Origin of the sequence: Mesorhizobium sp. M1348 (assembly GCF_040317925.1) — a bacterium.
GTDB lineage: Bacteria > Pseudomonadota > Alphaproteobacteria > Rhizobiales > Rhizobiaceae > Mesorhizobium.
The window spans coordinates 1-57671 of the sequence record NZ_JAMYLH010000010.1 but is presented as its reverse complement, the minus strand read 5'-3'; the positions used below and the strand labels follow the sequence as shown (position 1 = coordinate 57671).

Annotated in this window: 50 protein-coding genes and 6 pseudogenes (1 of these 56 running past the window's edge); 20 read left to right on the top strand and 36 right to left on the bottom strand. The window is 59.4% G+C overall.

Annotated elements, in window-relative coordinates:
• From NKH13_RS18380 to NKH13_RS18340, 9 genes are all read left to right on the top strand, one after another.
• On the top strand, positions 1-492 hold the 3' portion of the coding sequence (locus NKH13_RS18380; RefSeq protein WP_352913499.1) for an NAD(P)-dependent alcohol dehydrogenase. It extends 555 nt beyond the left edge of the window; only the last 492 of its 1047 coding nucleotides appear in the window; its start codon lies off the left edge, out of view; it ends in the stop codon at positions 490-492.
• Positions 493-838: 346 nt separating this feature from the next.
• Positions 839-1750: a carbohydrate ABC transporter permease gene (locus NKH13_RS18375; RefSeq protein ID WP_352719844.1), complete on the top strand. Its 912-nt coding sequence runs from the start codon at positions 839-841 to the stop codon at positions 1748-1750.
• Complete coding sequence (locus NKH13_RS18370; RefSeq protein WP_031212286.1) at positions 1750-2649, top strand: carbohydrate ABC transporter permease; 900 nt, start codon at positions 1750-1752, stop codon at positions 2647-2649. The genes NKH13_RS18375 and NKH13_RS18370 overlap by 1 nt, the downstream gene beginning before the upstream one ends.
• 47 nt (positions 2650-2696) lie before the next feature.
• Entirely contained in the window at positions 2697-4226 is a 1530-nt protein-coding gene (locus tag NKH13_RS18365; protein ID WP_352913497.1) for an ABC transporter substrate-binding protein, read from the top strand.
• A gap of 65 nt (positions 4227-4291) precedes the next feature.
• The gene (locus NKH13_RS18360; RefSeq protein WP_352913679.1) at positions 4292-5821 is read left to right on the top strand and encodes a xylulokinase; all 1530 of its coding nucleotides are present in this window, start codon (positions 4292-4294) and stop codon (positions 5819-5821) included.
• Positions 5814-7139, top strand: a complete 1326-nt coding sequence (locus tag NKH13_RS18355) for an iron-containing alcohol dehydrogenase (RefSeq protein ID WP_352913495.1) — start codon at positions 5814-5816, stop codon at positions 7137-7139. Before NKH13_RS18360 ends, NKH13_RS18355 begins: the two co-directional genes overlap by 8 nt.
• A gap of 79 nt (positions 7140-7218) precedes the next feature.
• A complete protein-coding gene (locus NKH13_RS18350; protein ID WP_352913493.1) occupies positions 7219-8301 on the top strand; it encodes an ABC transporter ATP-binding protein in 1083 nt (360 codons plus the stop codon).
• Positions 8302-9357, top strand: coding sequence for a hypothetical protein (locus NKH13_RS18345; protein ID WP_352913491.1), 1056 nt, complete (start codon positions 8302-8304; stop codon positions 9355-9357).
• A gap of 183 nt (positions 9358-9540) precedes the next feature.
• Positions 9541-10455, top strand: coding sequence for a sugar-binding transcriptional regulator (locus NKH13_RS18340; RefSeq protein ID WP_352913489.1), 915 nt, complete (start codon positions 9541-9543; stop codon positions 10453-10455).
• A gap of 24 nt (positions 10456-10479) precedes the next feature.
• Here NKH13_RS18340 and NKH13_RS18335 read toward each other — a convergent pair whose 3' ends face one another.
• From NKH13_RS18335 to NKH13_RS18315, 5 genes are all read right to left on the bottom strand, one after another.
• Positions 10480-11211, bottom strand: coding sequence for an ATP-binding cassette domain-containing protein (locus NKH13_RS18335; RefSeq protein WP_352913487.1), 732 nt, complete (start codon positions 11209-11211; stop codon positions 10480-10482).
• A 2-nt stretch (positions 11212-11213) separates the two neighbouring features.
• Entirely contained in the window at positions 11214-12194 is a 981-nt protein-coding gene (locus NKH13_RS18330) for an ABC transporter permease (RefSeq protein ID WP_352913485.1), read from the bottom strand.
• 195 nt (positions 12195-12389) lie between these two features.
• A complete protein-coding gene (locus NKH13_RS18325; RefSeq protein ID WP_023678770.1) occupies positions 12390-13373 on the bottom strand; it encodes a sugar ABC transporter substrate-binding protein in 984 nt (327 codons plus the stop codon).
• A gap of 39 nt (positions 13374-13412) precedes the next feature.
• Entirely contained in the window at positions 13413-14618 is a 1206-nt protein-coding gene (locus NKH13_RS18320) for a mandelate racemase/muconate lactonizing enzyme family protein (protein WP_352913483.1), read from the bottom strand.
• Positions 14619-14632: 14 nt separating this feature from the next.
• Entirely contained in the window at positions 14633-15352 is a 720-nt protein-coding gene (locus NKH13_RS18315; RefSeq protein WP_352913481.1) for a FadR/GntR family transcriptional regulator, read from the bottom strand.
• Between the two features lie 350 nt (positions 15353-15702).
• Between NKH13_RS18315 and NKH13_RS18310 the strand changes: the two genes are divergently transcribed.
• A complete protein-coding gene (locus tag NKH13_RS18310) occupies positions 15703-16695 on the top strand; it encodes a Tim44 domain-containing protein (RefSeq protein ID WP_502914251.1) in 993 nt (330 codons plus the stop codon).
• A gap of 93 nt (positions 16696-16788) precedes the next feature.
• On the opposite strand, the gene NKH13_RS18305 is transcribed toward NKH13_RS18310, so the two are convergent.
• The 6 genes and pseudogenes from NKH13_RS18305 to NKH13_RS18280 form a co-directional block, all read right to left on the bottom strand.
• Positions 16789-16998 (bottom strand): hypothetical protein, encoded by a 210-nt coding sequence (locus NKH13_RS18305; RefSeq protein WP_352913479.1) that lies wholly within the window; start codon positions 16996-16998, stop codon positions 16789-16791.
• Between the two features lie 273 nt (positions 16999-17271).
• A complete protein-coding gene (locus tag NKH13_RS18300) occupies positions 17272-18366 on the bottom strand; it encodes an AI-2E family transporter (RefSeq protein WP_352913477.1) in 1095 nt (364 codons plus the stop codon).
• Positions 18367-18503: 137 nt separating this feature from the next.
• Positions 18504-18851 carry a HepT-like ribonuclease domain-containing protein gene (locus NKH13_RS18295; RefSeq protein WP_352913475.1) on the bottom strand — a complete coding sequence of 116 codons (348 nt, stop codon included), beginning with the start codon at positions 18849-18851 and terminating at the stop codon, positions 18504-18506.
• Positions 18852-19148 (bottom strand): nucleotidyltransferase family protein, encoded by a 297-nt coding sequence (locus tag NKH13_RS18290; protein WP_352913473.1) that lies wholly within the window; start codon positions 19146-19148, stop codon positions 18852-18854.
• A gap of 222 nt (positions 19149-19370) precedes the next feature.
• Positions 19371-19786 (bottom strand): annotated as a pseudogene (locus NKH13_RS18285) (PIN domain-containing protein).
• Entirely contained in the window at positions 19783-20031 is a 249-nt protein-coding gene (locus tag NKH13_RS18280; RefSeq protein WP_352913471.1) for a plasmid stabilization protein, read from the bottom strand. Before NKH13_RS18280 ends, NKH13_RS18285 begins: the two are co-directional and overlap by 4 nt.
• Before the next feature lie 491 nt (positions 20032-20522).
• Here NKH13_RS18280 and NKH13_RS18275 point away from each other — a divergent pair, with 491 nt between their 5' ends.
• From NKH13_RS18275 to NKH13_RS18260, 4 genes and pseudogenes are all read left to right on the top strand, one after another.
• Positions 20523-21398 carry an MBL fold metallo-hydrolase gene (locus NKH13_RS18275; RefSeq protein WP_352913469.1) on the top strand — a complete coding sequence of 292 codons (876 nt, stop codon included), beginning with the start codon at positions 20523-20525 and terminating at the stop codon, positions 21396-21398.
• A 58-nt stretch (positions 21399-21456) separates the two neighbouring features.
• Positions 21457-21638 (top strand): annotated as a pseudogene (locus NKH13_RS18270) (IS630 family transposase); the annotation flags it as partial.
• Positions 21639-21942 (top strand): annotated as a pseudogene (locus tag NKH13_RS18265) (type 2 periplasmic-binding domain-containing protein); the annotation flags it as partial.
• A gap of 2139 nt (positions 21943-24081) precedes the next feature.
• Positions 24082-24507: a YidB family protein gene (locus tag NKH13_RS18260; protein WP_352913467.1), complete on the top strand. Its 426-nt coding sequence runs from the start codon at positions 24082-24084 to the stop codon at positions 24505-24507.
• Between the two features lie 117 nt (positions 24508-24624).
• Here the strand turns inward: NKH13_RS18260 and NKH13_RS18255 are convergent, their stop codons facing one another.
• Positions 24625-24753, bottom strand: a complete 129-nt coding sequence (locus NKH13_RS18255; protein ID WP_352913465.1) for a KTSC domain-containing protein — start codon at positions 24751-24753, stop codon at positions 24625-24627.
• 550 nt (positions 24754-25303) lie between these two features.
• Here NKH13_RS18255 and NKH13_RS18250 point away from each other — a divergent pair.
• Positions 25304-25600 (top strand): PRC-barrel domain containing protein, encoded by a 297-nt coding sequence (locus NKH13_RS18250; protein WP_352913464.1) that lies wholly within the window; start codon positions 25304-25306, stop codon positions 25598-25600.
• Between the two features lie 25 nt (positions 25601-25625).
• On the opposite strand, the gene NKH13_RS18245 is transcribed toward NKH13_RS18250, so the two are convergent.
• Positions 25626-25775, bottom strand: a complete 150-nt coding sequence (locus tag NKH13_RS18245; protein ID WP_352913462.1) for a hypothetical protein — start codon at positions 25773-25775, stop codon at positions 25626-25628.
• Between the two features lie 306 nt (positions 25776-26081).
• Here NKH13_RS18245 and NKH13_RS18240 point away from each other — a divergent pair, with 306 nt between their 5' ends.
• Positions 26082-26336 (top strand): DUF982 domain-containing protein, encoded by a 255-nt coding sequence (locus NKH13_RS18240; protein WP_352913460.1) that lies wholly within the window; start codon positions 26082-26084, stop codon positions 26334-26336.
• Between the two features lie 56 nt (positions 26337-26392).
• On the opposite strand, the gene NKH13_RS18235 is transcribed toward NKH13_RS18240, so the two are convergent.
• The 5 genes and pseudogenes from NKH13_RS18235 to NKH13_RS18215 all read right to left on the bottom strand — a co-directional run bounded on the left by NKH13_RS18235 (position 26393) and on the right by NKH13_RS18215 (position 31681).
• Complete coding sequence (locus NKH13_RS18235) at positions 26393-27466, bottom strand: aminopeptidase (RefSeq protein ID WP_352913458.1); 1074 nt, start codon at positions 27464-27466, stop codon at positions 26393-26395.
• A gap of 483 nt (positions 27467-27949) precedes the next feature.
• Complete coding sequence (locus tag NKH13_RS18230) at positions 27950-29032, bottom strand: sensor histidine kinase (protein ID WP_352913456.1); 1083 nt, start codon at positions 29030-29032, stop codon at positions 27950-27952.
• Between the two features lie 287 nt (positions 29033-29319).
• Positions 29320-30168, bottom strand: coding sequence for an NAD(+) synthase (gene nadE, locus NKH13_RS18225; protein ID WP_352913454.1), 849 nt, complete (start codon positions 30166-30168; stop codon positions 29320-29322).
• Positions 30169-30601: 433 nt separating this feature from the next.
• Positions 30602-31383, bottom strand: a pseudogene (xth, locus tag NKH13_RS18220) (exodeoxyribonuclease III).
• A 115-nt stretch (positions 31384-31498) separates the two neighbouring features.
• Positions 31499-31681: a DUF3606 domain-containing protein gene (locus tag NKH13_RS18215; protein ID WP_352913452.1), complete on the bottom strand. Its 183-nt coding sequence runs from the start codon at positions 31679-31681 to the stop codon at positions 31499-31501.
• A 450-nt stretch (positions 31682-32131) separates the two neighbouring features.
• On the opposite strand from NKH13_RS18215, the gene NKH13_RS18210 reads away from it, so the two are divergent.
• Entirely contained in the window at positions 32132-32335 is a 204-nt protein-coding gene (locus tag NKH13_RS18210; RefSeq protein WP_352913451.1) for a CsbD family protein, read from the top strand.
• A gap of 458 nt (positions 32336-32793) precedes the next feature.
• Here NKH13_RS18210 and NKH13_RS35640 read toward each other — a convergent pair whose 3' ends face one another.
• Positions 32794-33060, bottom strand: a complete 267-nt coding sequence (locus NKH13_RS35640; RefSeq protein WP_502914252.1) for an Arm DNA-binding domain-containing protein — start codon at positions 33058-33060, stop codon at positions 32794-32796.
• 35 nt (positions 33061-33095) lie between these two features.
• Between NKH13_RS35640 and NKH13_RS18200 the strand changes: the two genes are divergently transcribed.
• Positions 33096-33932 carry a PA3715 family protein gene (locus tag NKH13_RS18200; protein WP_352913449.1) on the top strand — a complete coding sequence of 279 codons (837 nt, stop codon included), beginning with the start codon at positions 33096-33098 and terminating at the stop codon, positions 33930-33932.
• A 124-nt stretch (positions 33933-34056) separates the two neighbouring features.
• On the top strand, positions 34057-34605 hold the full coding sequence (locus NKH13_RS18195) for a class I SAM-dependent methyltransferase (protein ID WP_352913447.1): 549 nt from the start codon (positions 34057-34059) through the stop codon (positions 34603-34605).
• Positions 34606-34945: 340 nt separating this feature from the next.
• Here the strand turns inward: NKH13_RS18195 and NKH13_RS18190 are convergent.
• Positions 34946-35179: pseudogene (locus tag NKH13_RS18190) on the bottom strand (DUF6429 family protein).
• 530 nt (positions 35180-35709) lie between these two features.
• Between NKH13_RS18190 and NKH13_RS18185 the strand changes: the two are divergent.
• Complete coding sequence (locus tag NKH13_RS18185; protein ID WP_502914158.1) at positions 35710-37296, top strand: adenylate/guanylate cyclase domain-containing protein; 1587 nt, start codon at positions 35710-35712, stop codon at positions 37294-37296.
• A 141-nt stretch (positions 37297-37437) separates the two neighbouring features.
• Here the strand turns inward: NKH13_RS18185 and NKH13_RS18180 are convergent, their stop codons facing one another.
• The 16 genes and pseudogenes from NKH13_RS18180 to tnpB form a co-directional block, all read right to left on the bottom strand.
• Entirely contained in the window at positions 37438-37623 is a 186-nt protein-coding gene (locus NKH13_RS18180) for a type II toxin-antitoxin system VapC family toxin (protein WP_352913443.1), read from the bottom strand.
• 209 nt (positions 37624-37832) lie between these two features.
• On the bottom strand, positions 37833-38078 hold the full coding sequence (locus NKH13_RS18175) for a type II toxin-antitoxin system VapB family antitoxin (RefSeq protein WP_352913441.1): 246 nt from the start codon (positions 38076-38078) through the stop codon (positions 37833-37835).
• Positions 38079-38310: 232 nt separating this feature from the next.
• Positions 38311-39099: a 3'(2'),5'-bisphosphate nucleotidase CysQ gene (cysQ, locus tag NKH13_RS18170; RefSeq protein ID WP_352913673.1), complete on the bottom strand. Its 789-nt coding sequence runs from the start codon at positions 39097-39099 to the stop codon at positions 38311-38313.
• Between the two features lie 10 nt (positions 39100-39109).
• On the bottom strand, positions 39110-41047 hold the full coding sequence (cysN, locus tag NKH13_RS18165) for a sulfate adenylyltransferase subunit CysN (protein WP_352913440.1): 1938 nt from the start codon (positions 41045-41047) through the stop codon (positions 39110-39112).
• A 2-nt stretch (positions 41048-41049) separates the two neighbouring features.
• On the bottom strand, positions 41050-41955 hold the full coding sequence (cysD, locus tag NKH13_RS18160; protein ID WP_352812693.1) for a sulfate adenylyltransferase subunit CysD: 906 nt from the start codon (positions 41953-41955) through the stop codon (positions 41050-41052).
• A 544-nt stretch (positions 41956-42499) separates the two neighbouring features.
• Positions 42500-43570: a dTDP-glucose 4,6-dehydratase gene (gene rfbB / locus NKH13_RS18155; protein WP_352913438.1), complete on the bottom strand. Its 1071-nt coding sequence runs from the start codon at positions 43568-43570 to the stop codon at positions 42500-42502.
• Positions 43571-43970: 400 nt separating this feature from the next.
• On the bottom strand, positions 43971-45260 hold the full coding sequence (locus NKH13_RS18150) for an O-antigen ligase family protein (protein WP_352913436.1): 1290 nt from the start codon (positions 45258-45260) through the stop codon (positions 43971-43973).
• A gap of 50 nt (positions 45261-45310) precedes the next feature.
• Complete coding sequence (locus NKH13_RS18145; RefSeq protein WP_352913434.1) at positions 45311-46570, bottom strand: tetratricopeptide repeat protein; 1260 nt, start codon at positions 46568-46570, stop codon at positions 45311-45313.
• Positions 46458-48842: a GumC family protein gene (locus tag NKH13_RS18140; protein ID WP_352913433.1), complete on the bottom strand. Its 2385-nt coding sequence runs from the start codon at positions 48840-48842 to the stop codon at positions 46458-46460. Before NKH13_RS18140 ends, NKH13_RS18145 begins: the two co-directional genes overlap by 113 nt.
• Before the next feature lie 49 nt (positions 48843-48891).
• Complete coding sequence (locus NKH13_RS18135) at positions 48892-49680, bottom strand: polysaccharide biosynthesis/export family protein (RefSeq protein ID WP_352913431.1); 789 nt, start codon at positions 49678-49680, stop codon at positions 48892-48894.
• Positions 49680-50486 (bottom strand): tyrosine-protein phosphatase, encoded by an 807-nt coding sequence (locus NKH13_RS18130; protein WP_352913429.1) that lies wholly within the window; start codon positions 50484-50486, stop codon positions 49680-49682. The genes NKH13_RS18135 and NKH13_RS18130 overlap by 1 nt, the downstream gene beginning before the upstream one ends.
• Before the next feature lie 536 nt (positions 50487-51022).
• Positions 51023-51505, bottom strand: a complete 483-nt coding sequence (locus tag NKH13_RS18125; RefSeq protein ID WP_352913427.1) for a hypothetical protein — start codon at positions 51503-51505, stop codon at positions 51023-51025.
• A gap of 292 nt (positions 51506-51797) precedes the next feature.
• Positions 51798-52271 carry a hypothetical protein gene (locus NKH13_RS18120; RefSeq protein ID WP_352913425.1) on the bottom strand — a complete coding sequence of 158 codons (474 nt, stop codon included), beginning with the start codon at positions 52269-52271 and terminating at the stop codon, positions 51798-51800.
• Positions 52272-52994: 723 nt separating this feature from the next.
• A complete protein-coding gene (locus tag NKH13_RS18115; RefSeq protein WP_352913423.1) occupies positions 52995-55346 on the bottom strand; it encodes a ubiquitin-activating E1 FCCH domain-containing protein in 2352 nt (783 codons plus the stop codon).
• Positions 55347-55697: 351 nt separating this feature from the next.
• Positions 55698-57230, bottom strand: coding sequence for an IS66 family transposase (gene tnpC / locus NKH13_RS18110; protein ID WP_352848919.1), 1533 nt, complete (start codon positions 57228-57230; stop codon positions 55698-55700).
• A 69-nt stretch (positions 57231-57299) separates the two neighbouring features.
• Positions 57300-57533, bottom strand: a pseudogene (tnpB, locus tag NKH13_RS18105) (IS66 family insertion sequence element accessory protein TnpB); the annotation flags it as partial.
• Positions 57534-57671: the final 138 nt, after the last annotated feature.

Here is a 57671-nt window from a genome sequence, read left to right as displayed (position 1 = left end):
ATCGCGGCACTTGCCGGCGGCTGCGCCCGCGCCATTGTTGCAGACTTCGCCCAACCCAAGCTCGACATCGCCGGCGGCTATCAAGGTGTGATCCCGGTCAACATCCGCGACAAGGGCCTGGCGGCGGAGGTAAATCGCCTGACCGATGGCTGGGGCGCCGACGTCGTCTTTGAATGCTCGGGCTCGTCCAAGGCATGGGAGACCCTGCTCGATCTGCCGCGGCCCGGTGGCGCGGTGGTGGTGGTCGGCCTGCCGGTGGCGCCGATCGCATTCGATGTCGCCACCGCCTCGACCAAGGAAGTCCGCATCGAGACTGTGTTCCGATATGCCCACCAATATGAGCGGGCAATCGCGCTGATGGGGTCGGGTCGGGTCGACCTAAAGCCACTCATTTCGGCGACCTTCCCGTTCGAAGATTCCATCGCCGCCTTCGACCGCGCAGTCGAAGCCCGGCCGGCGGACGTAAAGCTTCAGATCCGATTGCCGGACTAGCGAGTTCCAGAGAAAGGGACCGGACGGTCCTCCCGATCTCCTCGACGGTTGCGTAGCTTCTTGGGCTGCCAAATTGCCGGCGGCCCTGAGCGCTTTTGATGCTGGCACACGGCATTTGCCGGCGGCGTTCCGTCCAAAAACAACTCCATACCCGGCGATGACGGCATCCACCACGAGCAAATCCCTTGAGCGCTGACGGACCTACGGACCCGACACTTGACAAATCGGCGGCCGTCCGACACGTTCTTAACAAAAGGCACAACAAACTTACAAAAGTTCAAGTTGGCACAATCTGGCCGATAGGGAGAAGGCCGATGCATCTCTGTGACCGAGCGGAGATTTGCACGTGAGCAGCGCTATCCTCACGCGGCCGACTTCCAGGTGGGCCCTGCCCCGGTTCATGACGGCCGAGCATCCTTTCCCCTGGCTCGCGCCGATCACGGTGATGCTTCTCGTTTTCGGCATCTATCCCCTCGCCTATTCAGTCTGGCTGTCGTTTCACAAACGCAATGTCGTCTCCCGGCAGCTTGACTTCGCCGGGCTCCACCAATGGACGCGCGCCTTCTCGGATGCACGTATGTGGCATTCGCTGGAAACCACGCTGATCTACACCTTCGTCGCGCTTGCGGTTCAGCTTGCGCTCGGCATCCTCATCGCGCTTCTGCTTGACACCGATCGCAAAGGTTACGGCGTGCTGCGGGCGCTGATGACACTGCCGCTGGTGGTGCCGCCTGCGGTAACCGGAATGATGTTCCTGCTGATGCAGGACGGATCTTTCGGCGTCCTGTCGTTCTACCTCTATGCCCTTGACCTGATCTCGCCGGCACAGCCGATCCTGACGCAGCCCGGAACCGCATTGGCGGCGATCCTGTTGGCAGACATATGGCAATGGACGCCGTTCATGGTGCTCATTATCCTGGCAGGGCTCAGGGCGCTGCCGAAGGAACCTTTCGAAGCCGCGGCGATCGACGGCGCCAACGGCATCCAGACGTTCTGGCGGCTCACATTGCCGATGCTGCGCAAGGTGATAGCGGTCGCGGTGCTGATCCGCGGCGTCGATCTCTTTCGCATCTACGACTACGTTTACATCATCACCGCCGGCGGGCCAGGCACGGCCACCGAGACGCTTTCATTCTACGCTGGCCGCATCTACTTCACCGGAGACTTTCCCTATGCCGCGACCCTGTCACTGATCGTGCTCGTCGTCTTGATCGTCGTGTCGAACCTCTTCGTCAGGCTGTTCAAGGTGAGGTTCTGATGGAGTCGTCGCGCGCCCAAACGATCGCCCGTGACGTGCTCGCCGTCCTTGTGGTGGCGATCTTCATGTTCCCGATCGCGTGGTGGGCCCTGTCGTCCATAAAACCCTATTCGGCGATCTTCGATCGCAGCGGACCGGTTTACACCGGTTTCACGCCGACGCCGGACAACTACCGTGTGACGTTGCTTGGCGTTTCGCGCGTCGACATCGGCATGGAACAGGGCGGCGAGGCGGCCGGGGTCATCAAGGGTGGCGCGAGCTCCTACGATTCCCGCCAGTCGTTGCTCGACAGCGCCATCATAGCCGTCGGATCGACGGCGCTGACGCTGCTGCTGGCCACCCTGGCCGCCTATTGCCTGTCGCGAATGCAGTTCAGCGGCCAGCAGTCCTTCCTGTTCTGGATTCTCTCGCAGCGCTTCATGCCGCCAATCGCGATCGTCATTCCGATCGTTTTCATGTTCCGCGATCTCGGCTTGCGCGATACCTATACGGGGCTCATCCTCGTTCACAGTTTGATTAACCTGCCGCTGGCGGTTTTGCTTTTGAAGTCGTTCTTCGACGATGTTCCACGCGAGGTTGATGAGGCAGCGCTGATTGACGGCGCGACGCGCTGGCAGACATTCCGACGCGTGGTCCTTCCCATGGTCAAGGGCGGCATCGCTGCGACGGCCGTGCTGTGTTTCATCTTTTCGTGGACCGAGTTCCTGCTCTCACTGTTCCTGACAACGTCGATCCGCACTGTGCCGGTGAAGATCTCGACCTTTGTCACCTCGACCGCCACCGAGTGGGGCTACATCACAGCGCTCGGCACGTCCGCGATCATACCCAGCTTCATCTTTATCCTGCTGGTTCAACGGCATCTGGTCCGCGGCCTCACCCTCGGATCCCTGAAGGAGTGAGGCGCAGACGAGAAGAACGACGACAAAAACGCAATGGAGGAACGATCATGAGCTTCAGTGAACACGACAAGAAGACATTCGTCACCGATACCTGCAATGACTTTACGGCGCGCCGAATAACCAAACGCGACTTCATGAGGAAGATGGCGCTTGCTGGTGTCGGCTTTTCTGCCTTCGGATCGGCCATGCTAGGAGGCGGCCGCACCAATCGGGGGATGCTGGGGCTCGGGGTTGAGGAAGCCCGCGCCCAGGACGCCGACATGCTGAAGTGGCTGGCCGACGTCGGCAAGCCATATGCCGGCACCAAAATCCGCTACACTTCGGAAGCGACGCCGCCAACGATCGTTGCCAACCAGCTTGTCGCAGGTGAATTCACTAAAGCAACCGGCATTGAGGTGGAAGTCGAGATCGTGCCGCTGGAGCAGGTTCTCGCCAAGGCGACGCAAGACGTACAGGGCCAACTTGGCACCTACGACGTCTACTATCTCGACCAGTCCTGGATGGCGACGTTTGCCCAGGATGTCGTCGATCCGCGCGAGTACTATGACCAGAACAAAGACCTGGCGATGCCCAACTTCGACTGGGACGATTTCTCCAAGCCGCTGGTCGACGGCATTGCCATGTACAACGGCAAACAGTGCGGAATTCCATTCGATATTCCGATCTTCATCCTGATGTACCGCAAGGATCTTTTCGACAAACACAATATCGCGCTGCCGACAGACCTCGACGCCTACCTCAAGGCCGTGCAGGCGCTCACAGAGGCAGAAAAAAGCAACGGCATCTTCGGCACCGCGTGCCAGGCGAAGTCCGGCCACTATTCGCTGGAATGCGACTGGACCTTCGCATTGTGGGGCCATGGCGGTTCGATCTTCAACAAAGACAAGAAGTTTGTCGGCAATGACGAACGCGGCGTGGCCGGGCTCAAATTCTATCAGGAGCTGGTCAAGAACTCGCCGCCGTCTGCGACGACTTGGACGTGGGACGGTCAGGGGCAGGCGTTGACACAGGGTCAGGCCGCCATGGCAATCACCTGGGGCGAGGATTTCCCCGGCTTCGACGCCAACGATTCCAAGGTCAAAGGCCTGTTCGAGGCCCTGCCCGCGCCCAAGGAAGTTCCTGGCCGTCGCGCCGCCGCCGATTGCGGCTTCAACGAAATCCCGGCCGTCGGCCACCAGGGTGGCTCGACGATTTCGCTGTCGCAATATTCCAAGAACAAGGAAGCAGCATGGCTGTTCATGCAGTGGGTCTGCTCGAAGGATGTGATGGCGCGGGTATCGACGCTCGGCGGCGGCGCCTCGCCGATGCGCAATTCTTCCTTCACCGATCTTCGCGTGAAGGCGAAGGCCGTCGTCGGGCCTGGAACGACACGCCACTTCGACGCGATCAAATACACGATCGACAACCAGATGGGATCGGAGCCGGACATGCCGATCTGGGCGGACCTGTCGAATAACGACATTCCGGTTGAGCTCGGCAAATTGCTTACGGGCCAAGACTACGGCGGCGACGCCAAGGCATGCCTGGATGCCATGGCCGGCATTGTCGACGGCAAAGTCAAGGACGCCGGTCTTTAGCGGCTAGTCGGTGATTTGGGCGAAGGCGGCTTCGGCCGCCCTCGCCGTTTGGCAATGTGGTGGCAATGGTTCCGGATCTCGTCATCGGCATTGATTCCTCGACCTCGGCAACCAAGGCGATCGCCTGGGACCGCAATGGTCTGGCCGTGGCTGAAGGTCGTGCACCGCTTGCGATGTCGAACCCGCGTTCGGGCTATTTCGAGCAGGATCCGGCGGAATGGTGGACCTCGACGGTCGCAGCGCTGCGCGCCGTGACGTCAACGGTTTCGCCGGCACGCATTGCCGCCCTTGCCATTGCCAACCAGCGCGAAAGCTTCGGACTTTTCGACGAGCAAGGCGAAGCGGTCGGGCCGGCGACGCTCTGGCTCGATGAGCGCGCCCGGCGGAAGGCACGCCGCTTCGGCGAGAGCTTCGGCGCGGCACGCGTCCACGCAATATCCGGCAAGCCGCTGGATGTCATTCCTTGCCTTTACCGCATGATCTGGTTTCGTGAGGAAGAGCCCGAGATTTTTGCCCGGGTGGAGCGAATGGCCGAAGTTCACGGCTATCTGGTGTTTCGCTTGGGCGGCCGGTGGGTGACGTCCACCGCATCCGCCGACCCGATGGGCATACTCGATATGCGAGCTATGGACTGGTCGAACGATATACTGGGCGCAGCGGGCGTCGCCCGGCGCATGATGCTGGATCTGGCGCGGCCCGGCACCGTTCTGGGCCAACTAACTTCGGAAGCCGCCATGCTGACGGGCCTGCGGGAGGGCACGCCGATCGTCGCCGGCGGCGGCGACGGTCAATGCGCCGGCACGGGCGCGGGTGTGTTGCAACCGCGATGCGCTTACATCAACCTCGGCACGGCTGTCGTCTCTGGCAGCTTCGGCATCGACTACGTCCATGATTTGGCCTTCCGCACAGAGACGGCGGTCGCCGATGACGGCTATATCTACGAGACGTGCCTTCGCGCCGGCACTTTTCTCGTCGACTGGATGGCGCGCGAAATGCTTGGCGTCGATCTGCATGGCGCAAGCGACGCCCTGGAGGCGCTCGAGGCCGAAGCCGCTGCCAGCCCGATCGGCGCAGGCGGCATAATGCTCCTGCCGTACTGGCAGGGCGTCATGGACCCGCACTGGGATAGTGCTGCCCGAGGCGTCATTGCCGGGCTATCCGGCTCCAGCCGGCGAGGCGACATCTATCGCGCCGTGCTGGAAGGCATAGCGCTGCATCAGACCGCAACAAGTCAGCGAGCCGCTGCGGCTGCCGCCCAGACCATCGACCAATTCATAGCGATCGGCGGAGGAGCGAAGTCCGACCTGTGGATGCAGATTCTGGCCGATGCACTCGACCGTCCCGTAATGCGTTCGAGGACGGTGGAAGCCTCCTCGCTTGGCGCGGCGATGGCGGCGGCAAAGGGCGTGGGCTGGTTTTCCACCATCGCCGAAGCGTCGCTCGCAATGGCCAGCGAGCCGGCCAAAACCTTCGAACCGGACGCGAAACGGGCCGCGCGCTACGCCGAGCTTCTTGCGATCCATGCCGATCTTTGGCCAACGCTTTCAGCCTGGAACCAGCGCCTCGCGGCCTTCATGGAGGCCAATCATGGCTGAAGCGACCAACTGGAACGCGTTGATCGAGGACGTCGTGGCAGGACGCTGGACAGATCCCAAGACAGGCGCAGCCGCGGTCCTGCCGTTCCAGACGATCGAATTGCTGGAGACGACGGAGGGCCGCGAGGCGGATCTCGTTGCGCCGCTGAAGCTGGGCAGCCGCATCGCCGTGGTTTCCGATGTCAACACCGTCGATGTGATGGGCAAGCGCATCGCGAGGGCGCTGCGCGGCGTGGCCGACATCGACGAAATCGTGCTGCCTGACGGCCTCGACTGCGATGAGGCAACGATCCAGATGGTCAGGGAGAAGACGCGTCACGCCGAAGGGGTCGTGGCCGTCGGATCGGGCGTCCTCAACGACAGCTGCAAGCACGCAACCTTCCTCGACGAGCGGCCCTATGCCGTCTTCGGCACGGCCGCCTCGATGAATGGCTACGGCGCTTCGACAGCGTCGGTGACCCTGGCCTCCGGGCTCAAGATCTCGCTGCCCTCGCACGCGCCCCGGGGCATCTTCCTGGACCTTGGCGTGTCGGCGGCAGCGCCCGCCTGGCTCAGTGCCGCGGGGCTTGGCGACAGCCTCTGCCGCTCCACGGCCCAGATCGACTGGTGGGCTTCGCATCGGCTGTTCGACACTTACTATTCCGGGGTGCCTTATTTGCTGCAGGCGGGCGATGAGGAACCGATGCTGGCCCATGCGCCTGGCCTTGCCAGGCATGACATCACCGCCGTCGGGCATCTCCAGCGCGTCCTGACGCTGTGCTCGATGGGCGTGTGCTTCGCCGGCGTTTCCCATCCCGGGTCCATGGGAGAGCACCAAATCTCCCACTGGATCGACATGTTCGCGCAAGACCATCATCCCGGCACCACGCACGGCCAGCAGGTCGGGGTTGCCTCGCTAGTCATGGCGCGTCTGCAAGCGCGGCTGCTCGACACGGATGAACCGCCGCAGGTAAAGCCGACCGTCATCGACGAGGCGGCGATGCTGGCCCGCTACGGCGCGCAACTTGGACCACTTTGCATTGCCGAGATGAAGAAGACAGCACTCGACGCTCGCCAGACGGAAAGCATCAACCGCAGGCTTGCGGAAATCTGGCCGGCGCTGCGCCAGGAGGTTCGGCCGATGGCAATGCCGGTCGCCCGCATGGAGGCGGCACTCAAGGCTGCGGGAGGGCCGGTCACCGGCGCGGAACTAGGCCTGCCGCGCGCGCTTTGGCACGATTCCATTCGCTATTCGCGGGAAATCCGCGGCCGATGGTCCTTTGTCAACCTAGCCGCCGATGCGGGGCTGCTGGAAGAGTTTCTGGAGGATGAATGGTGAGACCGCATCGGATCGTCGCCGATGCCTCGCAGGGCGACGTGGAATCCAACCGGCAAGGGCAATCGAAGGATCGCAATTAATGGCGTCTGTCACCATCAGCAACATAAAGAAGGACTATGGCGCCCTCTCGATTATCGATGGACTCGATCTCTCGATCGAGGATGGCCAGTTCGTCGTTCTGTTGGGGCCGTCTGGCTGCGGCAAGTCCACGCTGTTGCGTATGATAGCCGGTCTCGAGCCCATCACGTCTGGTGAGATCACCATAGGCGACAGGGTCGTCAACACGCTCCATCCCAAAGATCGCAACATCGCGATGGTCTTCCAGAATTACGCGCTCTACGCGCACATGACAGTCTTCGACAACATGGCCTTTTCCATGCAGTTGAAGAAACGCCCAACCGAAGAAATCAAACAGAAGGTCGGATGGGCGGCGGCGATCCTCAATCTGACCCCCTATCTGGAACGGTACCCCCGCCAGCTTTCGGGCGGTCAGCGGCAGCGCGTCGCGATGGGCCGCGCCATCGTGCGGGACCCAACTGTATTCCTGTTCGACGAGCCGCTGTCCAACCTCGATGCCAAGCTGCGGGTGCAGATGCGCACCGAAATCAAGGAGCTCCACCAGCGGCTGAAGACCACCACCGTCTATGTCACGCATGACCAGATCGAGGCCATGACCATGGCCGATGTCATCGTCATCATGCGCGACGGCCATATCGAGCAGATCGGACGCCCGCTCGATGTCTATGATCGCCCTGCAAATCTCTTCGTCGCCTCGTTCATCGGCTCGCCCGCAATGAACATGTTCAATGGCGAGGTGGCTTCCGAACGCGACGCCTGGGTGGTGCGGACCGACGAGCTATCCCTCCCGCTGCCGCCAGGGGCTGCGGTCCGGCCTGGCCAAAAGGTGATCTACGGCATTCGCCCCGAGCATCTTCGACCAGTGGCCGACGGGCGCGGCATCCCGGCCAGGATTACGGTTGTCGAGCCGACCGGCCCCGAAATCCACATCTTTGCCAGCATGGGCAACACCGCGATCTGCTCGGTGCTGCATGACCGCATGGAGGTCTCTCCTGGAGCTGTGATCCATCTGGAGCCGGCGCCTGAGCGAATCCACCTGTTCGACCAAAGCAGCGGCGAGCGGCTGGACAAGGGAGGAAGCTGAGTGGCGCAGATCATCATCCTCGGCGCCGGCGTCATGGGCTCTGCCATGATGCTTCCGGCCGCTTACGCTGGTAACCGCATCACTCTTGTCGGCACTCATCTCGACGAGGAGATCGTCGGCTCGGTGGCCAGCACAGGCCGTCATCCACGCCTCAACATCTCTTTGCCTGGCGCGGTAACCGTCTGTTCCTGGACCGAATTCGGCGCGGCGATGAATGACGGACCCGATCTGCTTGTACTCGGCGTCTCGTCGGCCGGCGTTCCTTGGGCGATCGAGCGCATTGCAGAAAGCATCAAGTCGCCCGTGCCGATACTGATGATTACGAAAGGACTTGCAGCAAGCGACGAAGGCATCGAAATCCTACCACATCTGCTTGCCCGCGAGATCGAGCAACGCACTGGCTTGTCGGTCCCGGTGATGGCCGTCGGCGGACCGTGCATTGCCGGCGAACTGGCCGCACAGCGCGATACCTCGGTGATCGTGGCCGGGCACGATCGCGACCAGGTGGCCGCGACGTCCCGCATTCTGCGCGCACCTTTCTATCATGCGCGATCGTCATCCGATCTCGTCGGCGTCGAGATCTGCGCCGCTTTCAAGAATTTCTACACACTCGCCGTTGGGGCTCCGGTTGGGCTGCTTGAGCGCGACGGAAAGGCGCCTAATGGCGCGCTCATGCACAACCTAGCCTCGTCACTTTTCTCGCAGTCCCTCGCCGAGATGGCGATTCTGGTCGAAGCTCTGGGTGGAAAAATCGAAACGGTGCTGGGGCTGGCCGGCTCCGGCGATCTTTATGTGACCTGCCAGGCGGGCCGTAACGGTCGCATGGGGCGCCTGCTCGGCCGCGGCCTGCCCTATTCCGTGGCGAAGCGCGAACATATGAGTTCGGACACGGTCGAGGGCGCGCAACTGGCGCTGGACCTTGGTCCGACTTTGAAGAATATGATGGGCCGGGGTGTACTTCCCCACGATCGCCTGCCGCTGACGACTGCCATCATCGACGCGATTTGCCATGATGCTCCGCTGGTTTTGTCCTTCGACCGCTATCATCGAGGCTAGCGGAGCCGGGGAAACTCGATTGATGCCTCATATCGATGAGCACATGGCTCCGCCGAGCCCGCTCTGGACCCGCTGCCGCGGAGTGGACAGGATGATCTGATGGAGAAACCAGCACGAAAGAAACGCGACGGCCGCCAAGCCGTAACGAGTTCCGTCACGGCCGATCGCGAGGAGGGGCTGCTCGTGCGCGCCGCCTGGCTTGCTTATGTCGGTGACCTTACCCAGGCGCAAATCGCCAAGTCTCTTGGCCTGACACGCCTTCGCGTCAACCGGATGCTGGCGCATGCCCGCCAGCGGGGAATCGTTCAGATTCGTATCAATTCCAAGGTGGCGAACTGCATCGAGTTGGAGCACCGGCTGCGGGACGCCTATGGTGTCTCCGACCCAATCGTGGTTCCGACACCGCCCGATCCTGCCCTGGTGCCACAGGTGATCGCAGCCGCTGCCGGTGAAGCCCTGTCGCATAGAATCCGTGACGGGATATCGGTGGGCGTGGGATGGGGACGGACGCTCCAGCTTAGTCTGCGGTCAGTGACCGTACGCCCGGTCAAAGGGATGTCGGTCGTTTCCCTGCTTGGCGGGCTCACGCGTGGATCGGCGATCAACATCTACGAGATCGCTTCGCGGCTCGCGGCGCTTTTCGATGCGGAATGCTTCTACATCGCGGCACCGGTGTTCACGGACACCGAGGCGACGCGCGACCTGCTTATGCGCCAGTCTATTCTGGAAGACGCCTTCACCCATGCCCGCGACGTTGACGCCGCTTTCGTTTCGGTGGGCGCGGTGCACAAGGACGCCACCATCTTTCGGATCGGACTGGTAGGAGACGATGATCTCAGATCGCTCCGCGAAGCCGGCGCGGTCGGCGATATTTGCGGCCACTGGATCGGCGCCGACGGACAACTCGTCGATCACCCGCTAAACAGCCGCGTCATCGGCCTCGCCCCCGAACATCTGCGCGACGTCGACACTGTGATCCTGCCCTCCGGCGGCCTCGACAAGGTTCCGGTGCTGCGCGCCGTGTTGCGTCTGGGAGTCGTCGATGTGCTGATCACCGACGAGAAAACCGCTGAGGCGATCCTTGCGGAAAAGCCGTAGCGCAGACTGACCTCTGGGTGATCGTCACAGAACCTCGTGGATTTCCTCGATCGAAGTCTCGCCGATCCGCTTGTCGAGAACGATCTCGCCGCGCGCCATCGCAACGACCCTGTCACAGCATTCGAAAACATGCTGCATGTTGTGGCTGATGAAGACGCTGGTGATGTTCTGGGCCTTGAGAGCGCGAACGAAGCCGATCACCTTTCGCGTCTCCTTCACCGAGAGATGATTGGTCGGCTCGTCGAGAATCATGACTTTCGACTTGAAGTGCATGGCCCGGGCGATCGCCACGCCTTGGCGCTGGCCTCCCGACAGTTCGCCGACAAGCGCGTCGGGTGACCTCAGATGCAGATCGACGTCGGCGATCGCCTTGACGCTTTCGTCACGCATGCGCTTCTGGTCCAGGATGCCGATGCCGAAAACCGAGCCCTTCACCGGCTCGCGTCCGATGAAAACGTTGCGAGCGATGGTCATGGTCGGGACCATCGAATTGTACTGGTAGATCGTCTCGATGCCGCGATCCATGGCGTCGCGCGGGTTCGAGAAGCGGACCGGTTCACCGTCGATCCTGATCTCGCCGCCATCGGGCTTTTGGGTGCCTGAGAGGATGTTGATCAGCGTCGATTTGCCGGCGCCGTTGTCGCCGACAAGGCCCAGTGCCTCATCGGGGTAGATGTCCAGCGTGACGTTCTTCAAGGCGTGGACGCCGGAATACCATTTCTGGAGTCCCTTGATCGCGATGATGGGTGCCGCCATGATCAGGTCTCCACCTTCATTGCCCTGCCCCGCTTTCGAAGCCAGGCGTTCACGACGACGGCGAAGATAGTCAGGAAGCCGATTGCCATCTTGAACCAGTTGGCGTCAACCTGGCTCAGCACCAGTCCGTTGTCGATGACGCGGATAAGGGCAGCCCCGATGATGCCGCCGAAGATGGTGCCGATGCCGCCAGCCAGCGAGGCGCCACCGATGACGGCAGCCGACACAGCTTGCAACTCCAGCCCCTCGCCGATCGAAGGCAGCGGCGCGCCGAGCCGCATCACCTGAATGGTGCCGGCAAAGCCGGCGAGCACCGAACAGATCATGAAGCAGGCGACCTTCACCCGGGCCGTCGGGATGCCCATCGATTGCGCGGCGGGCAGAAAGCCGCCGGTGGCGCGCACCCAGTTGCCGAAATTCGTGCGCGACAGGAGCACCGTCACCAGGATCGCCACGGCGACAAACCAGAAGAACGACATGCGAAAGAGGTCGCCCGGCCCGACATAGATCGTAAACAGCCATTTGGGCAGAGCGTTAGCTGGGATGACAGGAGGGAAGCCACCGGAGATTACCACCGTTAGCGAACGCGCGATGAACAGCAAGCCAAGCGTGGTGATGAAGCTTGGTATCGCGAAACGAATCGTTATGAACCCGTTGAAGAAGCCAATCAGGGCGGCGATCGCGAGGCCTGCGGCAAAGGCCGGCGCGAACGGCACGCCTGCCGCGAGCATCACCGCCATGGTCATCGGGGTCAGCGCAAAGACCGAGCCCACTGAAAGATCAAACTCGCCGCATATCATCAGCAGGGTCACGCCGATCGCGACCAGCCCCATTTCAGGCAGCAGCCCAAGCATTCCCCGCACGTTCTGCGTGTTCAAAAATACGCCGTTCGAGCGAATCTGAAAGACGAGGAGGAGGAGGAGCAGGAACACAACCGCCGCAAGCTCCGGCTTCTCCAGATAAATCTTCATCAAGCGCTTCATCATTCGCTCCGGCTTAGGATTGTTTGCGCTGGCTTGTCGCATCGGCAAGGGGGATGGCGGCAGTCTGTCTTCTACCGCCTTTGACGGGGAGATGCCGTTGGAGGATGGGACAGAGCCAACGCCCAAGGCCGTGCTGCCTGGCCCTCCCCCTTGCCCTCTCCGCGAAAAGAACGAGAGAGGACGCCGGCTTCGCGCCTACCGCACGCCTTGCGCGGCCAGTTCCTTGAGTTTCGGCACGTCTTCCTTGACGATGATGCCCTTGCCAGTGTCGATGTCTGCCGGCAGCAGACCGACGTTCTTGGCGAGATAGGCTTCCATCACCGGCATGAAGCCCTGCATGTAGGGCTGCTGGTCGACCTGGACCTGGATATAACCCGCTTCCATCTGTTGCAGGACCTCCGAGACGATGTCGAAGCCGCCCATCAGCACCTTGCCCGGCTCTATGCCGCGATCGATCAGTACCTGGGCGACGTAGGCATGCCAAAGGCCGGTGTCGAAATACACCGTGGTGTCGGGGTGGGCAGACAGATAGGCGCCAACACGATCGGCGACGACGGCGCCATCTGTGCCGGTGTCGAGCCGTTCAATGACCACTTCGCGTCCGGCATTCGCGGCTTTGTATTCCTCAAGGAACTTCATGACGCCGGCAGCTCGCTGTTCCGACCAGTTCTGACCGGGCGCGGAGACGCCGACGAGCGCCCTGATCTTGCCTTCCTTGGGGAAGAACTCGGACATCTTCTTGCCGAGTTCGTAGCCGGCGGGAATGAAGCCCTGGCCGATGAAAGCCTGGCGGGCATTGCCGGCTGCACCCTCGGTGTCGTCGACGTTGGACGCGATGACCGTGACGCCGGCAGCGCGGGCGTCGGCGATGATCTGGTCGAAGGCATTGTTGTCGACGATCGAGGTGATCAGCGCGTCCGGTTTTGCCGCGAGTGCCGCCTGCATGTTGGCCGATTGTTGCTCGATCGAGCCTTCGGTCTGCGTGAAGACCATCTGGCAATTGGCCTGGATCTTGGCGCAGGCGTCGTCAAACCCCTTCTTCACCGCCTGCCAGAACGGGTTCGACGCCGACGAATGATGCGTGAAGACGATGTTCATCGGCTCCTGGGCGCGTGAGCCGATTGCCGAGCCTCCAGCCAGTACTGCTCCCAAGGCTGCCGAGATAAGTAGCTTCTTCATGGTTCTCCTCCTCCGTAGAAAGCTGCTTCAGGTTCATTTTCAGAGAGTCGATGCGTCGGTCACCCGTCGAAGCGCCGTGAAGGCGCGATCGATTTCCGGGTTCAGTTCCATGCCGAGGCCCGGTCCGGGAGGCACGGTGATCATGCCGTTCTTCACCTCCGGCAAAGCGGTCACAAGGTCGCGGTACCAGGTCTTGTAAAAGGCCCTGACGCTCTCCTGGACAAGCGCGTTCGGCGCATTCAGTGACAGGTGGGTCGATGCGCCGAGCACAACTGGACCGGTGCAGTCATGTGGCGCGACCGGCAGGTGCCATGCTTCAGCCATGGCAGCGATCTTGCGCGCTTCCGAGAGCCCGCCGCACCAACTGATATCGAGCATAATGACACCGGCCGCTCCGGTTTCGAGAAGGTCGCGGAAGGCCCACCGGGAACCGAGCGTCTCCGAAGCCGATATCGGCGCCAGCGACGCCTCGGCATAGCGTTTCAGGCTGGACAGGCTGTCCATCCTGATCGGATCTTCGTGCCAGAAGGTCTTGTAGGGCGCAAGCTCGCGAGCGATTTGCATGGCCGGCAGCAGCTGCCACATTGAATGGAATTCAACCATGATGTCCATCTTGTCGCCGACCGCATTGCGGATTTTCTCGAATGGCGCCAGCGCGGAATTCAAGTCGGGCTGCGATATGTAAAGGCCGCGCGTTTTCTCGGCGGCCATGTCGAAGGGCCAGATCTTCATGGCCGTGATGCCTTCCTCCAACAACGAATGCGCCAGTTCGTCGGCGCGGTGAAGGAAGCTGTTCAGATCATCATAGGCCTCGCCCGCCTTATCGAGCCCGTAGTTGGCCGTCTTCTGCCCGGTGGCCTTCTTGATGTATTCGGTTCCGGCACACGTGTTGTAGGTCCTGATCTCGTGCCGGGTGAAACCGCCGAGGAGCTGTGCGATCGGCTGACCCGTCGCCTTTCCGAACAGATCCCAAAGCGCGATATCGAAAGCGGAGTTGCCCCTGACTTCCGCGCCCGTCGATCGGAAACCGAGATAGCCGACGAGGTCGGCGGCAAGCAGATCGATCTGCAAGGGGTCGCGCCCGATCACGCACGGCGCGACGTATTCGTGCAGATAGGTCTCGACGGTCTCAGCCATGAAGAAGGTCTCGCCCAGTCCGACGAGGCCCTCGTCCGTGTGAACCAGAACCCAGAGAAGGTTGGGCCGCTCCTTGAGCCGCAGCGTTTCCAGTTTCGTGATCTTCATTGCGCGCCCGCTCCTCAGGCGATGCCGGCCGCCAGCAGGGCCTTGACGCTCTCGTCAAAATGCCTCGCCATCAGGTCACGAGCCGACTGGGGATCACCGGTCTCGATTGCTTCGGCGAGCTCGATATGGATCTGGATCATCTCCAACTGCTCGGCATCCGAAGGGCGGCTGCGCCAGCCGATCGGCCAGGTCTGGCGCGATACGCGCTCGAACGCGCCGACGATGAGGCTGAAAACCGGATTCTTTGCAGCCTTGGCGATTTCGAGATGGAAGGCGAGATCGTGCTCCATGACCTCTTCCGGCCGCCGGAAATTCTCGCGCATGGCGAGCGCGTGGGTCCTGATCCTTTCCACTTCGTCGGCTGTTCTGCGCAAGGCCGCCAGCATGGCGGTGCGGGTCTCAATCGTGCGGCGCACGTCGTAGATTTGCTGCACCGTGATCTGCTCGGTGTGGACGCCATGCTCGATCACCAGCGACATGGCGCCATAATCCAGCTCGGCGACGGTAGCCCGTCTGCCTGCCCTCAGGTCGATCAGCCGCATGGCGGCGAGCGAGCTGAAGGCCTCGCGAACCACGGTACGCGAGACGCTCAATTGTCTCGAAAGCGCGGCCTCGCTGGGCAGCCGGTCGCCCGGCCCGAGTTCATGCGCGCGAATATGGCGCGTGATCTCGCCGATCGTATTGCTGACCAGGCTCGCAGCGTCGGAATGTTTTGCGGATACGGCCGTGCTCACGCAATCTCCAGTTCAGGAGTGGGCAAACCTGTATGGCAGGTTTTCCAGATGTGTTGATAGTACTCAGGAAAGCTGTATGTCAAGCTCGAGCCGGCGTCATCGCCGGAAGACCGATGACCAGAGGCTTGCATGACCGATGCTCTTGACGCGACCGATGCCGGTCGGCCGGGTGCGGGGCGCCTGCGTGATCGGACAGGCGATCATCTCGCTTGGGTAGGCTGGACATTCTCGTCGTGAACACCGGCGGGCGGCCGACCATGCCGTCCGAAAATATCTCGGCGGATGATTCACTGATATTTCGATCGACGCACCCCATATGAGCGGAAAGAGTGTCACTTGAGGACTTGCCTATGCTGATTTCGCGTTCAGGACGGTTTGCAGTTTTGTTTGCAGGGTTGTTCCTGGCGTTTTCCATGGTCGCTGTGGATCACGCCGATGCGCGTCGTGGCGGCAGCTTCGGCAGTCGCGGCATGCGCACTTTCCAGCCGGTCCCGCCGACGAGAGTTGCGCCGCAACCGGCCGCACCTGTCGAGCGCTCGATGACGCCGAATGCCGCAACGAACAATGCGGCCCGTCAGCCGCAGGCATTCCAGCGCCCGGGCTTCTTCAACGGCCTCGGCGGATCGATTATGCGGGGGCTGCTTCTCGGCGGTTTGATCGGCGTTCTTCTGGGCCATGGGTTCGGCGGCTTGGCCGGCATGTTGGGTCTTTTGCTCCAAGTACTGCTGATCGGCGGCGTGATCATGCTGGCGATCCGCTTTTTCCACTCGCAGGCGGCCCAAAGCCCGGCGCCCGCTATGGCCGGTGCCTCGCGGGGTACGGAAACCTTTTGGCGAAGCGCAGTAGCCCGGCCTGAGCCGAGCAACGCCACAGCCTTCCCCATTCCAGGTATTGGGTCAGGATATGGCGGAACGAGCCAAGACAATGCATCCGATGAGATCACACTCACCCAAACTGATCTCGACACGTTTCAACAGCGGCTGACGGAAGTTCAGGAAGCATTCGGGCGCGAGGACCATGCTGCCTTGCGCCGCCTGGCGACGCCAGAAATGGTTTCCTATCTGTCCGAGGAACTTGCCGATAACGCCAAAAAGGGCGTCAGGAATGATGTATCGGATGTCGGTCTGCTGGAGGCCGATATTGCCGAAAGTTGGCGAGAGAGTGATCGCGACTACGCGACGGCTGCTTTGCGCTATGAATCTCGCGACGTGACCCGCGATCGCATAAGCGGCAAGATCGTTGAGGGCCAGCCCGATCAGCCGACGGAGACAACCGAACTGTGGACCTTCACGCGCCAGAACGGCGGGGACTGGAAGCTCGCCGCGATCCAGCAGCCTGGCTGATGTGCTTGCCTGATTGAATGTCCCCAGGAGGCTTGTTCAGTTTTGTCGGCTGCGCGCTTGAAGCCCGGTCAGCCGAGGTGAAGCAGCGCCGTCCTATCGGCCCAGGGGCAGCTTCGAAGTCGTACTCAGTTCGGCCTCGTCCATCACTCCGGCCATGTAATTTGCAATGATGCGCGATGCGAGCGCTTCATGCTCATGCTCGGATTGACAGTCACCCTTGAGCCCGTCGAATACCCGGCCCAGAAGCGCCAGCTCGGATGGATTAAAAATACCAGCAGTCTGGGCTTTTCGATGGATTGGCATGGCCAATTCTCCGTCTCGGATGTTCTCAGCCGAACGATAGAACCGCCCCTCTAAGATTTGCATTAAAGTTTGCTAAGATCATGCTGGATAGCCACAGAAAAACGCCCGTCACGTGGAACAAGGGCATTGCGTGGCGCCGCGGATGCCACCGCCGCACTGTGGGCGCACCTCGGTCGAACAGATGAGAGGCGCTTGGAGAGTGGGACGCGAGCCAATAAGCCTCCGATGCGTTTGGCTAAGGTCACCGCGAGCACCGACGGTTGGCAACATTGTTCAATCCGTTACGGACTGATGCGGTAGCTCGGCAGGGCGCGTCGCCGCCTCTCCGGGCTGGTCAGTCAATCGATTCTTCAGCACATCAATGAGGCTGACGGTGATGATCACCGCGGGGCCGAGCACAAGGCCGGATGCGCCGAACAGGACGATGCCACCGACCGAGCCGATAAAGGCTACCACCGTGTGGAGGCGCAACCTGTTCCCGACAAGCATCGGATAGAGCAGATTGTCGATGCCACCGACAATGACGCCGCCCCAGACGGTCAATATCGCCGCGCTGGCCCAAGCTCCCGCCAGTGCGAGATATACTGCCGTGGGCACCCAGATCACAAATGCCCCGAGCACAGGCACGATGGCAAGAAGTCCCATGACAAGGCCCCAAAAGACCGGCGTGGGCAGACCGAGCCACCAGAACATCAGGCCACCAAGTGTTCCTTGGACGGCGGCAACGAACACGGTGCCGAGCAGTGTTGCATGAACGGTCTCCGCAAAGCGGGACAAGACGTGTCCTGTCTCGGGAGCGCGCAGGGGCGAAAGGCCCGCGACGGCTTGCAGGCCCTGTTGGCGATCCCGCAGAAAATAGAACAGAAGATAAAAAGTCAGACCGAACATCGCGACCTGATAGATGGAGCCGCGCAACAGCGATGTGCTTTGTCCCGTCAGCCATTGTACGAATGTTGCGACCGAACCGGCCGGATCGAATTGGTTCTCAATCCATTGGGCAATGGTCGAAAGCGTGGGATAGTCAGACATGAAACCGTCTGCGTCCCAACCACGGACGACCTCCTCCAGGTAATTGGCTCCGTTTACCGCCTCGCGAACGAGCTGTTGGGCGACGAGTACCAGCGGCAGGCCGACGGCAATCGCCGCAACGCTTACAGATATCAATGCGGCCAGGTTTCGATTTCCGACCCGTCTCTCAACCCATCCATGAGCCGGAGACAGGATGATTGCCAGGACCAGCGCCCAGGTCAATGCCGGCAAAGAAGGCCACGCCAGCAGATAGCAGACATACAGACCGATTGCCGCCGCAGTGAGGACGCCAAGCAATCTCAATTGTTTCACGTCCGGCATCTGTTTCAGATCAGGCACCTTTCGCTGTCTCGCAAGCCCAGCGAGCCTAATTGGTTTCTTGAAAAGGGCAGCGTCGGCTGCCGTGCGGTTACGGTGCAGGCAGGATGGCGAAATCGGAAGCGTAGGGTGCTTAGGGCAATTCAGGGATTTGCCGCCTATTCATCAGCAAACCGCTCGCTCAGGGCTTCAATGGCTGCTTTCAACTCGGGAAGTTCGTCAACGACCACACCCCAGATGATATTGTCTGCCAGGCCGTGGTATTCATGCCGCAGTACATTTCCGATCGTGCGCACCTGACGCCATGGGATGTCCGGCTGGAGGGCTTTGACTTCATCCGGCAAGGCCCGGCTGGCCTCGGAAAAAATTTCGATGCCGCGCTGCACAGCGTGCTTGAGAACCCAGTCGCCTTGATAGTCGGCCAGGGTTTTGCCTGCGACAGCGGCCTGAATCCCGTTGATGGCCTCAAGGATATCGTCCAAGGCATGGCGGAATTCACGTGCCATTCAGAAGATGCGCACGGCCGATTGTTCGATTTGCGGCCGCAACCGGGGATGCAGGCCATCCCGCGTGGTTACGTCGACCGGGACGTGCAGTTCATCCTCCAGAAGGAGCTTAATGCCCACAAGATCGAAGGCATTGAAACGGCTCTTGGGATCATAATCGATGAAAAGGTCAAGATCGCTTCCTTGGCCGGCTTGATCTCGAACCGTTGACCCAAACAGGTAAAGCGCGGTCGCGCCCATGCGTCTCACAGCATCAGCTGTCCGCTGCAACCTGTTGATGGCATCCACTCTGTTCATGGCCTTAACTTATATCAGCGAGCACAACTTATCCACTTTTTCGCGCTTTCTGTGCCGGCTGCGCTTAGCACATTGCCTGCAATCCCCAACGAAGCAGCTGATGTCATTGTGTCGAGCGCGGCCCAGGTGTCACGATCTGGCCGAGATGACGAGAAATATTGCCGGACTGAAGCCCAGGCGTGCAAGGGAAGAACAGCCGCTGCCTGCCCCCTTCCAAAGGCCTCAGAACTCCCACGGAGATGTCAGAACAAGTCCTGACGTGTCAAAGTCGTTCAGATTGCGGGTTGCGAGGCGGCCACCGTTTACTCGAGCGATTGCCGCAATCATGCCATCGGGTGCCGACATCCCGCGACCTTGGCGAGCATCAGCACTCATGATTTCGCCGTAAGCCAGCGCAGCTTCTTCAGTCAGACCGAAGATGTGGTCCGTGAAACGCCGGCGCCAGTCGGATAGCCCTTGCTCCAGTTGTTCAGAACGCTGGTCCGGTCTTATCGTTTGAATGCCAAAAGGCGATCTCCGGCAATCGTCACGGTTGGAAGCGCGAGTTCGGCATCATATCGGATCAGCCAGGCAAGAACCGCCTCGTTTGGAGCCTTCCTCAGGGTTTCGGAAACGACATTGGTGTCTAGGAAGATCAAAGCTCGACGCCTCGATTCGGCCGGCGACTCTCACGGATCACTGCCCCAAGGTCGATATCTGTGCCTGATTGTGGTGAAAGACGGCGATAGAAGGCCGAAGCTGGCTCGCGACCGGCCTCGCGGACCTCATAGGATTCGAGCGCCCGTTCCACCACGTCAGCAATCGAGCGGTTTTCACGGCTGGCAAGCCGGTGTGCAAGATCGCGCGCTTTGGTGCTGCGGACTGAGAGTTGTGGCTCGGCCATATCAGTCTCCGTTGCGTTTCATATAACGTAGAGACCGGCTCGCGCGGCTGGCAAGACGGCTAATGATGGCTGGCCATCACATCATCTCAGCAAGTCCGGGGAGCCTCGCAATTGTCACGTCGCAAAATCGGCCGGTTCGATCGATAACTCCCGTCAGAACTTGGTGCTCTCAACAGGCCCCGGCCGACGTTTCAATGATGGCACAAGTGGCCACGCTGAAGGGGCTGGGGAACGAGCTTTGGACACCGCTCGATCAGTCCAGGATCGCGAATTGCGGCGACCAGCTCGAGGGTTCATCTCCAAATACCCGGATGGCCGCGTCGCTCGTCGGGGCGGTCGCCTAGTGGTTAAGTTCTAACGCTTGGTACCCGAGATCGTGAGCGCGGCCACATCGCGAGCGCTCCTTCTCCTACAGGCAGAAATGTCTGACGCCAGCTGGCCGCAAATGCTATCTCTAGCGATCCGTCCTCGATCGAAGAAGGATCGCATCATTGGATGACTGGAGAATCGGGAATATCTGGATAACCAGAATTCTGGAGATGTGCGACCCTCTGGGGACGCCGTCGGAATGGTTTCCCGACTGCACCGATGAAGCGCTCGAACCGCATCTTCATTGGCTCACGCCGCGATTAATATCGCCGGCAACCGGCCGGCTTATTCTTCCCATCCAGAGTTTTCTTGTTCGTACCGGACACCACACCATTCTGGTCGACAGTTGCGTCGGCAACGACAAGACGTTCGCATACTTCCCCCATTGGCATCGCCGTAATGACGGCACCTTTTTGGAGCGCCTAGCAAATGCAGGTGTTGCTCCCGAGCAGATCGACTATGTGCTGTGCACCCATCTTCATGTCGACCATTGCGGCTGGAACACACGATTGGTGGACGGGCGTTGGATACCGACATTCCCGAACGCCCGCTACATCATGGCGCGGCGCGAGTTCGAGGCCGCACAGGCGGCCTCCGGTGATGACGAAGATCAGACCTATGAGGACAATGTGTTGCCAATCGTCGAGGCTGGTCGGGCTGTGCTTGTCGATATGGATTATGAACTCGATGGCGAAGTGTGGCTGGAACCGACGCCGGGCCACACCCCGGGGCACGTAGCCATCGGCCTGAAATCTCGAGGCGTAGGGGCAGTGTTTTCCGGCGATCTCATGCATTGGCCGATGCAATGCATATACCCCGACTGGAGCTTTCGGTACGACACGGACCCTGACCAGGCACGTCGGACGCGGTGGGCATTCCTGGAGGCTTGCTCGGACAATGGCCGCATCGTAATGACATCGCATTTTCCCTTGCCGTCGGTGGGAACCATCTCGCGACGCCAGTCATCATTCTGGTTCGAGGATCAGCAGCCGCCGTAATCGCCGAGGACCCGACTACCAACCCGAACGGCGGGGCGATCGCCCTCGGCCACCCGCACTGTCGAAGCGCCGCCTCAAGCGCGGCGTCGTTCACTCGGTGGTCGACCTCCAGGGCGGCAATCTACCGCTTCCTCGCCGAGCACAACCAGCAGCCCAGACCCTTATATCTGGACCGCCGACCCCGACAGGATCGCCGCCGCGGTCAAACGCGGGCACCAAACGTTAGATTCCATCCACTAGTATATCACGCTGGTGACCAACACCGACACCTATCGGCAAGCGCCCGATTCCTGGGCAGCGCTGTGAGACCGGCCAATAAGGACAAGCTGGGCCTTTTGGCCTGGCCACGAACTCCTCCCTTCTCGAGGTGACGGCCAAGACCTTCATGGGCGCACACAAGCGCTCGATACCGAAGCGGGCCAGCTCAAAGCCTTCGAAAAGCTAGCCGAGATTAAGCCAACGTGCGGTTGTGGTATCGTGACGAGGCGCAGTTCGAGCAAGCGCTGAAGTCGGGCGAGATCCGATGGGCCAATATTACCATGACGCGTGGCTCGTATCCGGTTCATGCCACAGCTGCTCAAGCTCCTCCTGAAGCGCCTGCGCCAACGCGGTAAGGCCTGGTATCAGAGTGTTACCGCCTACAAACCTCAACAGCCTGCGTACCTTTGGACGATAGTGTTCCAAACTGATCACCTCTCGGAAGCCGCGTTCTCTGGGCAGCGTTGCCATGACGGGCACATTTTAAATCAATTCGATGGACGAAAGCGTACCGAAGGCTCGTCAGCCAATTCCTGCTCTCGCTGGTCAAGCCCGGCTAGCAATACGGCAAAGTGCTCCGGCATTTCTTGATCGACTTCCAATCCTAGCCGCTTGCGCAACATCTGACGATTGCCTTCTGAACTGATCAATCGTCGGAAGGCTGTCCGTGCTCTTCGTGATGGCGGCATCAGCTAGACCCACGCTTTGTGCGAAAGTACACATAGCGGCGAAACTCGCTCATTCCCAAAGCGTTCCAACGCAGCGAAACAATTCTTGATAGAAATTCTGAGCGGAGTTGGTCACGTCAACCCCCGTCCTGATCGAATGAGCGCAGAGCCCCCTCCTTCTTGGGCCATGAATGACGCAAAGGCGCACCACGAGGTCCCACTGACGCCCACGTTTGGTCCACTTCATGAGGTGTTGCTGCTGCCAGTGCGTTGCAGACGTGGTACGTTAGACCGGTAACTTCCGCCCTGAAGAGGACCGGAGAAAACCATCCATGCGGTCACTCTTTGTCGGCTCGTTCAATTTCATCAAGCAAAGACTTGTGCTCATCCGGAAGCCCCTGTTCTACCGGAAGATTTAGCGCCTTGCGAAGGTAGTCGCGGACCGCTTCTGACGTGATCTACCGTCGTATGAGGTCGGCGATAACCTTCTGTTTCCTCTCGTCGGCCTGAACCATGGCCGGCCCTACATGCGAATAGGTCCGAACCTCCGGGCGACCCGATTTGTTCCTTAGCTATTCTTTGGTGTCGAGCAGGACGGCCCTTCCAGTGGCTCGACGCTGCAACAGCTCCGGCGAGATGGCTTCTTTGTACACTTGAACCACGACTCCAATGCGATGATGATGCCTGCAATGGCCACGTCGAACTCGTCGCCTGGAGCTTACCAGCGCACTGGACAGGCTCGAACTTGAGCGGGTGTGCTTAGTTCTGCTGAGGCGTTCCGTCGCGCGGGCGTCTTATTATCCTTGTGCCGGACGGCGCCGCGACGAACTATTGTCCCGGAACAAATTAGCATCCCACATTGCACAGATTGCACCTCTGACGGAGTCGTACCGCCCTTTGGAGGCCGAGCGTCTAGCTATTGTCTGGCGCAATGCGCGCTGGCCGCAATGAGCCGCACCAGTTCCGCCTGTCGCCGCGTCTCCGTCTTTTCGAATGCGTGCTGCAGGTGGGTGCGCGCCGTGGTCAGGCTGATCTTCAACTCATCTGGACCGACTGCAGCCCTTCGCCACGCGTAATTGCCATCGCCACGATCGCCTCGGCCGGGGTCAGCCGATAGAGATTGCGCAACTGGTCTTGCGCGGTCCGTGGCGCTCTGTCCCGCTGTCCGATCGGCCACGAACACGATCGCGGCAGGGCGACCTGTCACGAACCACGTCGACTCAATAATCAGCGGCGCCACCAGCACGTTCAGCGGCCGGCGCGGCCATTCGGCCGCGCGAGCGCCACCACCCCGCCTGCCGAGTCCGACCGCTCTGCGGCTGCGGCGATCAATCGCTGCAATTGGGCGTTATCCGCCGGCCTCCCGGAGGCGAGCGGTCTTTGCGTCTCGTGCCGTGCGCTCGTCGTCGATCAGCGCCCGTGCGGCATCTGACGTGCGCTGCTCTCTGTCGTGTCTTTGCTTCTCGGTGGCCAAGCGGCGCTCTCCTATGCGTGGCCCGATCTGGGCGGTAGTGCTATAGCAGGCGGGTGTTCCACCCAAGACAACAAAAAGCCCGCCGACCGAAGCCGACGGGCCAGGTGTGACCCGACAGCTGATCACGATTTGCTGTCTGGCCGGAGTACTAAGCACCAACACGCGAAAGGGCCCGAACGTTCCGCAGATGCTAATATACATTCGGGGCTAGCCCGCAATTCCGGTGGGAGTGGAACCTTTCAAAAGCGCATGACTTTTGCCTTCTTCTGGAAGGAGATGCGAAATGAGCCTTGACATAGGAAAGGTCGCCATAGCGTTGCTTGGTCTGCTTGCCTACAAGAACAGGGACAAGATCGGCGAGTTGATCGCTGGCAGGAAATCGACTGATCCCAACGCTAGCGCTGGCTCCCCCGGCGGCCTCGGCGACATCCTGGACCGTCTCAGAAATGTGGGTGCGGGCGATCAGGTCGATTCTTGGGTAGGAAAAGGATCCAACCGCCCCGTTCAGCGCGAACAGGTCGAGAAAGCAATCGACCCGCAAACGTTGGACGATCTGGCCGAGCAAACCGGATTGTCCCATGACGAGCTTCTCGACCGGCTCACAAGAGAACTCCCCGACGCAGTGGACAAGCTCACTCCCGAGGGCCGGTTGCCAGCGAGTAAAGGTCCAAATCTCCTGGACGAGGTCCCAACGACTACTCGCACTTAGCGCCACCTCGGCACCGACAGGTAAGGTCATCCCGAGTCGCAATCGCTCGTAGCCTGGCGGTAACGGAAACGATTGCGAACGTGGTCGTTAAAATAGCGGCCCTTCGCGAATGCGGCCTTAAATGCCGCAAAAGGTCTCCGGCGGCACTCCCTCGAACTCGTACCGCTTGCCGCTGGCGACGAACCACACCGAAAGGACCTTGCGCTCGGAATCGTATTCTGTTTTGCGAATCGAGGTAGAGGGCATAAGGGATCAACGAGCGGAAAAGCCGTCGCGTTCCTCGTCTTTGTGGCGGGGCGCAAAGAAAGCCCGACGGCGCGTCCGTCCCTCTAGTCCAGCGCCGGCGGCTGCCCGGGGCGGAAACCCTTCAGCGCCGCGGCGATGCCCATCATCACCGATTGCTCGGGGTGATTGAGAATGCGCAGGGTGCCCTGCTCGTCGCCACCGACGCCGCAGATCTGTAGGATCTGGAAATCGCCTTGGAAAGGTTCCGTGTCGCCGTTGACGAAGAAGTCGTATTCGGGGAAAAACCTCTACAGGAAGGCCTCGACTTCGCGCAAGACCGGTTCGGACCGATGTCCAACGGTGGCAGGATGATGAAGCTTTCGACCTCATCGCCTGCCGGCATGCCCGAAATATCCATGCCAGAATGCATTCCAGATCCCCCGAATGGACGTTCCATTTTCGTTAGATCAACAAATGGCCAAGTTGGGGATTGTTCGATCCGTACTATGACGGTTCGGAACGGTTGGCCCTGTCGGGGGTTACCTCAGTCCAACGGAGAGGAGACTCCACAATGGACCACACCGATCACGTACGGCTCACGAGTGCTGAACTGCGGCCCGACGTTGTTGAAGGAGCAACCATCTATGGTCGCGACGATGAGGAAATCAGTTCGGTCGACCACATCCATGGAACCGGCGAGCATGCCCAAGTCGTCTTCGATGTTGGTGGGTTCCTCGGCATAGGCTCAAAGCGCGTGGCCTTATATGCAACGCAGCTCGATTTCATGCGGGACGAAGACGGCACTGTGCATGCCATCACACAAATGACCACTGACCAGTTGAAGGCCTTGCCAGAGCACTTTGATTAATAGCGGATCCAGGTCAGTCCAGCCGTCAGACATTGTCGAGCGTGAAGGTCGAACCAAGCGCGAGCTCGTTCAGAGCATTGGCGAAGGCATCGACCTGATCGTCAATCTGGCCATCCGCAAACGAACAGACCTCGTCGAGGAATGTTTCGTTCCAGCGGCCGCGCACGAGCTTCACGCTGCCGGCCTCAGCCTGCGGACGCCGGTTTTGCTTTGAATGCGACCATTCCGCGCGTTGAGGCGCCCGCCGAACCAAGGTCGACGTCTCCTCGCCGAGCATCCGGCATGCCGGAGCGGAACGGACCCGCCAGCGCCATTTAAAGCGCCATTTAATTAGATGGATTCGAAGTTGATATGCTCGAGATGCCCGAAGAGGCCAGGTCGAACCGGCAAGTAAGCCCACACACGTTCGGCGGTCATTTACTTTTGAGCTAGCGCTAAGAATTGTTCGAGTCTAGCCTGTGTGGTCGGTCTGGAGAGTGTCATGCCTGCTAGGCGTTTTAGAAAGCCTGTCGTCATTCAGCCAGGCCGCATCGATCGTGACAGAGTTGTTGTCTCGGTATCGGACGCCGCCGAAATCTTGCTGAGGCAATGGCCCCAGCCAGCGAGCAAGTCGCGGCTCACGGCAATCGAAGCGTGCCTTGCCGTCATCCGCGGCGAAAAACCACCAAGAATAGCGCGCCAGGCATTTCTAAACGCTGCCAAAGAGGCCAAAATACTCCTTGGTGAGGAAATCTAAGATTAGAGCCAAGTAGCACCGTTCGCGGTGAATCGCGGAGCGTTCCCGGGATGGCGTCAGCTTTGAATGGCTCCATAACACGCCTCTGCCCCGGCAAGCGCTTCGGCACGGCGAGCTTTGTCCAACGCGCCAAGCCTTTGAACCGATGCATAGAACCGTGGATAGTCGCCCGAACACAAGTCGAACAAGCGGAGAAAGGCCGGCACCTGACCGCTGTAGACGGAAGTCGCGGCGAGCTTTGCGTTGTTGATCGGAGCATTGAACCAGGCGTCGTATCCGCGGTATCCACCCCATCGCCTGTCGCGCATCTGTCGGTAGCGCGTCCTCAGCCGTTCGATCGCGGCCGTCTTCGCGGCCTGCTTCTGCTCAGAAGTACCATTCTGGTCATAGACATGCCTGAGCTGGTCCCTGGTCTGCGACACCAGCACAAGAAATTCAGCTTTGCGCCTACGTTCGGCCTCGTAACGGCGCAAGCCGCGAGTATCCCCGGTCGCGCGCAGCCATTTTCTCACACCCGTTGTTTCGACAGCGACAGCGAACGCCTCGTTGAAGGCGGAATCGTCATGCACGTAGACGCGCTGGTGGGCCAGTTCATGGAATACCAGCCCTGCGAGATACGTTCCATCTTGGGTGAGCATCGTGCTTAGCAGCGGGTCACTCGACCAGCCAAGCGTGGAATATGCAGTGATGCCCGCTACGTAGACGTCGAGGCCCTGTCTTTGAAGTTCGGCGGCGGTTTCAGTCGCGGACTTTTCGGAGAAATATCCCCGGTAGGGAACACAGCCGAAAACCGGAAAGCACCATGTTCGTGGCGTCAGCGAAAATTCCGGCGCGGCGAAGACGGCCCATGTCACCGAGTCGCGACCAACATCGACATAGCTGCGGTAGCTGTTGTTGTCGGGCAGCGCCAGTTCATCGATAGCAAACTGTCGTATGGCGCTCGCCGATGCCATTCGGGCGCGCAATATCTCAGGGGTCGAAGGATCGTCGATCAGTTTTCCGACGTCCTGGCGCGCCGCCATGATCTGCACATGACCCTGCACAGATTGCGCGTAGTAGGAAATACTGGTGCAACTGGTCACCCCAGGCGTCAGGATAATCGTAGCAACCAATCGAAAGAATGCACGCATCACGGTTTGCCTACAGCACTGCTCGCATGTCCCGATAACGCAATTTCGCGGTTACCTCCGGCCACGAACAGTCGGACCAATTTAATGTGTAGGTTAGACCTTCGTCCTCGGCAAGATTGGCCAATGCGACGACTCGCTGCCGAATTGCCGGCCCGCGCGTGATGAGCGCGAAGGCGTCAGGTGCTCCCGCCTTCCCCGAGGGTCGCGGTCTACGGAACTAGCGTCAGTCGCCGAGCCGTGCCTTGCGTCCGATCGCGGTTATCACCGGCGCCTCCAGTGGGATCGGGCGAGCCGCTGCAGGCGCATTCGCAGCAAATTGTTGTGACGTCTTCTCGTGCCCGGTGAACCGGCGCGTGCCGAGTGGGCGGCGTCCGATTGGTGGCAACTCGGAGCGCGCGTCGGGCGCCCTAGCCTATTTGCAGCCGCCTGCTCAAGAAGCGACATGAAGCCAGCCGCCAGCCTGCTGTGTTCGACGGCAATCGTTCAGCTTGCTGCCGCCGACCGTTTGAAAACGATGGTCACCTTCGTCCCTTTGTTGGCGCTGGACTCGACGGCTAGCTGCGCCTTGGCGTTCTCGGTCAGCGATCGCGCGATCAGCGCTCCGAGCTTGCCTGGCTTGGGCCACATCTCGCCTTCCGGCAGGCCGATTCCGTCGTCCGCCACAATAACCCGGCAGCCGTCGCCATCGACGATGCTGTGCAGCGTTATCGTACCGCCGTCGCGCCCCCGGAAGGCATGTTTTAGTGAATTGGTCAGCAATTCGTTCACGACCAGTCCCGCCGGCATGGCGACGTTTATTGACACCGGATATGTATCCACCTTCATATCCAGCCGGATCCCCTCGACTGCATGCGAGCTCATCACCGAGGACGCGACCTGGCTGAGATACACACCAAGGTCGACCTCCTCCTTCGGCTCGTCGGCCGTTAGCGTCTGGTAGAGGATCGCCAAAGCGTCGACGCGACCGGCGAGCCGCTCAAACCGTCTCCGGTCGGCCTCGGTAGCGTTGCGGCTTTCCAGCCGGATCAGTGCGGTGATCATCTGCAGGTTGTTCTTCACCCTGTGCTGCAGTTCGCGAAGCAGGGTGTCTTTCTCGCTGACACGCTCCTCGGCCGAGCGCTGATCTCCCGCCTCCCCGTGAGCCGATACGTCGACCAGGGCCACCAGTCGGAAGCAAACCTTGCCGTTGTCGTCCTCTATTTCGTTCGAATAAACGTCGACGATCGCGGGTTTGTCCTCGCCGCGCTCCAGCCTGAAGGTGCCGACCAAATCGGTTCCCTCGACCACGGCCTCGGCTAGCGGCCTGTCCTTTTGCTGATGGAGGCCCGTGCCTAAAAGGGCCGCCCAGTTTTCTTGGGTGAGCCTGGCGGCTGTCAGGCCTGACAGTTTCTGGAATTCCGGATTGGCGTAGACCACGTGCTCTTCACCGGCAAGGTCCGAAACGGCTATGGCGATCGGCACCTGGTCGAGGAATTTCTTGAACTGTTCGCTTTCCAGTGCTGTTGCAAGGTCAGGTGTGTCAAGCAACTGCTCGACCGCCTCAGCCTTCTCTGAATCCGATGTCATTTGCGCGCCTGTTCTGCGCGGATGATATCAACAATGCGGCGCGCCTGCCATCGCCAAAACTGGAGCTGCATCTCATCGGCAGCCGGACAATGCTGTCTTGCCTCGTGAACTTTTGGAAGATCAAATCCAGCGGGCATTCAGGGAAGAGTGAGTTCGCCGTCGCCCGCCACGGCCATACGTGCCGACACTCTCGACCGCATGACCGCATGCGGAGCTGAAAGAGCAACGCATCGCTCCAGCGGAAGTTCAGGCTGCGGCAAGTCCATCGGTCGCATATGTTGAGACGACTATTGCCGATGCGCCAATGTCGAACTCGTCATGGCAATCGGTATGAGCGGAAGTGCTCGCTTATGGGCTGTGCTGGAATGGGCGTGAAGTATGCGCCTGCGCGCCGCTTCGTTGATCTCCCGGCCTTCTAGGAAGTCGTCAATCTGATCGTATGTGAGACCGTATGCATCTTCGTCAGGCCGAAACGGGACGAGGTTCTCCAGGTCGGCGGTCGGGATCTTGTCAACAAGTTCAGGCGGAGCGCCCAGATGCGCTGCCAAGGCGCGAACCCTGCGTTTGTTCAACCCGGAAAGAGGAAGAATGTCGGCGGCACCGTCACCGAACTTGGTGAAGAAACCCATCAAAGCCTCAGCCGCATGGTCGGTGCCGATGACCAGCCCGCGCGTGGCGCCGGCGAGCGCGAACTGGGCGATCATGCGTTGACGCGCCTTGATGTTGCCAAGCAAGAAATCCTCGCGGCCGGCATCGCCGAGGTCGACCCCGGCCAGCCTGATCGAATCCAGCATCGCGTCGGCAGCCGGCTTGATGTCGACCCGGTGCACTTCATCCGCCGCAATGGTGTCCAAAGCCCGCTGCGCATCACGCTCGTCTGCCTGGGTGCCGTACGGGAGACGAACGGCCAGGAATCTGGCATCGTATCCTGCCATTCGGAGTTCCTCGACAGCGCGTTGAGCCAGAAGGGCGGCTGCGAGTGAATCCACCCCGCCGCTGATCCCCAGCACATAGGTGCTTAAACCCGATGCACGCAGATAGGTGCTGAGAAAGTCCATGCGCCGGCGCGCTTCCAGCGCGACGTCGAAGCTCGCAGTGACGCCCAACGCTTCGATAATCATTTCCTGTTCTGTCATTCGCAGAGGTGCTCCCGAAGTCATAACGTCCCGTCCAGTGGCGCGGCCACAAACTCGGCGGTGGTCACTGTCTCGCCCTGCATCCCGCAGCGGCTCTCATGAATCGCCAGCGTGGCATCGTGGGTCGAGTCAGCTCGGGAACATACCGCATCTGCGACAATTACTACTGGTACCGTAGATCACAGAGGCGAGCACCCAGACCTTTGTCTCCGCGCCCGACACGATGAGTGAATCAATTCCCGCAGACCGCGGCCGAGCATGCAGTCACCCGTGCCAAGCGGACATACGGGTTTGTCTCGAGCAAAGCGGGCGGCACGAACCGCGCCAGTTCCTGAACAATATCCATCAGCTGAGATCAAGCCGATCGTTGGCCATCGTCTCCCACCTTTGGTTCATTTCGGGAATTCCGATCGACCATCTGTATTCCTCCCAGTCAATTGAGCTCGATCCAGGCCGGCACGTGGTCGCTTGGCTTGTCCCACCCGCGAAGCTCGACATCCACGCCGGCATTGCGCAGCCGGTCGGACACGGAGGGACTCACCAGGAGATGGTCCATCCGCAGACCGGAACTCCGATCGTAGCCGCCACGGTAGGAGAAATTCCAATAGGTGTAGATGCCCTTCTCCGGATGGATGCGCCGTCGGCATCTATCCAGCCAGCTTGGAGCATTTTGGCATAAGCTTGCCTGCTCTCCGGGAAATAGACCGCATCCCCCAGCCATCGGCTCGGCACCACGGCGTCGATCGGGGTTGGAACGACGTTAAAGTCGCCGCAGAGAACGCTTGGCACCCGGTCCTGCAGCAAATGCTGGCCATAGCTGATGAGTCGATCGAACCAGCGCAGCTTGTAGTCGAACTTTGGGCCAGGCGCTGGATTGCCATTGGGCAGGTAAAGACAGCCCACGACGATCCCATCCACCTCGGCCTCGATATAGCGGCTGTGGGTATCGTCGGGATCCCCGGGCAGGCCGCGCCGACGTTCCACCGGCTCGATTCCGCGAGCGAGGATTGCAACACCGTTGTACGATTTCTGGCCGTGCCAGATCGCGCCGTAACCCGCCTCCCTGATCGCTTCTGCAGGAAACTTGTCGTCCGACGTCTTCAATTCCTGCAGGCACACGATGTTGCAGTCGCTTTCGCCCAACCACTTCAGAAGCACAGGCAACCGGCCGTTGACGCCGTTCACATTAAAGGTGGCGATGCGGGTCACGTGCATGCCCTCTCATGAGGACCTCGCGGCAGTCGGTCATACGGCAATGTGGCCTATCCCCTGCGCTGAACCTTGACCTCTTGATATCGCCAACTTCGCTGGCGTCCTGTGCGGCCGGGGCTCACTTCCTGCCCAGCTTGTCTTCGACCTTCTTGCGACTGTTGCCGACCGACTTCACCGCCGACTTGACGTCAGCTTTGCTGGCGCCGGTTTTGCTCGCCTCATACTTCATTTCGTGGTCCTGCCCACCAGCGACCCTTGCCCGGTCCTGGTTGCGTCCACGCGTTGTGCCAGTATTCGCCATTTGTATCTTCAACAATTGCCGTTCCAGTCCAAACAACGCGGCCGGACTCTTCCGGTTCAATCCCGCGACGCACGGGACATGGAGCTAGCTCCCAGGCAGGGTATCGAGTGAGCCATTGTATTCGGATCCGGCATGTCGCTACCGAGGGTCGAGCCTAGCGGCCCGAAGCCTGGGAGGGCGATTTCGACCTTGATGATCTTGCGCAGGACAACCGTGCCCCTTTCGCTCACGTCAGGCTCCGCTCGATGTTTGCGCTCGCCCACGGCGCCGCATCGCCTGTCGACGTGTAGCAAAGCGCCTTCGTCGGGGAGGTCGACGCGTCCCCAAAGGCCATCTCCTGGTTGGCGCCGTCACCTTTCCAACTGGAGACGTGAACATCAGAGATCTTGTTCCCGGAACTCCCTGGCCGGACGACCGTTTCGCCTTGTGTAAAACAATGGAGGATGTGTCATGGACTGGAATCGGATCGAAGGAAACTGGAAGCAGGTCAAGGGTAAGATCAAGGAACAGTGGGGCAAACTTACCGATGATGATCTTGATCGGATCGCTGGCAATCGCGATCAGCTCGAAGGCAAGATCCAGGAGCGCTACGGTATCGAAAGGGACCGCGTTCGGCAGGATATTGACGACTGGTATGATCGGCAAGTCTGGTAGGATCGCGTCAAGCTGTCATCTACAGGAAGAGGTGCTGTTTACTTAACGGCGCTCCTTGGTGCGCTGGCAGTTGCAAGGTCAAGCCAGCTTGTGTTGAGACAGCCAGCGGTCTGACCCAGCCGCTGCGATTGTAAGGCGCAGACGGACCCGCATGTGAGTTATGCGCTGACCGGCTGCCGTCCGACCTTCCGCGATAACGCCATAGGCGCGAACGTGACCGCTGTTAAGTTCTGCGGGCGGCGGACCTGATGTCCGCTCGGGCCGGCGCCTCCCCCGCCCCCCAACTCCCAAAAGGGCGCCGGCCAATCTCGTCCAGGCGGCAGCACTAGCCGCTTGCACCGACAACATGCAGCCAAATCCAGCATCGACAGCAAGTAGCCCAGCAGCTTTCCCCAATACCCTTTTGGGCGTTCTCGTCGAAGTGGCTGACCTCGCCTCGAAGCTCAAATTCGCTGCGATCAAACAGGGAAGGAGCCAGCCCGGGCGATTTTCCGAGCTTGCTCGACCGTCAAATCACCGAACTTCCCGATCGAGGGCTTACGGCGAACGCCGGCATTGGTCCGGTATTGCAGCATGAAGATCTTGCGCCCGGCGGGCGTCACTCCCTCACGGTGAAGCGAACCTCGTATCACTTCGCTTGCGAAGTAGGCTGCGGCTTCCTCCGACCTGTCGTTAGCGCCGCTTCCGTTAGGCCCTGTGCGCCGCCACCAGTCTCGCGTAGACATGTCTGCCCGGATCGGGCGCTCGACGTGAGACCCCTATGCAAATACTGTGGCGCACCCTCTTCCTTGTCCTCGGCCTGGCAGTCGCAAGCCTGTCCTCCGCCCGCGCCGCGGCGCGCGATTGCAGTGATGCTGCCGCGCTGGTGGAGCAGGCCTATCCCAACGCCCGAAAGAGCGCCGACGGCACCTCGTTCACGCTTGAACCGCATACCAGCATCGCCTCAACGCTCCCGGGAAGCGATGCGCCATTCGGCCTGGTCTGCAAGATCTGGCCGGCCCATGACGACCTGCTGTTGGTCGCAGTGCCGCTGATTGATAGCGCTGACCGCGACCACCTGCATTCCGGCGATATTGAGCTTCTGGTCATCGACAGGAAGAGCCTGCGGGTGCGCCGGCGCCTGCTCCAGCCCGGCCTGATGACCGATGACATGATTGTCATTGAAAAGGTGGAATTCGACACTGCCCGTTATGCACTGGCCCCCGATGTCACCGTATTCGGCCTGCGCATCGAACTGGCACACCATTCGCTGACCGCTCCCTTCACTGAAACCGACCTGCGGCTCTACGCTCTCGTCCGCGGTGAACTCCACGTGGTGCTCGACGGGCTCGTGGTGGCCGGCTCTGGCGGCGATAGCGATGGCAGTTGCGCCGGATCCTTTCGCTCCAGCCAGGTCAGCCTGGCGATAGGCCCGGCGAGCCATCAGGGCTATCACGATATCACCGCGATTGAGCGGACGAGTACCGATAATCCCTCCCCCGACCAGAATGGCGAATGCCAGTCCCACCCCGGCAAGCCTGTGAAGCGGACCTACCGGCTCCGCTATGACGGCAGCCGCTATGCGGTTCCCGCGGCACTCAAGGTGATGGGGTTGTGACGCGGCCGCACACGTCCCAGCCTTGGTTCGTCAATGTGATCAATTCCAGTTGAATGGGTATCGACCATTAATTCTCTCGTGATAGGAGGCGCTCACGGGGGCTCTTCCCAAAGGAGCTGATGATTTGTGGTGGTCAAGATTCAAAAGGGGTTTTGCAGGTACGTGGGACGACAGACTGGACGGGCTATTCTCCGCAAAGGTCGACTACGCCGGAAAATCCATTCTCGATGTTGGCTGCAATATGGGTGTTGTCGCCTATGAGATATCCAAGCTGAAACCCAGCTCGATCCACGGGATCGACATTGCCAAGCCGCACATCGAGACTGCAAAAATGTTATTGAGTGGCTCCCCGGTACATGCCCGGTTCGATCGCCTGAACCTCGGCAGCCGGCGCCTCGGCAATATCCTTCTACCGAAATACGATATCGTCCTGCTGCTGGCCGTCTATCAGCACATGCAACGCAACATCGGCCCAGGCAAGGCGCGAAGGGTGCTTTCCAATATTGTGAGGCGCACCTCGAACGTTGTTGCCCGCGTTCCGCCTGGAACGGATGGCGAATTTATCGAAACGCTGTCCGACGAGGGGTTCCAGGTCAAGAGCACTCACACCTCGCCTCTTGGTAGTCATGTGCTCGTGCTTGAGAAACCCGCCCTAGGAAATTCGCAGCCATAGAGATTTCGCATCGCCAGTGGCAATCTGCCCCGCTGCCATCCCATGTGTCAGCAGCGGCGCCGACCCGCTGCTGGCTGCAACCAGCCCGGGAGCGCCCCCATTCGCCGGCAGACGCATCTCGCGGCTGGACTTCGCCAATGCCGCTGAAATTGACGGTCGCGGCTGCGGCGTTCTCTGCCACGCCTTAACAGCCTGGATGCGCCCGTTGGCGTAGGTGAGGAAGACGAATTTGGCCGCCGAGGCGAGAGCATCGGCCGTCCCTCTGCTGTCAGCGCGCCGCCGGTGTCCAAATTCAACCATGTGCGCCATCATCTCTTAGGCGCCCGCCCTGCGCTCAGGCTCATGGCACCGGGCGGGTGAGCAGAGCTCGGCATTGCTCCTCCGCACGCCGCAGTCCTTCATCTGTCAGAACCACTGACTTCGCCTTGTTTGTTGGATTCGCGATCAGCCCCTTCTCGTGCAAGCGATCCAGAGCCATTCCAATCCAAACCCTTCAGGGCGCGCCTCTCTTCATGAGCGTCAGCCAAAGCGGGCCCAGAACGGCATCGCCGATCTTTTCGGTGTCCATCTCCATGCAAGCAGTCTAGGACGCGGAAGCGCCTCTGCCACGATCCACACCGGATGGTTGCTCCCTGCCACGAGCGTTCGGCTGAAAATCGTGCTTCACTCAGGCGTCGCCTGCGCGACAGCGTCATTTGCGCGGGCGACGAGGCCGGGGGGATCGGAGTTCATCATGGTGCCTAAGTACCGCGTCACCCGCCGCGATGTGTGGCCGAAACGCGGATATCTTTCGCGGGACACTTTCCGACGCGCTCTCCGGCCGCAGAAGTCCCAACCTTGCCAGCAGTGAATTTTTGACCCTGAGCGGTTATCGCGGAGCGCATTCCGGGCCACACCCGACTTTGCGGCATCCCCTTCGCTGATGCACTGCCCCTCCAGCGCCAGAATGCGAAATCCGCTGTGAGCGTCGGGGCCCAGCAACAACCGCTCAAAGGTCTGGCCATCGTTGCAGGGCTGACGTGTTTCATCGAGCCAAGACTGACTCTGGTACCGTGCGGGGAATAAGCTATAGTTTAGATACTAAGACGGCCGGGCGCTTGCACAATGGCGGGACTAGGTGAACAGATTGCGCGTCAGCAGCGCACCATGGGACCGCTCCTGGTGGCGGCAGTGGTCATCGGCCTTATCGGTCTGCCTGTCGCAGCCTGGCTCGACCTCCGAGACCTATCGGAACGGATGCTGCGCAGGCAAGCCAGCGAAATCAGCCGGATCATCGACGAAATGCGCGGATTCTACGGCAGCGAGGTCGTGGGACGCGTGCTGCAAGCTAACGGCGCCGTAACTGCGACGCACAACTACCGGGATGTGCCAGGTGCGATCCCTATTCCAGCAACCCTCTCGATTGAACTCGGCAAGCTCATCAGCGCTCACGATGGGTCTGTCAAATACCGGTTCGTCTCTGATCTGCCTTTCAAAGGTCGCGCCCCCCACCAGCTCGACGTATTCGAACGGAATGCAATCTCTGCTTTGCGCGCCAACCCGAAGGAGCCGATCATCGAAGTCTCGGGTTCACTGTTTGACCGGCAGGTCCGCGCCGTGGCCCCTGTTGTAATGGGACAAGTCTGCGTGACCTGCCATAACTCACACCCGGACAGTCCCAAGACGGACTGGAAGGTAGGGGATGTCCGAGGGATCCAGGAGATATCAGTCAATCAGCCTATTGCTGCCAACGTGCTGACCTTCAAGTATCTGCTCCTATATTTCGGCTTCGCGGCGGCGGCGGGCCTGACGTTCATTCTCCTGCAGCGTCGGCAGTCCGCCTTGATTTCGGGCATCAACAAGGAGCTTTCCGAGGCAAACGACTTCTTGGCCGCGATTTCTTTGAAGATAGCCAAATACCTTTCGCCTCAAATCTACAAAAGCATCTTCAGCGGCCAGAAGGACGTCACCATCGCGACCGAGCGCAAGAAGCTCACGATCTTTTTCTCCGACGTCAAGGATTTCACCGCGATCGTGGAACGCCTCCAGCCCGAGGACTTGACGCTTCTCCTCAACGAGTACTTCACCGAGATGTCAACGATCGCGCTCAAACACGGCGGCACCGTCGACAAGTTCATCGGCGACGCGCTTCTTGTGTTCTTCGGAGACCCCGAGACGCAAGGTATCGAGGAAGACGCGAGAGCCTGCTTGCGCATGGCTGTCGACATGCAGCGTCGGGTGGAGCAGTTGAACAGGGTGTGGCGTGACCGCGGAGTTGAACGGCCCTTCCGAGCTCGCATGGGCATCAACACGGGCTATTGCAATGTTGGGAACTTCGGTTCCGATGATCGGATGGACTACACCATCATCGGAGCCGAAGCGAACTTGGCGGCCCGTCTGCAGTCGATTGCCGAGCCCGGCGGCATCTGCCTCAGCTATGAAACTTACGCGCTCGTGCGCGACCTTGTCCGGGCGCGTCCATTAGCACCGATTGCCATGAAGGGGATCAGCCGGGAGGTTGTCCCCTACGAAGTCGAGGGCCTCCTGGGTGAACTCGCCCAGCGCCCTCAGGTCATCAGCGAGCACGCGACTGGCCTCGACTTGTTCCTCGATGTTGAGGCAATCGACGAGAACGGGGTCGAGCGGGCGAAGAAACGACTTTCGGAGGCGCTCCTGGCCTTATCCATCCGAACCAAGCCCGCCGCATTTTAGGTCCTTGAACGTAATGCAATCTGGACCGTGGACCGGGCAACCTACTTTTGTTCCGTGACAGTCGGCTAAACCGCCGCTCTAATGGGGAGCGCGATAAGGCGGTAAGCGACGCTTGCGCTCTGCGTCGCGGGACTGTGGCACTCACGCAGCCTCGATGTCGGTCTGCGGAAAGTCGGCGCCTTTGAACATTAATGGCTGGTCAAGATGCCGGGCACAAGCATAGGCGAAGCAGTCACCAAAGTTCAGCCGAGCCGGGTGCCGGCGCTTGCCGAAGGGCTCGAAAGCGTCAAGCCCGAGTCGAGCCGCGTTCGGCGGCACCGCGACCATGTCAATCTCCATCAACGAGAGATATCTTTCCACGACCTCGGCCGCCTCGCTGATTGCCAAGTCCAAGACGCTCTCGCGACTTCGATTGCAGCCTCCCATACCGCAAGTGACGAGGTCAGCCGCTTTCTGGTCTGCTGCATGCGTGCAAGGAGTTCGTGCGCATCATCCTCGTTGGTCATCAGCGCCGTCAGGGCCGAGGTGGATGAACATCAGTCATTCTCGTACAGGCTGTCGCGAAACGCCTTGTCGGCAGGCCTGCCGTGATCAGGCTTGCCCCGGGCTCGCAGATCACGGCAGAACCTGACGCCGGTCTCCACCAGGGACGGTCTAGCCTGTTCGCGCTCAAGCTCATGCTTGAGCGCGGCATGGACGGCCTCTGTCAGACCAGTCCTCTTAAGCGCGGCGACCAGGCGGGTCAGCACGTCGGTCTCGGGATTCTTAATGTGGAACGCCATCACTCGCTCGTATACCCGTTCAGGTGCATCGGTATATCGCAATTTGGATACACCGTGTGAGGTCCCCTAGCATCGACCGGACACGAAGCGAATCGGCCACGCCGACGTAACTGTAGGCTGGATGGGGATCGTACCGTTGTGCTGACAGACCTCGGGCAATATCGGAGGTCGCTTCCGTAAGCACTTGTAACACGCGTACTTTCGTACGGGTCTGGAACTCCGCAGTCATCGTCTAGCCAAATCCAGCAGCCTTGCCGCTGGCGATAAAATGCGGGTTGGCGAAATCCTCGTCGTCGCTCTGGTTGCGCTTGCCGTAGGCGAGCGGCGCACCATCCAGCGTGCGCGTCATGCCGCCGGCAGCGCGTAGCACCGCGTCACCCGCGGCAGTATCCCATTCCATGGTGCGACCGAAGCGTGGATACACGTCCGCCTCGGCGCCGGCGAGGAGGCAGAATTTCAGCGAGGAGCCGACCGAGACGATCTCGGCAGCGCCGAGCGCGCGGATATAGGCGTCGGTTTCCGGCGTATTGTGGGAGCGGCTGGCAACGATTGTCAGCGGCACCACACCGGCCCTCGCCGAGATCGGCTGGCGATCGATGATCTCATAGTCGTCATTGATCTCGATCGCTTCCGCTTGGCCCGGCCGGCCGGAAAAGAAGCGGCCGGTGCAAGGCGCGAAAACGACGCCGATCTCCGGCACACCATGGCGAACCAGCGCGATGTTGACGGTGAAATCGGTCCGCCGGTTGACGAACTCCTTGGTGCCGTCCAGCGGATCGATCAAGAAGAAAGCGTCGCCGAGATCGGGGGCCGTGATGCCGGCCGAAGCTTCTTCCTCGGCCACGCATGGAATTTCCGGAAATGCGGCGCGCAGCCCGGCTAGGATGATCTTTTCGCTCTCGCGATCCGCCTCCGTCACTGGCGAACTGTCTGACTTGCTGTCGACTGCACAGCCGGCACGAAAGACGCGCATCACCTCGCGCCCCGCCGCCAAGGCAAGGTGCTCGAAGACGGCGAGCATCGCTTCGTCGTCAGATACCGCCGCCGCTGTCATATTGGTCTTCGGCAATGTCGCGCTCGTTCAGCCAGTGTTCCAGGGCGTCCACCATCTCCTCGGCCGATTTGCCGAGTGTCTTGAGATGAATTTCGGGTTTTTCCGGCACCTCATATGGTGAATCGACGCCGGTGAAATTCTTGATCTCGCCATTCAATGCCCGCGCATAAAGACCCTTCGGATCGCGCCTGGCGCATTCCTCGAAGGGGGTGTCGACAAACACCTCGACGAATTCGCCGTCGGCCATCAATTCGCGCGCCATGCGCCGCTCGGCGCTGAACGGCGAAATGAACGACACGATGACGATCAGCCCGGAATCGGCCATCAGGCGCGCCACTTCGGCGACGCGGCGAATGTTTTCGACACGATCGGCGTCGGTGAAGCCGAGATCGCGGTTGAGGCCGTGACGGACGTTGTCGCCATCCAGAATGTAGGTATGACGGCCGGTGGCAAACAGCTTCTTTTCAAACAGATTGGCGATGGTCGACTTGCCCGAACCCGAAAGCCCGGTGAACCAGAACACCGCCGGCCGCTGGTTCTTCATATCGGCGCGGGCGCGCTTGCCGACATCGAGCGACTGCCAGTGGATGTTTTCGGCGCGGCGCAGCGTGTGCAGGATCATGCCGGCGCCGACCGTGGCATTGGTGATACGGTCGATCAGGATGAAGGCGCCTGTGGTGCGGTTTTCGGCAAACGGATCGAAGGCGATCGGCGAGCGCGTCGAGATGTTGCAGATGCCGACTTCGTTCATTTCAAGCGACTTGGCCGCCTCATGGGCAAAGTCGTTGACGTTGACGCGGTACTTCAGGTCGGTGACGGTAGCGCTGGTCTGGTCGGTCTCGGTGCGCAGGATGTAGGAGCGGCCAGGCAGCAGCGCATGTTCGTCGAACCAGACGATGTTGGCGGCGAACTGGTCGGCGACCTGCGGCCGCGCCGCCGGCGATACCAGCATATTGCCACGAGAGACCTCGACCTCGTCGTCGAGGACGAGGGTGATGGCCTGGCCGGCGATAGCCTGCTGAAGGTCGCCACCATGCGAGACGATGCGTCTCACATGCGAGGATTTGCCGGATTTGGCGACGACTACCTCGTCGCCGGGCGCAACCGAGCCGGAGGCGATGGTGCCGGCGAAACCGCGAAAATCGAGATTGGGACGGTTCACATATTGGACAGGAAACCGGAACGGCAATTCGACCGCGGCCTCGTCGACCGAGACGGTTTCCAGATGTTCGATCAGCGTCGGGCCGGAAAACCAGTCCGTCCTATCGGAACGACCAGTAACGTTGTCGCCGTAACGGGCCGACATAGGAATGGGCACGATCGACTGGAAGCCGAGATCACGTGAGAACTGCCCGTAATCGGCCACGATCCGTTTAAAGACCGCCTCGTCGAAGCCGACAAGATCGATCTTGTTGACGGCGAGCACGATGTGGCGAATGCCCAAAAGCGAGGCAATGATCGAATGCCGCCTTGTCTGGCGCAGTACGCCCTGACGAGCATCGATCAGCACGATGGCGAGATCGGCGGTCGATGCACCTGTCGCCATGTTACGCGTATACTGTTCGTGGCCGGGCGTGTCTGCGACGATGAACTTGCGCTTTGGCGTAGCGAAGAAGCGATAGGCGACGTCGATGGTAATGCCTTGCTCGCGCTCTGCCTCGAGGCCGTCGACCAGCAGCGCGAAGTCGACGTCGTCGCCAGTGGTGCCGTGCTTGCGCGAATCGCGCTCGAGCGTGGCCAGCTGATCCTCGAAAATCTGCTTGGTATCGGAAAGCAGACGCCCGATCAGCGTCGACTTGCCGTCGTCGACCGAGCCGCAGGTCAGGAAGCGCAGCAGAGACTTTCGTTCCTGCGCCGCCAGATAGTCGCGGACGCCGTCGGTCGGGGCAAGGCTCTTGGCCATGATGTGGCGCATACTCAGAAATACCCCTCGCGCTTCTTCTTTTCCATCGAGCCAGCTTCATCACGGTCGATCAGGCGACCTTGCCGCTCGGAAGTGCGCGCCGTGAGCATTTCGCCGACTATCGCCTCCAGAGTATCGGCTTCCGAATCGATCGCGCCGGTCAGCGGATAGCACCCGAGCGTGCGGAACCGCACCATCCGGTTCTCAACCGCCTCGCCGGGCCGCAGCTGCATGCGCTCGTCATCCCTCAGGATGAGCATGCCGTCGCGCTCGACGACCGGCCGCTCCTTGGCCAAATACAGCGGCACGATCGGAATGTCTTCCTGGAGAATGTATTGCCAGATGTCGAGCTCGGTCCAGTTCGACAGCGGAAACACCCTGATCGATTCGCCGGCAGCAATACGTGTATTGAAAATCTTCCACATCTCCGGCCGCTGGTTCTTCGGATCCCAGACGTGCTGGGCATTGCGGAACGAAAAGATGCGCTCCTTGGCCCGCGACTTCTCCTCGTCACGACGGGCGCCCCCGAAGGCTGCGTCAAATCCGTATTTGTCGAGCGCCTGCCGCAGCGCCACCGTCTTCATCACATGCGTATGGGTGTTGGAGCCGTGGTCGAACGGATTGATGTTGTCGCGCACGCCGTCTTCATTGACATGCACCAGGAGGTCGAAGCCGAGCTTTTGCTGCATCTGGTCGCGAAAGGCGATCATCTCGCGGAACTTCCAGGTCGTGTCTACGTGGAGAAAGGGAAAGGGCGGCTTAGCCGGATAAAACGCCTTCATCGCCAGGTGCATGAGAACGGACGAATCCTTGCCGACCGAATAGAGCATGACCGGCTTGGCAAAGGCCGCGGCCACCTCGCGAAAAATATGGATGGATTCGGCCTCAAGCCGCTGAAGGTGCGTAAGTGCGATGTTCATGGGACTGTGAGCGTTCTTTCGTACCGATCCACGGAAGGGCCTGCATCGGAGGCAACATTCAGCCGCCCGATTCAAACAGCACTTCCGGACAATCTATTCTCGTGCGGGCGTTCTAGCAGATCGTTCCGGTCCAGAACAATGCAAGACAGGCCTGCGGCGGAATGGTTCGGGAATGAATTTTCCGCACGGCCGGCAAAATCGGGAAATTCGTGCCCCAGGAGCCGCTGCGTCTGGAAGGGCCCGGAAAATATTGCCTGGGCTGGTTGGCCCTGCATCTTGTGGTGGTGCATTCCATTGGCCAACCGCCTTGGACTATCGAAACCTTGGCTGCCAGCGCCATTGAATCGAAGGCAAGTCCGGTTCATCCTTGGCCTGATTGGACGATGCAGCCCCGGCGGAAACGACTAGACCACTTGATCGAATGGCCGCGAACGCCGGAGGGATGGCTGAGCGGGCCGGCCGGCGGCAAAGACCTCGAAGCTGGCCCAGGGAGACGCGCTCGACCGGCTATTAAAGACTTGTCCTGGTATGGTGAAGACAAGCCTCACGCAGCACCAACGCAGGCGTCGCCAAGCCGCTCGCCTCTATTACCGTCGCGGCGGATCGGCCCCCACCACCATTCGTTCTGGAGATACCAGTCGACCGTTTTGGCGAGGCCGTCGGCGAATGTCTCGCGGGGCGCCCAGCCCAGATCGAGCCATATCTTGGAGGCGTCGATCGCATAACGGCGGTCGTGGCCAGGACGATCCGCGACAACTGCGATGAGATCGCGATACCGCCGAGACCCGGAACGCGGCCGTCTGTCATCCAGAATGCTGCAGATTGCCTCGACCACCTCCATGTTGCTGCGTTCCGAGCCGCCACCGACATTGTAGCTCTCGCCAACTACGCCCCAGGTCGCAATTATGGCCAAGGCGCGGGCGTGGTCTTCGACGAAAAGCCAGTCGCGCACGTTATTTCCGGCCCCGTACACCGGCAGCGGCTTCTCATCGAGCGCGTTCAAAATGACGAGCGGGATCAGCTTTTCGGGGAACTGGCAAGGACCGTAATTGTTGGAGCAGTTGGAAAGCACGACCGGAAGGCGGTAAGTTCTATGCCACGCACGCACCAGATGATCGGATGCGGCCTTTGAAGCCGAATACGGCGAGGATGGCGCGTATGGCGTCTGTTCAGTAAAAACACTGTTGTCGAAAGGCAAATCGCCGAACACCTCGTCGGTCGAAACGTGGTGGAAGCGGAACCGGCTTTTTTTCTCGCTGGGGAGTCTGCGCCAATATTCCAGCGCCGAATTCAGCATTCGGTAGGTTCCAACGATGTTGGTCTCGATGAAGGCAGCGGGCTTGTCAATCGACCGGTCGACGTGGCTTTCAGCGGCCAGATGCATTACAACGTCGATCTCATCGCGATTTAGAACGTCTAGAACTGTCCTCGCGTCACAAATGTCGGCGTGCTCGAACCTATAATTGTGGGCGTTCTCGACAGGCCGCAGCGAAGCGAGATTTCCTGCATACGTAAGCTTGTCGAGATTGGTCACGCGATGGGCCGGATTGCTGCACAAGTGCCGGCAGACTGCTGAGCCGACAAAGCCGGCCCCCCCGGTTACAAGAAAGTTCATGCGACCCTCCTCAGGCAATCACGAGCCGCTCATGCGAACTACTCGGCACTGTGGGCGCCCGAATTCTTATCCAAAAACCGAACACTTATCCAAAATTAGAAATCCCCAGTCATCAAGGGGCATTCGATGCCCGAAACGGATTGCCCAATCATGCTTCGGCAAGTAGGTATCGGTGACCTCCATACAGCGCCTCGGCGTCCGGGACGATGGCGAAGAAAAACGCAAATGGGAAGTGAAGGGCCTAGACCAACAATGTCCAGGCCTAAGTGTGAAAACCGTTTCTCGTTGAAGGTGAGGAAGAAGAAGCCCCGCGCATCCCCAAATCATTTCGGCACGATTTCCCCCACCCCTTCGAGATCTCAAGCACCGACGAACCGGCGACTGACTGCAGTCGGCACCGCTAAAGCGATGCGGCCTTAACTGGTGACCTCCTCGACATTTCTACGGGAACAAACAGCTTGTCACCATCGTGGTCGATCTCGATCACCTCGCGCTTGCGGGTAAAACGTTCCGCAAATCCTTTGTGGAAGATGATCGCGTTCATATACGCGAACGTCATCGCCAGCGCCTCGGTTCGCAGCGGGTAGTCAACCAGCGAATGAATAAGAAGAAAAGATACTGAGAGAAACGCCGCCTTCTGAAGAGAATCGCGGCGAGCCCTAACCAATGTCATCAAAAGCAAGACAAAGTAACCTATCATCAAGGAAATAGCAAGGATTCCCCCTTCGAAGGCTATCTCAAGGTAATCATTGTGGGCATGGTTAACATAGTTGCTGAAAATCATGCCTTCTCTCTCGTATATTTGATAGGCTTTTTGAAAGTTGCCGAAGCCCACTCCTGTTGGCCAATTCTCCTTTATTCCTTCTATTGTGGTGCGGGCGAATTCTCCCCGCCCGAATGCCGGATCGACCACTTCTGCATCGATCTTAGTCCAAGCGCCTATCGTGTAGATCGAAAGCGCTATGAAAATTAAGAGAATACCAAATCCACTCGCCCTGGAACGGGCTGAAAGAAAGATGACGGACAATACGGTTATCGCCAGTCCTATCAGAACACCGGCGCGGGAACCGGCTGCTAAAAGCAGCAGCAAAAGCGCGATCAAGCCGAAAGATCCGGACAATAGATGCCCGCGGAACAGACCGTAATAGACTGCGAAGGGAATAGACACAAAAAGCAACGCCGAAAAATGATTCACGTTAGCAAAAAGCCCGGCATTGATCGTAAAAGGCAACAGTCCTATAATAGCGATATCGTCAGAGAGTGAATATTGAATCGCTCCCGCCAAACCGTTGCAGATAACACCCATGAAGAAAAACGGAAGAAGCGCGCTGACCTGCTCGGCACGTAAACGCAATACGGCCAAAAAAAACGCAGCACAGGCAAGAAGATAAACCAGACATTCGACCGTGCGGCCGACCCCAACGCTGATAAACCGAAATCGGCTTTCTCCAATCCAGGGATCTCCGAGCAGAAGCTCTGGCCGCAACCCGTTGAATATTGTCACCGGCAGTGGGACGATTTGCAAAACTGCCAATGCTGCGGCTAAAATCAGCAGCCACAGAGCCGATTGCGAGCTTCTTTGGCCAGAGGTTTGGGTAAAAACGGCCGCCGCCGAGACAATTGCAGCAACCTCGATCAAAGTGTCCGTATAGAGGCCGCTCGCGGTACCACCGCCGATCAGCAGCGACATGAACAACACCGACCCGAGAAGATATTTATCCCATTCCGAAGGCCGGTCGTTCAAGATGGAAGTCTCTCGATGCTCAATTTGTGCATTATCAATGTACCGACATATCGAAACCGCCAGCTCTCGGCAATGGCGGCAGTCTGCAGCCTGAGCAACTGCAGCGGACACGCAGACGGTCCAACCGAAAAATCCTGGCTGAGGTTCTGACGATTATACGTGCCTTCCGGAATATTGAATCGCGCTATTTCTCCAGCCGGGTCAACACATCTGATCGACCAGAATAATTCCTTTGGAAGCTTAAGATTCCTTGCGGAGGCAGCCAGGGAGATCCTGTAGGAGCCAGGAGGTAGCTCAATGTACTGCTCGAGAGCTGTGTTCTTGACTGGCGTATTCAAGAAACGGACCGTTGCACCACCTTCGCCCTCGACTGCGTGGTCGGAGGCTGCAAATGTAACTTCCAATCCCGATTGATCGCGGAGTTGCCAATCGAACGGTCTGCCGCTCGCCACTGGTTCGAACGTTCCATTGAAAATGTACCCCCCCAACTTCCTCTCTTGATCAGAGAGGCTGAACAGAAACAACCGATAAGCTGGTTCATATTTCTTTTGAAGGATATAGCCGCTAATCACCACGGAAAGTTCGCTCGATTTCGGCGGTGCGGTTGTGCCTGACAAATCAAGCAGAAGCCGATTTGCGAAGTCGAGTCCCTCGGGAGTTTTGCTAAGAGCCGCGATTAGCCTAGGCCTCCAGGGCGCCTCGGTCCCGAGGGCTGTCAGCACAGCTTGGTATCCATCAGGATTCGAGAGAATTGCCGGCATGCCGCCAGCGATCGCCGGAAATTGGTCCGGCCATCGCCGTAGCAAAATGTCGATCTCGCCAATGGCCTTTGTCAAATGGCCTATTTCTACGGCACGGCTAATGGATCTCTGTAACGCATGGATTTCTGTTTTGGACAGTTTTCTTGCTTGATCAAAGAGTGCATAGGCTTCGTCCTTTTCGCCCTGCCGGTATTTGATCTCGCCGATCAGGCTATAGAGACGCGCGTCCGCAAGATCAAAGCTAAGCGCTCCACGGGCCTTGGCAAGCAATAGATCAAGATTGGGAGGATTATTCGTGTCGTTCAGGTCGCTGGTGATTTCAGCTATCAACGCATCAGCGTTGAACGGATCCAGCGCAAGAGAGACGGCCGGCGTTTCAGTTTCAAGAAATCGACTTAGCCCGATCGAGGAAACCACCAACACTAGAACGGATGCGACGAACCAGGCGACTGAGCGCCGGAGATTCTGCATAAGCGGGCTGGCCTGCTCCATCATCGACTTTGCCCTCAATCTTCGGAGTACCCGTGTCCGTGCCGTAGTTGTAATACTGGTAGTTCATGTACTTGTATGCGTAGTTGTAGTCGAACTTATTCACCGCAAACTTGGACATCGCAGCGCCGACTACGTTGGCGCCCGCTGCCCGCAGGCGCTTCAACGCCGTCTTAGCCGACTTACGCGTCACTTGATTGGTAGAGATCACCATCAATGTGCCCTCAGCAAGCCGGCTGAGGATGGGCGCATCCGAGAGGCCGACGATTGGCGGCGCATCGATTATGACGAGATCGAAGCGCTTGCCGAGATTTGTGACGATCAGAGCCATTTTCGGTGACGAGAGCAGGTCCGCGGGGTTTGGTGGGATTGTTCCAGACGTCAGGACGGTCACGTTGGGATATTTCGTCGCCCTGAAGATGCTGGCCAGATCCTCCTTGCGGACGGTATTTGTTAGCAGATTGCTGAGCCCAATCGTATTATCCAGGCCAAACAGGCGGTGAAGGTTCGGTTTCCGGAGGTCGCCGTCGACAATAAGCACTCTTGCACCAAGTGCCGCAAAATCCTGCCCAAGCTTGAATGATGTCGTAGACTTGCCCTCGGAGGGCTCCGAACTTGTGACAACCAGCGATCGTGGCGCGCCTTCCGCACCCGAGAATTGCAACGATGTTCGAAGTGAACGGTAGGCTTCCGACAAGCCGGACTTCTGATCGGCGATACTGGCCATGAGTTCTCGGTCGTCGACGAGCGGCAAGATGCCAAGCATCGCCAGCCCCAGCTCTTTTTCGACCTGTTCAGGGTTGGTGAAGGTGTTGTTCAATAGCTCAATGACGTAAATAACCGATGCGCTCAGGACCATGAAAAGAGCAAGGGCGATCGCTACATTGATAGTTAACCGAGGAGAATATGGGTGATCTGGCAACGCCGCGAAATCTACCACTGCCGCGCTTTGCGTCTTGAGTTCCGAGCTGACACCCACTTCATTCAGCTTGGCTATGAGATTGTCGTACTGCGACCGATTTGAATCAACTTCGCGTTTCAGAATGGTGTATTTGATGTTCTTGTCGTTGAAAATAACCTGCTGCTTTTCCATTTCGGCAAGTTTGGCCTTAAGGTCAGCCTCCTTGTTCTGCGCTTCCTGGTATTTCAACCGAAGTGAATCCGTAATGGCAAGCACGCCGTTGTTATAGAGACGCTGCAATTCCTTGATCTGAGATTGAAGCTGTTGCATTTCTGGAAAACCAGGCTTCAGAATGCCTAGCTTCTGTTGATACTGGCTGGTCAGGTCAGCCAGTTTTTCGCTAAGCTTCTGCAAGCCTTCGCTTTCCAACACGGGAGAGAGGCTCGCTCCACGACCTTTCTCTATCTGGTCTACCACCCGTCCGGCATCGAGACGGTCCTGGATTGCCGTCGCAAGCGCCGTGTTTAGCGCCTCGATGTTCGACCCTATCAGCGATTTGTCGTCACCGGTTATCGTGATGCCGGCATCCTTCGCATAAGCGACCAGCTCTTCTTCCGATTTCTGAAGCTTCTGCTTCACCTGCAGGACCTGCTCCTGAATGAACTGTCGCGCCAGGTCGGAGGTCTCACTTGTCTGATCGAGACGTTGATCAATAAAACTTTGCGCGACCTGGTTGGCGACGTCGCTGGCATATTTCGGTTTCTGATCGACGAACGTGATCGACAGCAGGCTCGTGTTGGGAACCAGATTGACTGTGAGATCATTTAGAACACGTTTGATTGCAATTTCCTCGCGCTGCTCTGGAGTTTTCTCCTGAATGGAAGGCGATTTTGACACTCCGAACGCGCGATAGAAAATATTGCTAACTGAAAAGTCCGGCGTGGGGAACAAGAAATCCGGCTTTTCGGTGAGCCCCAATTGGAACACAACCCGCTGGGCCAACGCCCGGCTTTTGAGCTTCTCGCGTGCAGTCTGAAAGGCTCGTACATCGCTGTTTTCAGACACCACCTCAATATCCTGGAAGACCTTGGCCGAAGGCACCAGAACCTCCAATTGAGTTGTCGCCTGATATTTTGGGGTCTGCATCATCGTTACGACGACGCCGGCAACAACCCCAGCTGCCGCAAGCATGACGATCAGCCACCGATATTGGACAACGTAAAAGAGCAGTTTGAGCGGGCTAAAGCCCTCGTCCTGTTCCGAATAATCGCGACCGTACGGGCTAAAGTTTTGCGCACCGTCATAATAGAGGTCGGCGGACAAGGCCTGGCCATGTCCTGGACCTGCGATTTGATGCTGCCTGTTGCGATCGAGCATGGTGCGAGGTGATCCTAGATTTTCTGTCCTGAATTTCTGCCGCCGTGAATCACAAGCCGGGGACCACAGCAAGCCGGGCTGCACTTGACGCGACACCGAGGGCGTCCTTGAGATTGTTCATCGCAATTTTCGATTTCGAGGCGAAGACCACAATCTTGTCGCCACCATAGATGCGCGGATTGCGGCTTTTGCCACCACGAATCTCCTCGACGTTGTAGTTAGCAACCAATGTATTTGGGCCGACATTGCGATAGACAAAAACCTTTTTTGCGTCCCCAACGGTATTGAACCCCCCAGCGAGGGCGATCGCATCGATGAGAGAAGAATTGCTCGACACTGGATAAATACCGGCCTTGTTGACTTCGCCGTCGACGGTAATGCGCTGTCCGATCGATTCCTTGACGAAGATCGTGACGTCGGGAGACTGCAGGTATTTGGACCCGTAGGCGGTCTCGATCTCCTGCTCCAACTGACGGACGGTCTTCCCTGCCGCGGTAATCGTGCCGATAAGCGGAAGCGAAATCTGGCCGCCAGAGTCGACTTGAACCGTTCTGTTCAAGTTGTCGACCTGAAACACATTAACCTCCAGCACATCGTTCGGCGACAGAGGCTGCTCGCTGCCGTTCTGTGTATTTTGCGGCGCAGGCAGTGCCTTCACCACCTGTAGAGCGCCGCCGCCCGAAAGTGGAGCGGATGATGATGTCAATTGCAGCGCATCGACCGCACCCGAAGAGGATGGGGTCGTCGACGAGGTGCTCGTGCATGCCGAGATTGCCAGTGATGCAAGCAAGGCAAACATTGTGACCATATGTCTTCTTACGAAACGGAAAACGCCCATCACACAGTCCCGCCCTTGAACAAGCGGCCCAATCCAAAACGGCCGGCGTTGCCGGCATTAGGTTTTTTTGGACGTGCTTTTCCGACCGGCTCGATGGGCCGGTTCGCCAATATTTCGCCTGGACGTTTCAACACCATGTCACGGGCCTCGTCTTCCCCACATCGCTTGGCAGCAGCAGCAACCGCCTGTGAAAGGCCAGGACGCCGGCGTGTAGCGCTATGCGTGTCCGATGCGATGATGTCCACCCTGCCCTCGTCAATCAGCTTTTCCGAATAATAAAGCGCCGTGCGTCCAAAAGCACCAACAATCGAGTCTGCGGTAAGCTGGATAAGACAACCCACTGCATTCAACCTCTCGATAACGTCGTAATTCGTTTTGATCCAGGTCAAACGCTCAGGATGAGTAAGAATCGGGATGAAGCCGGCATTTATCAGGCGTAGAGCAAGATCCTCCATTCGTGGAGGCAGAACATGATGCGGCGGTTCGAACAGAAAATAGCGGGACCTGTTTAAAGTCGGTACACTGCCAGCCGCTAATTGATCCGGAAGATCCGGCGCTATGTGAACATCGGCGCCGACATAAAGAGCAAGCGGTATGGCGGCGTCGCGCAGCGCCTGGTGCAACTCTTGAACCGCCCGGACGATGTTCGATGTTCCGTTTTCGTATACGCCGGGCGTCACGTGCGGTGTGCACGCCATGTGGGTTGTTCCGTCGGCCACCGCCAATCGAGCCATTTCCAGCGATTCGGCAAGACTGGGCGAGCCGTCATCGAGGCCGGGCAAGATATGGGAATGCAGATCGATCATGGGCGTTTGTGACTGCAACAAAGAAATGTAGCGACGTCATCCCAAAAAAACATAAATGCGTCACCCGCGGCACAGCGAGTGGCGCATGTGTCAAGCTCATGCGATGCGATGAAGCCTAGGCTCCAGCTACTGGCTGACAGAGTTGCCATCATACAGGCCGACAACAGCGCCACCCAACAGCGCCACCCAACAGAGTTGGCAGAGTTGGCGCAAGGCGAAGTCCCGATGTGTCCAGCGCTACCCACATGCCGCCTTCCCCGGGATCGACTTTAACCGCCGCCGGAATGTCGAGACTGCAGTTCGCACTGACACGCAACGGCGAAGCGGACGATTGCGATTCGGCCATGTTGGCTGGCGGGACTGGCACCCCCGCCCTTCGCCTCCCGGCCGCAAGCCTCAGACATCCGCACGTCGCCTTGGCTTAAGCGATCCGACTAATATACTCCAGCATACAGACCAAGGCCACTCTGTCACCAACAAACGAGCAGCAGAAGCGCCACGCGCCCCTGCTGCCGTTGCCTTATTCTCGGTCAAACTTAGTCGCTAACGGCGTGGCCGTGATCTTTGTCCGCCGTCGCAGCCAGAATACCGGCCCCAAGAGCCATACCGCCAAAAATGATGAGCGGCGTCTTATTGTCGTTGTTTGAATTGTCCGTTTGGGCGGTCTTTTCGGAACCCAAGACATTGAGGCAAATCTTGTTCTCGACGCGGGAGATATCGAGGGTCGAATTGGCCGGCACGCTCAAATTGCAGCTGCCAACATTAACCGAAGCCGATCCCTTGCCGCCAACCACAACGCGGCTGCCGAAATCAAGCGCGCCCCCCGCTTGAGCCGGGCCATAGCCAGCCACCTGCGAGACCATCACATCGCCATTGATGCTCCCGATCGATCCAATCGGATTTACGCCCGTATAGGCAGTTGCACAGGTGCACGACCCATCCTGCGCGAAAGACGATACCGGGGCGAATCCGGCCAACACAACAAGTCCGGCCAACGCACTTTTCACAACTAGGTTCATCCGCATCAATCCTTCTGTCCCACGTTACCTGAGGCCCACCCAGCCATTAAGGTACTGAAAAGCGCGTAACAGCTTTTTGCGCGAATTCCAACCCGTTTCGCAGTTGCGAGATATTTTTTGGTTTCGGTGTGGTTGATCGAACACACTATTAGAATATCGTAATTTATCATCTTTACGGCCACAATTGCAGGTTGCCTGCGAGGCTGCCACCATCGCTCCAACGCTTCACACATGTCTGCAGCCGACCATGTGGATAGCGTCGACCCGGCCCTTCTTGCGTTCGAGACAGGAGCTACGAGCCTGGCGCGCAAGACTTGTAGGTCGAGCCGGCCTGAGCCGGCTGTCCGCACAGGATGCCGGCCTCGACAAGTTTCGCAGCCAGATCCGTGCCATCGGACGTCAGGCACTGCACAACGAGGGCGTCACCAAATTTTGGCGCGACGTTGCCGTCGCAAGGTGTCCCCGTGCCGACAGGTTTGCAGGTCAGGGCGAGTCCTTGATAATCCCGTCGCGCAGCCTCGGTGACCATAGCTCGCATGGACTGAGGCTTGGTGGCTGCGACGCCGCACAGCACGATCTTGCGCCCGGCGACACGCAAATCATCGATTGATCTAATCGAAAGCTGGCCAGCAAATGGCTCAAGCACAGCGGACTGGCTTACAGGCCGCGCATCCAAGTCTGTTCCTCTTTTAACAATGATGACAAGAAACCAAACCGAAAATGCGCAGGCTATCAGCGCAAGCAAGCCTATCTTCTTGATCAGCAAAATTTCTTCTCCGTTGCAATCGCAATCGATGTACGGCTGAAGGCAACGCGGCAGATGATCGGCGTATCCTGTGCGACTTGCCTCAATCGGAAGCAGCCTATGGAACGATCCGCGCCTGACGCTTGCGAACAAATCCCGCCAGCCCCGCACGTTGCCGAGCCACCCGTTTCGTCAATCCAATCACCGTGACTACACCCGTTAGCCCGATCACGACTGCGCCTCAAGGCGCATCACCGCAGCGACGCTGCTGACATCTACGCCAAAGGCTCGCCCACGTGGCCACACCATAGATCTCAAGCCGATTGCGTTTCGGACGTGTCACGAGCGGCTTTCTGCTTCTGCGGCCGTGACAGCAGTCCTTGCCGCCGGGTAGTAGGGGAACTCGCATGCGCCGAGAAAGCCATTCCTTCAGGCCCTATCGAAGCGATTGGCCAGCGGATCGCCAAGGTACCGCATAGCGACCGATCTGCCCATCTAAACCGAACTGAGCGCCGGCCGCCTTGGGAGAGTTGCTCGGAACGCCACCTCCCAGACCTACACACCGACAAACCCAACAAGCAAATTTCGCTATCCGCCTGATCCCCAGGGAAGGCTGCGAATCCAGCTGACAAGGCACGTCGCCGAAGGATTGCGGCGAGGTTTCCAATCGGCCAGCTCATTTGCGCCTCAGAGAGCGGGCCACAGACCCGCCTCCCGAAGTCAACAGGCGGCGTGTGGCAGACATCAGATACCCATTCGACACTCGACCACCTCCAGCTCAACCAGATCAAGAATATCGGTCGAACTGGTGAGCCTCACAACGGCATCCCCGGTAATGTAAAATTGATCGTGGTCGAAGCTCGGGTCGCCGCCCTCAGAAACAACTTGTGTAAAGAAATGGGGGGTCGTGTTGGTTATGATTCCAGTCAGAGTTCCTACCCTTCCGAGATTCACCCCCCTTCCAAGAGTGAGTACACTATTACTCCCTTGGTATAGAAGCATAGGGTATCTAACGACCAACATACCTCTGGTTCGCGAAATGGCTCGCAACGTCAGGTCAAGTTGTCGATACCCATTTCCAATTTCCTGAGAACCGTAGTTGTGCTTCAGCTTGAACGGAATGGCGATGGTTGTAGCCCCGACCGGAGTGCCCGATGAGCGCAAAACAGCTTTATAGTGAAGGGTTGGCGACCACCCGAGATAGGGCACCTGTTTGACACTAATTGTCTTCATAGTGATGCCAGATGCAACCTTACCGCCTGACGAGTATGCGGGGTAGAAGCGCGTGTCTATATCAGACAATTCAAATGTGTCGGTTGTTGCGTTGGCCACTGTGACCGTCAGCTTATTGACCGGTGTCATTCCTGCAACGCCGTCGATCCTAATGACATCACCGTTTGCAAAGCCATGTGACGGGGCTTTAACAACTCCGGGACTGGCTCTCGTAATCCCGGTGATGTTGATGACTAAACCTCTAGCGCCCCATTCATCTGCAGGAATAAGAACGATCGGCTCTGCTCGCGGTGCGGTTCTTTGGACTGTTCGGCGGATGTTGACCAGCGCGACAGACTGATCATCAACCTCCACAAAGCCTATTGGGCTTGTCGCGGCGTCAGCGTCAACAGTCGGGACCCTGCAGCGCCTGACGTACATACCTCGCACATAGGTCGCGCCAAGACCGCCGTGAAGACTTTCGATGTCTTCATAGACCCTGTCGTAAAGCTGGCCTAGATATTGGTAGTCAGGCAGGAGGAGAACGCCACCGCCCCCCGCTACGATCGCGCCGGATGGATCGGTCGCCTTCACCCGTTTTGCGTGACCACCTAAGCAGCGGAGCCCCACGGAACTAGCTCCTTGACCGGGAAGCATCGTCTCTGTGATATCCTCAAATTTCGTTTCAAAGGACGGATGGCACTCGACGCTGGCGACATTGTTGAGCCCTTCCAATCGTTGAACAAGGGTATTTCTAGCCCAGGAATTTGCATCTATTGGATGCCTGCATCCTTCGGCATAAATGTCTCGGAAATTGCAATTTGCCGAAGCATTAGAAACGTTGATCGTGTAACGGCTGTTGAGAAGCCGTAGTCGTTCGCCAAGGACGCCTTCGCATTTGCTGATTATCAAACAGTCAATTCCCCCTGGTTCTCCCTGTGCGGAGCTACCTTCTATCGTTGCGTCACAAAAATATGGCGCGCGAAGATTGGTGAAATCGAGCCGACTCCCGTGGGAGCACTTCCAGCTCACGCCTTCGAGCATGAGCTTTCCGGAGCGGTAAACGGATATCGTTGTCTCACCTGACGTGAAGTCGAAGTTGCTTGGCTCAACCAGTGTTATCTTGCCGTTTGAGCATAAGCCCACCACGCCGAGAACTTGTTTGCCATAACCATACGACGCTTCGACGGGCGTATCAGTGTCCAGGTGAATCAAATCTCCATTTTGGATACCGCTCGCACTGCTTATAGCGATTGTCCTATCTCCCCAAGCAACTGGCGACGTTAGCGTCAGGCCTGTAGCTACAGTTGTTCCATGGAAATTTACGCAAGGTGTCCCCCCGTTGATCAGCAGTCTTGCACCACCATTTGAGAAGATGCGAAGCTGTTTACCAGGGGCGATCTCGAACGACACCGCACCAGCTATGTTTATGTCCCGGCCGGCTGGCAACTCTAGTGACGCGTTCAGCATCAGTGCCAGATCTATAGCATCGGCGAAAGGAGCGGCGTCGTTCGTCACGCCGTCACAGACTGCACCAAGCATCTGGACCCTGATAGTTGATTCTGCAAGTTCCCACCAAGCGCCATCGAGCGATTGGAATTTGCCGGCATGATGGGGCTGAGAAACTGCTCTTTTGTACAGCGCCGTGCCGCCATCGCCAACTGAAGAATAACCAATGACCCGGAGCGCGCTGATGTCCTCAGGAATAGCAACAGCCGCCATTCCTGTCTTCGTCGCGTAGATGGGCGCATACCCCTGGTTCACCGCGTCTGCAGCAGCAAGTTTATCTGCGCACGCTAGTGCGGTCGGCACCCAGGTGCCAACGGCTGCAATGGGGGCAACCTTCAAAAACGAACGGCGATTTGTTCTGGCGTCGTCAACCAAGCGACATCTCAATCAATGTGTTAGAACCCGATATGCTACCGTGTCGGCGCTGGCGACACAAAAACACGTGAGCAAGCGAATGCTCGGTGACCGCTCCAAAGGGCAGTCCAGTTGTTCTCTTCCAGGAAGTCGCAAGTTATGGCTCGCGATCGCCGCTCAGACCGTCGATCCAGCACCAGCGGCGACTACAGTCGCCTGGGCGCGGGACCGCTTCGGCCACCCAGTGATTGAGTTCATTGGCTGTGGCGTGGTGAGGTGACTCATGCGTCGCATCGCCGGCATAGTGCAAGTTGAGTGCTAGCCGCAAAAGTCGCATTGCCGGATCGGTCTAAAGCTATGTAAGCGCTGTTCTCAGGCCACGGCCTTTAGCTCGGGCGCCCGGATGTAGGCCCAAGGCAGCAGGTCGTCGATCTGGCTGTTCGGATGGCCGTTGACGATCCTGGTGAGTACGTCGGCGAGATAGCCGAGTGGCTCGACGCCATTGAGTTTGCAGGTTTCGACTAGCGACGCAATGACCGCCCAGTGTTCGGCACCGCCGTCGGAGCCGGCGAAGAGCGCGTTTTTGCGGTTGAGTGCGATGGGTCGAATGGACCGCTCGACCGTGTTGCTGTCAATCTCAATGCGGCCGTCGTCAAGGAAGCCCGAGAGGCCTTCCCAGCGCGAGAGCGTGTAGCGGATCGCCTCGGCGAGCTTTGTCTTCTGGCTGATCAGGCCGAGCTTTTCGCGCAACCAAGGTTCAAGATCGGCGACAATAGCGCGGCTATTTTCCTGACGCATCGCACGGCGTTCATCGGCCGATCGGCCGCGAATATCGTCCTCGATCTTATAGAGGTCGGCGATCCGTCTCAGCGCCTCGCTGGCGATCGGCGCGGGACCGGCTGCCGCCAGTTCATAGAAGCGTCGGCGCACGTGTGCCCAGCAGAAGGCGAGCGTGACGCCACTCTTTTCGGCCAGCACACGATAGCCGCCATAGCCGTCGACCTGCAGGATTCCGCTGAAGCCTGCGAGATGAGCGATCGGACGCTCGGCCTTTCGGTCCGGCGCGTAGACATAGGAGACGCCCGGCGGGTCGCCGCCATTCCATGGTCGGTCATCGCGGGCATAGGCCCAGAGCTGCCCAGTCTTCGTCTTGCCGCGGCCGGGATCGAGCACCGGCGCCGTGGTTTCGTCAGCAAAGAGCTTCGGTGAAGTCTTCAGCTTGCCAAGCAGCCGCTCATGCACCGGACGCAGATGCCAGGCGGCGCGGCCGACCCAGTCGGCGAGCGTGGAGCGATCGAGAGCGATGCCCTGCCGGGCGTAGATCTGCGCCTGACGATAGAGCGGCAGATGATCGGCATATTTTGAGACCAGGACCTGGGCGACCGTTGCCTCGGTCGGAAGACCACCCTCGATCAGCCGGGCCGGCGCGGGAGCCTGAACCACCACGTCCTCGCAGGCGCGGCAGGCATATTTGGGCCGGCGCACGACGATCACACGCAGCTGCGCCGGAACGATATCGAGCCGCTCGCTCACGTCCTCGCCGATGCGATGCAGACCATTGCGGCAGCACGGGCAGGCTTGATCCTCGATGTCGACGACCATCTCCACACGCGGCAGATGGGGTGGCAGCGCGCCGCGGTTCGTCCGGCGCTTTGCGACACGCGCCTGACGTTCGCCAGGAGCGGTCTGTGCCTGCTCTTCGTCACCGGCCGCCTCGATCTGTTCGGCTTCCTCAAGCCCCAGGAGCAGCTGGTCTTCCGGCAGCGTCTCGGCACGACGGCCGAAGCGGTGGCGCTGCAATTCCTTGATGATCTGGATCAGCCGGGCGTTCTCGACGTCGCGCGCCAGGACCATCGCCTTCAGCGCGTCCGGATCGTCGGGAAGCTGGTCAGCTGTTATCGCCATGACAGGATCAGACCATATTCGCCGACAGCCCGCGACAGCGGAATACAGGCTGATTCACTTCGTCGCGGGTCAGCCGGCCTGGGCTGGAACGCGGGTCCGGCGCGCCTCATGGACGCGCCGCCAGTCGAGCCCTTCGAGTAGCGCCGAGAGCTGCGCGGCCGTCAGCCGCATCATGCCATCATGCACTTTCGGCCAGCGGAACTCCCCATCCTCCAAACGCTTGGCATAGAGGCAGACGCCGGTGCCGTCCCAGAAGATCAGCTTGATCCGGTCAGTTCGCTTCGCCCTGTAGACGTAGACGGCCCCACTGAACGGTTATGTGGCGCGCCACATAACCGTTCTTATGCGTCGGGCGAGATTATGTGGCGGAGCCTTCCTGGTGCCAGCCTAGGCCCGCCGGTCCGGATTTTTCCGCCACATAATATTTAGATGCTGTTCAGC

Excerpts from the sequence above, each read along its gene's own strand:
- NKH13_RS18305 (WP_352913479.1), bottom strand. The coding sequence starts at position 16,998 with ATGCCAATCCATCGAAAAGCCCAGACTGCTGGTATTTTTAATCCATCC.
- NKH13_RS18240 (WP_352913460.1), top strand. The coding sequence starts at position 26,082 with ATGCCTGCTAGGCGTTTTAGAAAGCCTGTCGTCATTCAGCCAGGCCGC.
- cysD (WP_352812693.1), bottom strand. The coding sequence starts at position 41,955 with ATGAACATCGCACTTACGCACCTTCAGCGGCTTGAGGCCGAATCCATC.
- NKH13_RS18295 (WP_352913475.1), bottom strand. The coding sequence starts at position 18,851 with ATGGCACGTGAATTCCGCCATGCCTTGGACGATATCCTTGAGGCCATC.
- NKH13_RS18145 (WP_352913434.1), bottom strand. The coding sequence starts at position 46,570 with ATGATGGAGCAGGCCAGCCCGCTTATGCAGAATCTCCGGCGCTCAGTC.
- NKH13_RS18370 (WP_031212286.1), top strand. The coding sequence starts at position 1,750 with ATGGAGTCGTCGCGCGCCCAAACGATCGCCCGTGACGTGCTCGCCGTC.
- NKH13_RS18185 (WP_502914158.1), top strand. The coding sequence starts at position 35,710 with ATGGCGGGACTAGGTGAACAGATTGCGCGTCAGCAGCGCACCATGGGA.
- NKH13_RS18360 (WP_352913679.1), top strand. The coding sequence starts at position 4,292 with ATGGTTCCGGATCTCGTCATCGGCATTGATTCCTCGACCTCGGCAACC.
- NKH13_RS18150 (WP_352913436.1), bottom strand. The coding sequence starts at position 45,260 with ATGTCGCTGCTGATCGGCGGTGGTACCGCGAGCGGCCTCTATACGGAC.
- NKH13_RS18260 (WP_352913467.1), top strand. The coding sequence starts at position 24,082 with ATGAGCCTTGACATAGGAAAGGTCGCCATAGCGTTGCTTGGTCTGCTT.
- NKH13_RS35640 (WP_502914252.1), bottom strand. The coding sequence starts at position 33,060 with ATGTCTACGCGAGACTGGTGGCGGCGCACAGGGCCTAACGGAAGCGGC.
- NKH13_RS18180 (WP_352913443.1), bottom strand. The coding sequence starts at position 37,623 with ATGGTCGCGGTGCCGCCGAACGCGGCTCGACTCGGGCTTGACGCTTTC.
- NKH13_RS18125 (WP_352913427.1), bottom strand. The coding sequence starts at position 51,505 with ATGAACCTAGTTGTGAAAAGTGCGTTGGCCGGACTTGTTGTGTTGGCC.
- tnpC (WP_352848919.1), bottom strand. The coding sequence starts at position 57,230 with ATGGCGATAACAGCTGACCAGCTTCCCGACGATCCGGACGCGCTGAAG.
- NKH13_RS18250 (WP_352913464.1), top strand. The coding sequence starts at position 25,304 with ATGGACCACACCGATCACGTACGGCTCACGAGTGCTGAACTGCGGCCC.
- NKH13_RS18330 (WP_352913485.1), bottom strand. The coding sequence starts at position 12,194 with ATGAAGCGCTTGATGAAGATTTATCTGGAGAAGCCGGAGCTTGCGGCG.
- NKH13_RS18215 (WP_352913452.1), bottom strand. The coding sequence starts at position 31,681 with ATGGCGAATACTGGCACAACGCGTGGACGCAACCAGGACCGGGCAAGG.
- rfbB (WP_352913438.1), bottom strand. The coding sequence starts at position 43,570 with ATGAACTTTCTTGTAACCGGGGGGGCCGGCTTTGTCGGCTCAGCAGTC.
- NKH13_RS18135 (WP_352913431.1), bottom strand. The coding sequence starts at position 49,680 with ATGGGCGTTTTCCGTTTCGTAAGAAGACATATGGTCACAATGTTTGCC.
- NKH13_RS18230 (WP_352913456.1), bottom strand. The coding sequence starts at position 29,032 with ATGACATCGGATTCAGAGAAGGCTGAGGCGGTCGAGCAGTTGCTTGAC.
- NKH13_RS18280 (WP_352913471.1), bottom strand. The coding sequence starts at position 20,031 with ATGGCCGAGCCACAACTCTCAGTCCGCAGCACCAAAGCGCGCGATCTT.
- NKH13_RS18355 (WP_352913495.1), top strand. The coding sequence starts at position 5,814 with ATGGCTGAAGCGACCAACTGGAACGCGTTGATCGAGGACGTCGTGGCA.
- NKH13_RS18210 (WP_352913451.1), top strand. The coding sequence starts at position 32,132 with ATGGACTGGAATCGGATCGAAGGAAACTGGAAGCAGGTCAAGGGTAAG.
- NKH13_RS18140 (WP_352913433.1), bottom strand. The coding sequence starts at position 48,842 with ATGCTCGATCGCAACAGGCAGCATCAAATCGCAGGTCCAGGACATGGC.
- NKH13_RS18325 (WP_023678770.1), bottom strand. The coding sequence starts at position 13,373 with ATGAAGAAGCTACTTATCTCGGCAGCCTTGGGAGCAGTACTGGCTGGA.
- cysQ (WP_352913673.1), bottom strand. The coding sequence starts at position 39,099 with ATGCTCGCCGTCTTCGAGCACCTTGCCTTGGCGGCGGGGCGCGAGGTG.
- NKH13_RS18255 (WP_352913465.1), bottom strand. The coding sequence starts at position 24,753 with ATGCCCTCTACCTCGATTCGCAAAACAGAATACGATTCCGAGCGCAAG.
- NKH13_RS18175 (WP_352913441.1), bottom strand. The coding sequence starts at position 38,078 with ATGGCGTTCCACATTAAGAATCCCGAGACCGACGTGCTGACCCGCCTG.
- NKH13_RS18310 (WP_502914251.1), top strand. The coding sequence starts at position 15,703 with ATGCTGATTTCGCGTTCAGGACGGTTTGCAGTTTTGTTTGCAGGGTTG.
- NKH13_RS18235 (WP_352913458.1), bottom strand. The coding sequence starts at position 27,466 with ATGCGTGCATTCTTTCGATTGGTTGCTACGATTATCCTGACGCCTGGG.
- cysN (WP_352913440.1), bottom strand. The coding sequence starts at position 41,047 with ATGCGCCACATCATGGCCAAGAGCCTTGCCCCGACCGACGGCGTCCGC.
- NKH13_RS18350 (WP_352913493.1), top strand. The coding sequence starts at position 7,219 with ATGGCGTCTGTCACCATCAGCAACATAAAGAAGGACTATGGCGCCCTC.
- NKH13_RS18130 (WP_352913429.1), bottom strand. The coding sequence starts at position 50,486 with ATGATCGATCTGCATTCCCATATCTTGCCCGGCCTCGATGACGGCTCG.
- NKH13_RS18290 (WP_352913473.1), bottom strand. The coding sequence starts at position 19,148 with ATGAACAGAGTGGATGCCATCAACAGGTTGCAGCGGACAGCTGATGCT.
- nadE (WP_352913454.1), bottom strand. The coding sequence starts at position 30,168 with ATGACAGAACAGGAAATGATTATCGAAGCGTTGGGCGTCACTGCGAGC.
- NKH13_RS18200 (WP_352913449.1), top strand. The coding sequence starts at position 33,096 with ATGCAAATACTGTGGCGCACCCTCTTCCTTGTCCTCGGCCTGGCAGTC.
- NKH13_RS18365 (WP_352913497.1), top strand. The coding sequence starts at position 2,697 with ATGAGCTTCAGTGAACACGACAAGAAGACATTCGTCACCGATACCTGC.
- NKH13_RS18320 (WP_352913483.1), bottom strand. The coding sequence starts at position 14,618 with ATGAAGATCACGAAACTGGAAACGCTGCGGCTCAAGGAGCGGCCCAAC.
- NKH13_RS18335 (WP_352913487.1), bottom strand. The coding sequence starts at position 11,211 with ATGGCGGCACCCATCATCGCGATCAAGGGACTCCAGAAATGGTATTCC.